This is a genomic window from Metaplanococcus flavidus, from assembly GCF_042675885.1.
In the GTDB taxonomy this organism is placed as follows: domain Bacteria; phylum Bacillota; class Bacilli; order Bacillales_A; family Planococcaceae; genus Planococcus; species Planococcus flavidus.
In genome coordinates this window covers 1-53,152 of record NZ_JBHTKI010000018.1, presented here as the reverse complement: position 1 = coordinate 53,152, position 53,152 = coordinate 1, and the positions used below count along the sequence as shown (strand labels likewise).

The 53,152-nt window shown below is 44.0% G+C and carries 51 protein-coding genes, 1 tRNA gene and 1 other RNA gene; 7 read left to right on the top strand and 46 right to left on the bottom strand.

Annotation, left to right across the window (positions count from 1 at the left end; genetic code table 11):
• Positions 1-192 precede the first annotated feature (192 nt).
• The 7 genes from ACFQ1X_RS11925 to ACFQ1X_RS11895 form a co-directional block, all read right to left on the bottom strand.
• Positions 193-765, bottom strand: a complete 573-nt coding sequence (locus ACFQ1X_RS11925; RefSeq protein WP_144841661.1) for a nucleotidyltransferase family protein — start codon at positions 763-765, stop codon at positions 193-195.
• A gap of 106 nt (positions 766-871) precedes the next feature.
• Positions 872-1,333: a hypothetical protein gene (locus tag ACFQ1X_RS11920; RefSeq protein ID WP_144841660.1), complete on the bottom strand. Its 462-nt coding sequence runs from the start codon at positions 1,331-1,333 to the stop codon at positions 872-874.
• Positions 1,334-1,433: 100 nt separating this feature from the next.
• A complete protein-coding gene (gene lepB / locus ACFQ1X_RS11915; protein WP_144841659.1) occupies positions 1,434-2,000 on the bottom strand; it encodes a signal peptidase I in 567 nt (188 codons plus the stop codon).
• Positions 2,001-2,142: 142 nt separating this feature from the next.
• Positions 2,143-2,388, bottom strand: coding sequence for a hypothetical protein (locus ACFQ1X_RS11910; protein ID WP_144841658.1), 246 nt, complete (start codon positions 2,386-2,388; stop codon positions 2,143-2,145).
• 222 nt (positions 2,389-2,610) lie between these two features.
• On the bottom strand, positions 2,611-3,870 hold the full coding sequence (locus ACFQ1X_RS11905; RefSeq protein WP_144841657.1) for an MFS transporter: 1,260 nt from the start codon (positions 3,868-3,870) through the stop codon (positions 2,611-2,613).
• A 705-nt stretch (positions 3,871-4,575) separates the two neighbouring features.
• Entirely contained in the window at positions 4,576-5,175 is a 600-nt protein-coding gene (locus tag ACFQ1X_RS11900) for a protein kinase (protein ID WP_379082692.1), read from the bottom strand.
• Positions 5,176-5,213: 38 nt separating this feature from the next.
• Positions 5,214-5,492, bottom strand: coding sequence for a hypothetical protein (locus ACFQ1X_RS11895; RefSeq protein WP_144841655.1), 279 nt, complete (start codon positions 5,490-5,492; stop codon positions 5,214-5,216).
• Positions 5,493-6,108: 616 nt separating this feature from the next.
• Here ACFQ1X_RS11895 and ACFQ1X_RS11890 point away from each other — a divergent pair.
• From ACFQ1X_RS11890 to ACFQ1X_RS11880, 3 genes are all read left to right on the top strand, one after another.
• Complete coding sequence (locus tag ACFQ1X_RS11890; RefSeq protein WP_144841682.1) at positions 6,109-6,339, top strand: helix-turn-helix domain-containing protein; 231 nt, start codon at positions 6,109-6,111, stop codon at positions 6,337-6,339.
• A gap of 23 nt (positions 6,340-6,362) precedes the next feature.
• The gene (locus ACFQ1X_RS11885) at positions 6,363-7,520 is read left to right on the top strand and encodes a tyrosine-type recombinase/integrase (protein ID WP_144841683.1); all 1,158 of its coding nucleotides are present in this window, start codon (positions 6,363-6,365) and stop codon (positions 7,518-7,520) included.
• A 184-nt stretch (positions 7,521-7,704) separates the two neighbouring features.
• Entirely contained in the window at positions 7,705-8,901 is a 1,197-nt protein-coding gene (locus ACFQ1X_RS11880; protein WP_144841684.1) for a tyrosine-type recombinase/integrase, read from the top strand.
• A 120-nt stretch (positions 8,902-9,021) separates the two neighbouring features.
• Here the strand turns inward: ACFQ1X_RS11880 and ssrA are convergent.
• The 13 genes from ssrA to ACFQ1X_RS11815 all read right to left on the bottom strand — a co-directional run bounded on the left by ssrA (position 9,022) and on the right by ACFQ1X_RS11815 (position 21,681).
• Positions 9,022-9,375, bottom strand: a transfer-messenger RNA (tmRNA) gene (gene ssrA / locus ACFQ1X_RS11875).
• A gap of 87 nt (positions 9,376-9,462) precedes the next feature.
• Positions 9,463-9,927 carry an SsrA-binding protein SmpB gene (smpB, locus tag ACFQ1X_RS11870; protein ID WP_144841424.1) on the bottom strand — a complete coding sequence of 155 codons (465 nt, stop codon included), beginning with the start codon at positions 9,925-9,927 and terminating at the stop codon, positions 9,463-9,465.
• 52 nt (positions 9,928-9,979) lie between these two features.
• Entirely contained in the window at positions 9,980-12,301 is a 2,322-nt protein-coding gene (rnr, locus tag ACFQ1X_RS11865; RefSeq protein ID WP_144841421.1) for a ribonuclease R, read from the bottom strand.
• Positions 12,302-12,324: 23 nt separating this feature from the next.
• Complete coding sequence (locus ACFQ1X_RS11860; RefSeq protein ID WP_144841419.1) at positions 12,325-13,071, bottom strand: alpha/beta hydrolase; 747 nt, start codon at positions 13,069-13,071, stop codon at positions 12,325-12,327.
• A gap of 427 nt (positions 13,072-13,498) precedes the next feature.
• On the bottom strand, positions 13,499-13,726 hold the full coding sequence (gene secG / locus ACFQ1X_RS11855) for a preprotein translocase subunit SecG (RefSeq protein ID WP_008429540.1): 228 nt from the start codon (positions 13,724-13,726) through the stop codon (positions 13,499-13,501).
• A gap of 103 nt (positions 13,727-13,829) precedes the next feature.
• Positions 13,830-15,125 (bottom strand): phosphopyruvate hydratase, encoded by a 1,296-nt coding sequence (gene eno, locus ACFQ1X_RS11850; protein ID WP_144841417.1) that lies wholly within the window; start codon positions 15,123-15,125, stop codon positions 13,830-13,832.
• A 15-nt stretch (positions 15,126-15,140) separates the two neighbouring features.
• Entirely contained in the window at positions 15,141-16,673 is a 1,533-nt protein-coding gene (gpmI, locus tag ACFQ1X_RS11845; protein ID WP_144841415.1) for a 2,3-bisphosphoglycerate-independent phosphoglycerate mutase, read from the bottom strand.
• A complete protein-coding gene (tpiA, locus tag ACFQ1X_RS11840) occupies positions 16,666-17,427 on the bottom strand; it encodes a triose-phosphate isomerase (protein ID WP_144841412.1) in 762 nt (253 codons plus the stop codon). Before tpiA ends, gpmI begins: the two co-directional genes overlap by 8 nt.
• 49 nt (positions 17,428-17,476) lie before the next feature.
• Complete coding sequence (locus ACFQ1X_RS11835) at positions 17,477-18,664, bottom strand: phosphoglycerate kinase (protein WP_144841410.1); 1,188 nt, start codon at positions 18,662-18,664, stop codon at positions 17,477-17,479.
• A 111-nt stretch (positions 18,665-18,775) separates the two neighbouring features.
• Entirely contained in the window at positions 18,776-19,783 is a 1,008-nt protein-coding gene (gap, locus tag ACFQ1X_RS11830; RefSeq protein ID WP_144841408.1) for a type I glyceraldehyde-3-phosphate dehydrogenase, read from the bottom strand.
• A gap of 1 nt (position 19,784) precedes the next feature.
• Entirely contained in the window at positions 19,785-20,828 is a 1,044-nt protein-coding gene (locus tag ACFQ1X_RS11825) for a sugar-binding transcriptional regulator (RefSeq protein ID WP_144841406.1), read from the bottom strand.
• Positions 20,829-20,936: 108 nt separating this feature from the next.
• Positions 20,937-21,167, bottom strand: coding sequence for a glutaredoxin family protein (locus ACFQ1X_RS11820; RefSeq protein WP_144841404.1), 231 nt, complete (start codon positions 21,165-21,167; stop codon positions 20,937-20,939).
• A 442-nt stretch (positions 21,168-21,609) separates the two neighbouring features.
• Positions 21,610-21,681, bottom strand: a tRNA-Arg gene (locus ACFQ1X_RS11815).
• A 168-nt stretch (positions 21,682-21,849) separates the two neighbouring features.
• On the opposite strand from ACFQ1X_RS11815, the gene clpP reads away from it, so the two are divergent.
• Positions 21,850-22,461: an ATP-dependent Clp endopeptidase proteolytic subunit ClpP gene (clpP, locus tag ACFQ1X_RS11810; protein WP_144841402.1), complete on the top strand. Its 612-nt coding sequence runs from the start codon at positions 21,850-21,852 to the stop codon at positions 22,459-22,461.
• A gap of 172 nt (positions 22,462-22,633) precedes the next feature.
• Here the strand turns inward: clpP and ACFQ1X_RS11805 are convergent, their stop codons facing one another.
• The 20 genes from ACFQ1X_RS11805 to hprK form a co-directional block, all read right to left on the bottom strand.
• Complete coding sequence (locus tag ACFQ1X_RS11805) at positions 22,634-22,891, bottom strand: HPr family phosphocarrier protein (protein WP_144841400.1); 258 nt, start codon at positions 22,889-22,891, stop codon at positions 22,634-22,636.
• A 55-nt stretch (positions 22,892-22,946) separates the two neighbouring features.
• Positions 22,947-23,897: a DNA-binding protein WhiA gene (whiA, locus tag ACFQ1X_RS11800; protein WP_144841398.1), complete on the bottom strand. Its 951-nt coding sequence runs from the start codon at positions 23,895-23,897 to the stop codon at positions 22,947-22,949.
• A gap of 22 nt (positions 23,898-23,919) precedes the next feature.
• On the bottom strand, positions 23,920-24,915 hold the full coding sequence (locus ACFQ1X_RS11795; RefSeq protein WP_144841396.1) for a gluconeogenesis factor YvcK family protein: 996 nt from the start codon (positions 24,913-24,915) through the stop codon (positions 23,920-23,922).
• A gap of 4 nt (positions 24,916-24,919) precedes the next feature.
• Complete coding sequence (rapZ, locus tag ACFQ1X_RS11790) at positions 24,920-25,801, bottom strand: RNase adapter RapZ (RefSeq protein WP_144841394.1); 882 nt, start codon at positions 25,799-25,801, stop codon at positions 24,920-24,922.
• Positions 25,794-26,279, bottom strand: a complete 486-nt coding sequence (locus ACFQ1X_RS11785; RefSeq protein ID WP_144841392.1) for an NUDIX domain-containing protein — start codon at positions 26,277-26,279, stop codon at positions 25,794-25,796. Before ACFQ1X_RS11785 ends, rapZ begins: the two co-directional genes overlap by 8 nt.
• A gap of 605 nt (positions 26,280-26,884) precedes the next feature.
• A complete protein-coding gene (trxB, locus tag ACFQ1X_RS11780) occupies positions 26,885-27,838 on the bottom strand; it encodes a thioredoxin-disulfide reductase (protein WP_144841390.1) in 954 nt (317 codons plus the stop codon).
• Between the two features lie 68 nt (positions 27,839-27,906).
• Entirely contained in the window at positions 27,907-29,433 is a 1,527-nt protein-coding gene (locus ACFQ1X_RS11775) for a tetratricopeptide repeat protein (RefSeq protein WP_144841388.1), read from the bottom strand.
• Between the two features lie 80 nt (positions 29,434-29,513).
• Complete coding sequence (gene hisIE / locus ACFQ1X_RS11770; protein WP_144841386.1) at positions 29,514-30,140, bottom strand: bifunctional phosphoribosyl-AMP cyclohydrolase/phosphoribosyl-ATP diphosphatase HisIE; 627 nt, start codon at positions 30,138-30,140, stop codon at positions 29,514-29,516.
• Entirely contained in the window at positions 30,137-30,889 is a 753-nt protein-coding gene (hisF, locus tag ACFQ1X_RS11765) for an imidazole glycerol phosphate synthase subunit HisF (RefSeq protein ID WP_144841385.1), read from the bottom strand. Before hisF ends, hisIE begins: the two co-directional genes overlap by 4 nt.
• Positions 30,883-31,611, bottom strand: coding sequence for a 1-(5-phosphoribosyl)-5-[(5-phosphoribosylamino)methylideneamino]imidazole-4-carboxamide isomerase (hisA, locus tag ACFQ1X_RS11760; protein WP_144841383.1), 729 nt, complete (start codon positions 31,609-31,611; stop codon positions 30,883-30,885). The genes hisF and hisA overlap by 7 nt, the downstream gene beginning before the upstream one ends.
• Entirely contained in the window at positions 31,604-32,233 is a 630-nt protein-coding gene (hisH, locus tag ACFQ1X_RS11755) for an imidazole glycerol phosphate synthase subunit HisH (RefSeq protein ID WP_144841381.1), read from the bottom strand. The genes hisA and hisH overlap by 8 nt, the downstream gene beginning before the upstream one ends.
• Complete coding sequence (hisB, locus tag ACFQ1X_RS11750; protein ID WP_144841379.1) at positions 32,230-32,817, bottom strand: imidazoleglycerol-phosphate dehydratase HisB; 588 nt, start codon at positions 32,815-32,817, stop codon at positions 32,230-32,232. The genes hisH and hisB overlap by 4 nt, the downstream gene beginning before the upstream one ends.
• A complete protein-coding gene (gene hisD / locus ACFQ1X_RS11745) occupies positions 32,814-34,097 on the bottom strand; it encodes a histidinol dehydrogenase (RefSeq protein ID WP_144841377.1) in 1,284 nt (427 codons plus the stop codon). Before hisD ends, hisB begins: the two co-directional genes overlap by 4 nt.
• Positions 34,098-34,105: 8 nt before the next feature.
• Positions 34,106-34,720: an ATP phosphoribosyltransferase gene (gene hisG, locus ACFQ1X_RS11740; RefSeq protein WP_144841375.1), complete on the bottom strand. Its 615-nt coding sequence runs from the start codon at positions 34,718-34,720 to the stop codon at positions 34,106-34,108.
• A complete protein-coding gene (locus ACFQ1X_RS11735; RefSeq protein ID WP_144841372.1) occupies positions 34,713-35,876 on the bottom strand; it encodes an ATP phosphoribosyltransferase regulatory subunit in 1,164 nt (387 codons plus the stop codon). The genes hisG and ACFQ1X_RS11735 overlap by 8 nt, the downstream gene beginning before the upstream one ends.
• A 116-nt stretch (positions 35,877-35,992) precedes the next feature.
• Positions 35,993-36,514, bottom strand: a complete 522-nt coding sequence (locus ACFQ1X_RS11730; protein ID WP_144841370.1) for an acyltransferase — start codon at positions 36,512-36,514, stop codon at positions 35,993-35,995.
• On the bottom strand, positions 36,511-37,164 hold the full coding sequence (ppaX, locus tag ACFQ1X_RS11725; RefSeq protein ID WP_144841368.1) for a pyrophosphatase PpaX: 654 nt from the start codon (positions 37,162-37,164) through the stop codon (positions 36,511-36,513). Before ppaX ends, ACFQ1X_RS11730 begins: the two co-directional genes overlap by 4 nt.
• Positions 37,161-38,096 (bottom strand): nucleoside recognition domain-containing protein, encoded by a 936-nt coding sequence (locus ACFQ1X_RS11720; RefSeq protein WP_144841366.1) that lies wholly within the window; start codon positions 38,094-38,096, stop codon positions 37,161-37,163. Before ACFQ1X_RS11720 ends, ppaX begins: the two co-directional genes overlap by 4 nt.
• 42 nt (positions 38,097-38,138) lie before the next feature.
• Positions 38,139-38,996 (bottom strand): prolipoprotein diacylglyceryl transferase, encoded by an 858-nt coding sequence (gene lgt / locus ACFQ1X_RS11715; protein ID WP_144841364.1) that lies wholly within the window; start codon positions 38,994-38,996, stop codon positions 38,139-38,141.
• A 20-nt stretch (positions 38,997-39,016) separates the two neighbouring features.
• Positions 39,017-39,943 carry an HPr(Ser) kinase/phosphatase gene (hprK, locus tag ACFQ1X_RS11710; RefSeq protein WP_144841362.1) on the bottom strand — a complete coding sequence of 309 codons (927 nt, stop codon included), beginning with the start codon at positions 39,941-39,943 and terminating at the stop codon, positions 39,017-39,019.
• 235 nt (positions 39,944-40,178) lie between these two features.
• Here hprK and ACFQ1X_RS11705 point away from each other — a divergent pair, with 235 nt between their 5' ends.
• Entirely contained in the window at positions 40,179-40,604 is a 426-nt protein-coding gene (locus ACFQ1X_RS11705; RefSeq protein ID WP_144841360.1) for a DUF1801 domain-containing protein, read from the top strand.
• Between the two features lie 145 nt (positions 40,605-40,749).
• The gene (locus ACFQ1X_RS11700; protein WP_144841359.1) at positions 40,750-41,364 is read left to right on the top strand and encodes a YIP1 family protein; all 615 of its coding nucleotides are present in this window, start codon (positions 40,750-40,752) and stop codon (positions 41,362-41,364) included.
• Positions 41,365-41,862: 498 nt separating this feature from the next.
• Here ACFQ1X_RS11700 and ACFQ1X_RS11695 read toward each other — a convergent pair whose 3' ends face one another.
• From ACFQ1X_RS11695 to ACFQ1X_RS11680, 4 genes are all read right to left on the bottom strand, one after another.
• A complete protein-coding gene (locus tag ACFQ1X_RS11695) occupies positions 41,863-43,029 on the bottom strand; it encodes a DUF4097 family beta strand repeat-containing protein (RefSeq protein ID WP_144841612.1) in 1,167 nt (388 codons plus the stop codon).
• 75 nt (positions 43,030-43,104) lie between these two features.
• Complete coding sequence (gene uvrA / locus ACFQ1X_RS11690) at positions 43,105-45,987, bottom strand: excinuclease ABC subunit UvrA (protein WP_144841613.1); 2,883 nt, start codon at positions 45,985-45,987, stop codon at positions 43,105-43,107.
• 5 nt (positions 45,988-45,992) lie between these two features.
• Positions 45,993-47,975, bottom strand: a complete 1,983-nt coding sequence (uvrB, locus tag ACFQ1X_RS11685) for an excinuclease ABC subunit UvrB (RefSeq protein WP_144841614.1) — start codon at positions 47,973-47,975, stop codon at positions 45,993-45,995.
• Positions 47,976-48,116: 141 nt separating this feature from the next.
• Positions 48,117-48,356 carry an IDEAL domain-containing protein gene (locus tag ACFQ1X_RS11680; RefSeq protein ID WP_144841615.1) on the bottom strand — a complete coding sequence of 80 codons (240 nt, stop codon included), beginning with the start codon at positions 48,354-48,356 and terminating at the stop codon, positions 48,117-48,119.
• A 177-nt stretch (positions 48,357-48,533) separates the two neighbouring features.
• Between ACFQ1X_RS11680 and ACFQ1X_RS11675 the strand changes: the two genes are divergently transcribed.
• Positions 48,534-49,085 (top strand): competence protein ComK, encoded by a 552-nt coding sequence (locus tag ACFQ1X_RS11675; RefSeq protein ID WP_144841616.1) that lies wholly within the window; start codon positions 48,534-48,536, stop codon positions 49,083-49,085.
• On the opposite strand, the gene ACFQ1X_RS11670 is transcribed toward ACFQ1X_RS11675, so the two are convergent.
• Both ACFQ1X_RS11670 and ACFQ1X_RS11665 read right to left on the bottom strand, forming a co-directional pair.
• Positions 49,082-49,447 carry a hypothetical protein gene (locus ACFQ1X_RS11670; protein WP_144841617.1) on the bottom strand — a complete coding sequence of 122 codons (366 nt, stop codon included), beginning with the start codon at positions 49,445-49,447 and terminating at the stop codon, positions 49,082-49,084. The genes ACFQ1X_RS11675 and ACFQ1X_RS11670 overlap by 4 nt on opposite strands.
• A 1,302-nt stretch (positions 49,448-50,749) precedes the next feature.
• Complete coding sequence (locus ACFQ1X_RS11665) at positions 50,750-52,807, bottom strand: acyltransferase family protein (RefSeq protein WP_144841618.1); 2,058 nt, start codon at positions 52,805-52,807, stop codon at positions 50,750-50,752.
• Between the last annotated feature and the right edge of the window lie 345 nt (positions 52,808-53,152).

The following is a 53,152-nucleotide window of genomic DNA, read 5'->3' as shown; positions in this document are numbered from 1 at the left end:
AACGATGAACTTGTAAGTAATTTAAGGCTGAAAATTGGTAGTTTTTTTAAGATAGAGCATGAAAATGAACCCTGTGTTTACCAGCAGTGGAATGTAACTTAATTAGTATTAAGTTACATTCAAATAAAGAGAAATTTCTGAAATCAAATGGTTCTTGACTTGTCCTCTGTAATAATATATCAACTCCTGAGGTTAACTTTTTATGTGTTGCACTTTAAGCTGACTCCAAATCAATTCCCAATTTTTCTTTGTCACGCGATCCTCGTAAACTTCTATCCGCTTTTCATTTGCTGCAAAAAAGGGAGTTGGCTTAACTTCTAAATTAATCACGTCTTGAATTCCATGAGGAGCCGAAAGAATCAAGTTGTAATGGCTGTCCATTTTAATGCCTAACGCTGTTGCAGTCTCTGGAAACTTAGCTATTGCATCAACAGAGGAAGTGTAAGCTTCTACGCTGTTTCTTATATGCATTCTTGCTTGGTTCTTTACTGACCAGGGGATGTTCGGAATAAGAGCTTCCAGTCTGCCTTCCATTTTCTTCTCTTCTTCTTCACAAATATTGATGTCATCATAATAAATGACATCAATATCCGGAAGATTGGTCCTCTCCTCAAATCCATGTAACGTATCCCAAACTTTTGAGCGTACAAATCCTGCACATATCCACCAATCAGGAAGGTCCAATGATTTTACAGCATTTAATAGCTCCATCATCCATTCATCTTTTTGTATCAGGAGTATAATATCAAATTTACTTTTTAGCATCGTAATAGCCCCTTAGCTTTATCGTGATTTAATTTCTAATGACAAGATTCTTCAAGAGTTGAATGTAACTTAATTGCTAATAAGTTACATTCATTTTAAGAATTAATTAATATTTAACAAAGGTAGTTACACCATGCTCGGTAATGAAATTTCGATGGCTCAGTTCCTCTACCCACTTCTTCGGGTTCAACTGATAAAATCCAGATGAATCCCGGTATGTATAAGTTCCTGTATTCACCTCGATTGGTTCCGGATTTGATTGCATCTTTTCCTTGTATCTGAGGAATGCATGCTGATTTGGCACATGATAAACCTCCAGTACATCTCCGATCTCCATATACTCTTCAATGTACTTTAGAAATAGCCGATTCCCTATCCCCTCCGCTTCGTAAATATATGGCAGAGAAAAAACGCCCTGAATTTCCTGCAGCCAACTGTCAACTGCTTCATGTACAGTAAAAAACATAAAATCTTCTTCTGTCGCAAATACTGTGCGCTGATTATATTCTTGAATCTCTGTTGGAATTTTGAATGGTTTTGAGGATGCTAGGAACGTAATTTCCGTCATTTTTCAACTCCCTTTGCTTAGAAGTTTTATAAGGTATTCAGTATTTTGAATGTAACTTAATTCACAATAAGTTACATTTACATTCTTTAGGTGTTTTAGATTATTTTACAAAGCCCATTTCGCTTAATGGCCAAAAAACATAATTAGTATTGCCGGCTATCTCTTCTATAGGCACTAGTCCAATAATTCGACTATCGGTGCTATTTTTACGATTATCTCCTAAAACAAAAACATGCCCTTCTGGTATTACTTCTATTTCCAGCAATTCTTCCAGTGTGAAATCGTTCGTAAATGTAATACTACCAATACTTTGCTGATTTTTAACATCTGATAAGAAAGGCTCCTGTTGAATTTTACCATTTATATACAGCTGATCATTCTCATAGGCAATATGATCGCCCGGCAGCCCAATTACACGTTTTATGTAATCCGTATCTTCAGTAGCATGAAAAACAACAATGTCATATCGGTCTGGTTCTCCCATGATATAGCCAATTTTGTTTACAATCATCCGATCGCCATTCTCAAGTGTTGGCATCATCGATTCGCCATCTACTACAATTGGTGCAAACAAAAAGAAACGAATTATTCCAGCCACCGCGAAAGCAATGAAGATTGCTTTTCCCCATTCCCAAAGTTCATTTTTCTCTTTTTTCGAATGTTCCATTATTCAAACCCCTCCTAAAATATATTTGCCCTGAATTTAACTTAACTGCACATATGTTACATTCAGTTTTTCTTATAAAAGTGCAAAAGCTCTTATCGTCGATACGTATATCGTCAATAAGAGCTTTTGCGTTAGTACTGCCTCAAGACGATTGTTTTCGACTTTTTTTCTGAATCAAGTTAATTAAATAAACTACCAGTAAAATAACTGCAGTGATCACTAAAGAATAGCCTACTGTTTTAAAAAAGTATTCGGAACTCGTCAATAATGCTGGTGAACTATTTCCAACTACATCTGTTGTCATTACTGTGCGCTCGCCCAACCAATAAGCGAGAACAAATACAATTAAAAATGAGAAACCAGCAACTTTCCAAAACTTGTTGTTCATTGTACTCCTCCTAAACAAAAAATCCGTATATACCAAATTATACCATGAATCTGAATGTAACTTAATTGCTAATAAGTTACATTCAAACAGAAGAAGAAAAATATAATGAATTAAAAAACGCTCAACCGAGATACGATTGAGCGTTTTTTCTTTTACTATTTCTCATATTCTCGTTTCATCTTTCCAAAGACACACCAGAGTTTTTCAAAAACGAACTCTCATTTACTCTTTAATTGTTTCTGAAAGAATATCCAACTCTTTCTTATTTGAGGAATTATCGGTATTTATTTTTCTTTTAATTCCCCAAGCAATTATAGAGTTTATGAACAGTAGTAAAGAAGCTAAAATAAATATCAATTGAACGTTGAGTAAATCGACCAAGATGCCTGCGCCTAGGACGGCAAAGGCGAATACGAAATAGTAGACCATACTTTGCGCCGTATAGACTTTGGCCAATTGCTTCTCCTTGATACGTTCCTGAATCATCGTGGTCTGGATGATGTCATCCATTTGCTCTGGAAAACCAAGAAGGAAAACCAAACCAAGTGCAAGAAGGGGGACGGTATTAAAACCAAAGCATAATGAGATGACAGCAACGGATAAACTTGCATAAAACAGGAAGTCCTTCAATCTTCCATTCATTCTATCTGCAAATTTATAAATGATGAAACCGCCAAGCAGTGAACCCAGGATCCTAGCAGTGTTAATATAACCCCACCACTCCTGGCTTACATTCAATACTTCATCGACAAACACATAAAGCACTGCCGCTACCCATACGGTGTAAGAAATCCCTTTCACTACATCCATCCATAAGAACTTCTTCAATAATGGGTTGGAAAGGATCAGGACCCAGCCTTCCGTCAAAGAATCTTTTAGTGTGAACAAGTGTTCTTTCGCACTTTCCTCCTTCTCCTCATTGACCACATTTACTCTGATCATCGCTACCAGCATCAATGACATCAGATAAAGGGCCATGGTAATTATTAGTGAATATTCATATCCCATTACTGTCACTAAAATTGCTCCAAGGGACCAGGTCAGCAGGTCGCTGGTTTGAAAAGACACGGAAGTAGCGCTGTTTGCTTTCAGCAGATACTTTTCTTTGACCAGTGATGGGATCAATGCAAATGTCACCGGTTGCTGGATTCCATCCGCAATAGAAATGCCCGCAACCAGAAGGAGAATCCACCATAATTCGATGTGGTTACTGAACAATAAAATAGTCAGCACCAAAAACAAACCTATCTTGATCAGCTGTGTCGAAAACAATAATCCCTTGAGTTTGAAGCGGTCCAGTATTATGGGAGACAGCATTCCGCAGCTGAATTTGCAAATGGTAATAATGAACGGCAAAAGACTCAAAAGGAAAACGGATTGGTAAAGCTCATAAATAACGGTGATTAACGCAACAATATACAAGACATCTCCAATATTGGCTGCGGCTTGACTTAAAAATAACCGCCAAAAATTACGATCCATAACAGTTCGATAGCCACCTTTTCATTTTTATGAAACAGGGGCCATGCGTTTTATCCCAACGCTTTCTTTTTATATTTCATAACAACAATGATGTAAACGCAAAGGTGCCAAATCTAATTCTTACTGAAATATGGACAGATAGACATTGGGGGATGACCCCTGATGTCTCAGAATCGTTCATCTCAAACACGGAACCGATTATATAAGTCAATTTTATTATTTCTTAAACCAGTGGATTATGAAATTGAGCTGTTACCCTGAAACTTCCCTTTTAAAAAAGAATCAACGCAAAAGCAAAGTTGGAACTGCGACAGCTCCTCCCCTGACCCGGAAAAGCTTTAACAAGTTTATCTCTTCTCGTTCCTTGCAGAATCATGGAAGTAATCGTTATTTTGCTGAACCCTCCTATAAATAGAAGTCATCAACTTAACTTTGATTCAATTTTTTGAAGTCTCTTATTTTTAGTTAATATCACACCGCGTTTTACCTCAGTTCTTTAAAATTTCCGATAAAGTACCCCTTACGGAGCTTCTTTATCGGTTAATTACTTTTAGTTAACATCACAAATTTTATGTATTATATTATTTTCGATTTTGAGTTGAACGAATTAATTATTTATTATGATAATAGCATGATTTAAGCTACCATGCTCATTGCTTTTGAACATTTAGTTTTTCATTTACTCCAATGAAGAACTACAGTGAATTATTCCTTACCACACACTAAACACCTGCGATCACTGTCATTCTCACCATAAATCCTAAGTTCCTTTTCTCGTCCACAAACCTGGCAGCTTTCGAAATAGATCTGCGGTAAAATTCCCGCAGTTGCTAACGGAACCCATTCATTTTCATATAATTTTTTTGTCATCCCATAATCAATCAGGATTAGATTCCCATCTTGATTCAAACCATAGTTCCCGCTATCCAAAAGATCGAAGCCATCGTATTTTTTATCTATTTCTTCGATTACCTCTTTCAGTTCATTCGTCGAACGGTTATCTGTTTCAAATTCGATATTATACGTTTCCCCATTCTTTAGAGGTAATGGCTCATGGAAGGGCTGAATTGACAGCTTTTCGTCTGCATATAGTACAGGTGCTAAGTATTGAGTCATGCCTTTTAGATTCAAATCACTGTATATTTCTTGTTCTTTTATACTTTGCAAGTGCCCTATTTTATGCAAATGATTTTTCACGACTAAATTTTTGTATCTGTAAACTTTTCTCGTAGATCCTATGCCAATGAAGTTTTGACTGGTCGTTATTTCTAACACCTTATGCAGTACTTCTTTTATTTGATCCATCTAAACCATTTCCTCCTTAGCGTTAACTCGAGAATTATTTAAGGCTCCTTAAACCCAAAGAGACCGATTAAAGTTGCGAAGATATAAAAGCCTAAAACAAAAACATTCAAAAATACTAAATATAATCTCACTTGTCCTTTCACTCCGATCACGCCAAAAATGATTCCGGCCACTCCAAGAATGAGAGGTAAAAGTAAATGGACATTCAAAATAGCATCCATCACATTGAAACCATTTGGGGAATCAGGAAGTATCAAAGGTAAAATAATGAAAACAAAGCAAAGGGATGAAAGGATGGAAAACACTTTTTTCAGCATGATATCTCTCCTTCTCCTATTCGATAATTCTCTCGATAAATAAGAACATTCTGATTTCAATAAGTTTAACATAATTTCCCTTTGCTTTATTCTAAAAGTTAAAATCGAGATTTCTTTTAACCGTTCGAAGAGATCATTCTTGTAATAAAAGGGAAAGATGAATTGCTGTCCACAGCTTCATCTCTCCCTTTCTACTTTTGCAGCTTCCTATAACCTTATGATATGTAAGCTGATTATCATCCGTATCGATTTTGTTGTCATATATATACGCAATATTTTTTATGTTCTCCTATTTCTTATAAAACTATTTACCTCGTCTTCCTTCTAAGATCCTACTAAAATCAGCAATCTAAATAGTAAAATACATAATCAAAAATTTTAAAGCAATAAATCACACAAAGTATTCGAACGATCAAAAGCGGCTGGTACCATTTTTATATTTAACTCAAGGAAAGTAAAAACTAAAGAGCGGGCATTCTTTTATAGGCAATAATAAATAAATTTTTAATTTGCTCTTAAAATATTAAAGTTTGTGAACTATTATGTATAACGCCTTGAGGTAATCAACTTTCCACATAATAAAAATTACTAAAATAATTGCAAAGGAGATTAAAAAATGCAAAGAAAAGCAGCACAACAAGAATTAGAAGTGGTTTTAAATGAAATCGCTCAAAAAATGATATCTAAGGAATGGATGACTCTAAAGGAAGGAGCGGAGTATGCCGGAGTTTCATATAATTCTTTTAAAAGATTCCAATTAATGGGGCTAAAAATTGCTGAAGTCGGTGGTATTAAGCGCGTTTCTAAAAAAGAGATTGATAAATTTTTAAAAGAAAATAGCTACTAAATATAAATCTAAGGAGTTTTCAAATGACTAAAATAACAGAGTATACAAAAAAAGGTAAAAAATATTATTATTTTAAAGTTTACCTTGGAAAAAACCCTATTACAGGAAAAGAAATCAGTACTACCAGACGTGACTTTAAAACTAAAGGGGAAGCTAATACAGCTTTAATGAGGTTAAAATTAGCTGCATCTGAAGGTGAATATTTTCAGCAAACTCCTATTACTTTTAAAGATGTCTATACAATGTGGCTTGTTGATTATAAAAATGGAATAGAAGATAGCACATTAAAGAAAACGGAGTCTATATTCAAAAATCACATATTGCCCAAATTAGCAGATAAAAAAATCGCTAAAATTACACCTGCTATTTGTAAGACCATCATAAATGAATGGATGAATGTTAAACATACAAGAATTATTAAGAATTACGCTTCAAGGGTTATAGATTTTGCCATTACTAATAACTATTTAAAAACCAATCCTTTTAATACGGTACCTGTCCCTCGCCGAATTGAAAAAACAGATCAATATGCAAATGAAGACTCGCAAGACATAGAATTCTATTCTAAAGAAGAACTTACCATCTTTTTAAATACACTCAACAAGGAAACTAATTTGAAAGTGAAAACTTTTTATCGGTTGCTGGTTTATTCAGGTATGCGAAAAGGAGAAGCATTTGCACTTACTTGGGGTGATATTGATTTTACTAAAAGTGAAATTAACGTTACAAAAGCTCTTTCTCAAGGAAAGAGAAAACCTCTTTATATAAAAAGTACAAAAAATGGCGTAAGAAGAACTCTTACCATTGATATAGATACAATGGAAATTTTACAAGAATGGAAGAAGGTACAATCTGAAGATTATGAAGCACTTGGTTTTAATACTTCTTCCAAGAACCAACTGGTATTTAGCAATCTTAAAAACAGTTTTATGCAGCCTTCGTACACTTTTAAATGGATGAAAAAAATATGCTCAAGAAGTAATTTACGTTACTTAAATACACATGGATTAAGACATACTCACTGCTCGCTTTTATTTGAAGCTGGAGCTGAAGCAAAAGAAGTACAAGTACGTTTAGGGCATAAGGATATAAAAACTACCCTCAACGTATACACACATCTTTCTGAAAAAAGTAAGATTGACACAATAAAAAAATTCGAGGACTTTCTGAAAAAAGAGTAAGAGAAAAATCGCAAATCGTTTATCTAACGATTTGCGATTTTTTATATCAAGCAAATTTTAGAAATCACTAAATTATATCCCATTTATAATTTGTGTACCTTGCACATGAAGGATAAAATATAATTGTAGTTATTGATACTACACCCTCCCAATCTTATCTCCGTAAGCATTCAGGAGGAATAGAATGAGTAAGCAAACAACGATTAAAAGCTATAAACTCAAGAGCAACGCAACACGGTATATGTTCCATCTTTATATTGGTGTTGATCCGTTAACCGGTAAAGAGCTAAGTACTACACGGCGAGGCTTTAAAACACAAAAAGAAGCAAAGGACGAAATGGCTAAGTTAAAAGGAGAAATTAGGAATGGCTCTTATAAGAAGCAGGCAACTGAAACTTATCAGGATGTATATGACATTTACATTGAGCATTATGAAAATACTGTTCAAGACAGTACATTCTTAAAAACAGTTCGCATATTTAAGAATCATATCTTGCCGACTATGGGTCAATACAAGATCGACAAAATTGATGTAGCAATTTGTCAAAAACATGTTAATCAATGGGCTAAAAAATTAAAACGTTTTACAATGATTAAAGCCTATGCAGCTAAAGTTTTGACCTTCGCTATGAAACGTGGTTTTATCGACAGAAATCCTTTTGATTTAGTCGAAATCCCTGTCGTAAAAAAACAAATATCGATTGATGAAGAGGAGAATGAAAACTTCTATAACCGGGAACAGTTGGTAGAATTGCTTGATTGCTTTAAAAAGGAAAACAATTTAAAACGGTATGCATTCTTTCATCTGCTTGCTTATTCAGGGATGCGTAAAGGCGAAGCTTTTGCCCTTATGTGGAAAGATATCAATTTCACCAGTAGTGAAATACGAATTAATAAAGCAATCGCTCGTGGAGAGCAGGGTCTTTATTTAGGTCCAACAAAAAATGGACTACCTCGCACGATTAAACTGGATAAAACTACGATGCAGCTATTGAAAGAGTGGAAACATGAATTGGCTAAAGAATACCTGAAGCATGGCTACAATACATTAAAGCCCAATCAATTTATTTTTCCTAATTCAGAAAATCAAATACATGAACCTAATAAAACCTTTCCGTGGCTGATACGTATATTAAAAAAATACAAATTGAACCCAGTAACAACTCATGGTTTACGTCACACGCACTGTTCTCTTCTTTTTGAAGCAGGTGCCACGATTAAAGAAGTTCAATACCGTTTAGGCCATAAAGATGTTAAAACAACTTTAGATGTTTATGCACATGTCACAAAAAAAGCGAGGGCTGAAACAATTGATAAATTCGAAAAATATTTAACCATTTTACCATTGAGCGACGAGGTTACTGACGAGGTTTTTGACTAGGTTGACTAGGTTTTTGACTAGGTTTATTTGATATTCTATGAAACTCCATGACATCAAAAAACGCCAAAACCCTTGTTATATCAAGGATTTTGACGTTCTATGAAACTCCATGAAATTAATCTATGGAGACGGCGGGAGTCGAACCCGCGTCCAGAAACTCCGCTACTTGAGCATCTACGCGTGTAGCTTACTTATTAGGGTTTCATGCACCGTTCTGCCAATAAGCGGGCGTCCCGGGCACTAACTTGAAAATCTCTTACAGACAGTTCAAGTGGCGCTGTCTGCCGTATCCCACTAAAGTTGAGCTCTACATAGCCACATGGGCGATGGATACATAGAGCAGATCCGAGCTTACGCTGCGAATGCTAGGTTTTGGTTTGTTTTGCCAGTTGTTATAGATACGTTGATGACGGAGACGATCCTCCGACGCGCAACTCAAGCCCAGATCATCCCTGTCGAATCCGTAACGTCCCCTCATTATAAGAAGACACGAGAAGAGTATGACTCTAACGTGCTTGTGTTATAAAACCATTATAAGACAAAGAAGGTCAGACTTCAAGTCTAACGGTTGCGTTCTTTCATCGCACGGTCAATTTCCCGTTTGGCATCTTTTCTCTTCAAGTCTTCTCGCTTATCATAGTTCTTCTTCCCTTTACCGACACCGATCAGCACTTTGGCGAAACCATCCTTCAAATACATCTTCAACGGAACAATCGTCACCCCTTGTTCTTTGGAATGGGATTCGAGTTCGATGATCTGCTTTTTATGCAGCAGCAACTTACGGGAACGGGTCGGATCGTGATTAAAAATGTTTCCCTGTTCGTAAGGACTGATATGCATATTGGAAATCCACGCTTCACCGTTTCGGATACGGACGAAGGCATCTTTCAATTGCACTTTGCCGTTCCGTGCAGATTTAATTTCTGTTCCATGGAGCACAATGCCTGCTTCCATCGTTTCTTCAATAAAATAATCAAAACCGGCTTTTTTGTTCTGGGCAATCACTTTGCCTGATCCTTTTGCCATCTAGTCCACCTCAAATTAGTTGAAAGGAGCGGCCGGAGCCGCTCCCTGCTCATTACTTTTTGCGCTTGTTTTTCTTAGCCGCGCCTTCATAGAATTTCTTCTTCGGATTCTTCCCTTTGCGGGTCGGTCCGCCGTCGTCTTTCTTCTTGCCGTCACGCCCGACTTTGCCGCTGCCTTCTTTTTTCGAAGCGCGGATGACTTTCGGTGCGTCTTTGCGGGTACGTCGCACATTTTGTGTCATACCTACAATTTCAAAATCAATTGCAGATTCCTCTGGCTTAACGCCGATGACTTTAATTTCCACTTCGTCACCGATGCGGAACTGGCGGTTGCTGCGTTCGCCGATCATCATCATCTGGCGGTCATCAAAACGGTAGAAATCATCGGTCATGTTGGAAACATGGACCAGTCCTTCAATCGTATTCGGCAATTCAACGAACAACCCGAAATTGGTGACTGAAGAAATAATCCCCGTAAATTCCTCACCGATCTTATCAGCCATAAATTGCGTTTTCTTCAATGCATCCGTATCGCGCTCCGCTTCAACTGCACGTCTTTCGCGTTCAGATGTATGGGTTGCAATATCATCCATATTGGCGTCCCAGTGTCGCAACGTCGCTTCTGAAAGATCTTTCTCAATCAGATACGTGCGAATCAGCCGGTGGATAATCAAATCCGGATAACGGCGGATCGGTGATGTGAAGTGTGTATAGAATTCTGTCGAAAGACCGAAATGTCCCAGGCTTTCAGCAGAATATTTGGCCTGCTGCATCGAACGTAACATCATTGTCGAAACCACCGGCTCTTCCGGTTTACCAGCGACCGATTCCACAATTTCCTGTAAAGCACGTGGATGCACCTGGTTTCCGGTACCTTTTACCACGATACCAAAATTCGTGACGAATTCAAAGAATCGCTGCAGCTTTTCTGGTTTCGGATCTTCGTGTATGCGGTAAAGTGCAGGAACTTCCATACGATGGAAATGTTCTGCGACTGTTTCATTTGCTGCCAGCATGAATTCCTCGATCAATCGTTCAGAAACTGTACGTTCCCGGACGACCACGTCTGTCGGATTCCCATCTTCATCAACCAGGACTTTCGATTCCTTGAAGTCAAAGTCAATGGCGCCGCGACGCATGCGTTTATTGCGCAGCATATCTGCAAGGTTCTTCATCAATTCAAACATTGGAACTAGTTCACGGTATTGTTCTTTCAGCTCCTGATTATCCTGTTCCAGAATTTCATAGACGTCTGTATACGTCATTCTGGCAGATGTCCGGATAACACTCTGGAAAATCTCATGCGAGATGACATCTCCCTGGTCATTGAAAATCATTTCACAGGAAAGCGTCAACCGATCGACCTGTGGATTCAATGAACAAATCCCATTCGACAAGCGATGAGGGATCATCGGGATAACACGGTCCGTCAAATAAACGCTTGTTGCACGGTCATATGCTTCCCGGTCCATTTCCGATCCTACTGTAACATAGTGGCTTACGTCCGCAATATGGACGCCGAGTTTATAGGTGCCATCATCCAACTTAACCACCTGTACAGCATCATCCAAATCTTTGGCATCTGCTCCGTCAATGGTAACAATTTTTTCGTTGCGGAGATCCCTTCTATTATCAAGATCTTTCGGTTCGATTTCTTCAGGTACCGCATTTGCTTCATCCAGCACGGTCTGTGGAAATTCAATTTCAATGCCATGCTTATGGATGATAGACAGAATATCTACACCCGGATCGTTTTTATGACCCAAAATTTGTTTAACCATCCCCGTTGCCGACTTGCGTCCTTCCGGCCAGCCGGTAATTTCCACTACCACTTTATGGCCGTCAATTGCGCCGAGTGTATCATCTTTGGCAATAAAGAGATCCATATTCATTTTCTTATCATCAGAAACGACGAAACCAAATCCTTTATTGTCCTGGAAAGTTCCGACAACCTGTGTCGTGCCGCGTTCCAAAATCCGGATGATGGCACCTTCACGGCGATCACCACCCGATGATTCTGCTATTCTTACCATTACTTTATCTCCGTTGATCGCTCCGTTGACTTCTGTCGGCGGAATGAAAATATCATCATGTCCCGGTTCTTCATATGCCACAAACCCGAAACCGCGCGGATGGCCGATGAATTTTCCGCTCATGAGGTTCATTCTTTCAGGTACCCCGTAGCGATTGGCGCGGGAACGTACCAATAATCCTTTTTCTTCCAATTTCACTAACGTCTTTACCAATTCTTTGAATTCATCAGCATCCTCAAAACCGAATTGTTCTTCGATTTCCTGGACTGTCAATGGCTTATATGCATCTTCGCGCATAAAAGCCAGTAAGCGCTGATCCAACGATATCTCATTATTTCCCATGTCAATTCCTCCTTCTGGCGTTCTCACACGCTCCAATCGAGCGATTCGAGAAATTCCAATACATCTTCATGCAATTGTTCTTTTTCATTATCCAGGGTGATTACATGCCCTGATTTCTCGTACCACTTAATCTTTTTATCAAACGATTCCACTGTATCATAGATGATATTCGCTGAATCGGTATCAATAACATTATCCAAAGAGCCCTGTGCGACGAATGTCGGAGCATAGACGTGATCTGCATGGTCCCTAACATCCTGCACCAATTTCCGCAGGTCGGATAGTGAAGGCATGCCGTGTTCACGCAAAGCCTCTATTTCTTCTTCGATAACATCGTCTTCTTTTCCTTCAAGCTTCTTATAATTGCGCGCATAATTGATGACGCCTTCAAACAGCAGGTCCGTCGATTTCATGATCATCGGCGAGCACATTGTCACGACGCCCTTCACAGGAAATGTATACCCTGCTTTCAGGGATAATACGCCGCCAAGCGACAATCCGGCCACAGCAATCTCGGAATACCCTTCGTCTTTCAGCTTCTGGTAAGCCTGTTCTACATCCCGCCACCAGCCTTCAGGTCCGCTTTCGACCAACTGTTCCGGATCGACGCCGTGGCCTTCCAAATGTGGTGCCAGTGATGTATAGCCTTTCTTCTCCAGAAAACGGCCCATCATCCGCACATCAGCAGAGTTGCCTGTAAAACCGTGCAGCAACAGAACTGCCCTTGGCCCTGCCTTGAAGAAAAATGGCTTTGGCTGTGAAATCCTCATACAAATCCCTCCAGAAATTGATATTAATTTGCTGATTTTCGTTCCAGGTGGACGCTTTCCGCGGGAGTGGCCTGAGCCTCCTCAGTCGCATTCGCTCCCTCCGGGGTCTCAGGACTCACTCTATTCCCGCAGGAGTCGCCACCTTCCACTACAATCAGTAATTTTAAAAGGTTTATTCAAGTTTTAATTTTTATTATTTAATATTTTGCTTAGATATGGAGCAAAACAGCGCAGACGCCCAGGGCATAGGGTTAAATAAGCATGCTCCTGCATCGCTTCGCTGCTTCGTCGCAAAGACTTGACCTCACAAGCTTCGGTCAAATTCTTAGCAAGCTGTTTTGCGGAATATCGGTTTATAGCATTTAAAATCAAACTATAAAAGAAAACGCCCAACCAGTTTATTGGTCAGGCGATTGGATCATCCACTTTATACTTTCGTTACGGCGATAGCCAAAATAAAGAATAAGGCAGCAAGTACAATCGTTACACGATGGAGGACAAGATCAAGTCCCCGTGCTTTTTGCTTGCCGAAAAGTTGCTCAGCTCCACCGGAGATGGCTCCTGAAAGACCTGCACTTTTTCCTGATTGTAATAATACGACAACGATTAATGCGAGCGATACGATGACGAGTAAAGTCATTAACAACGTATGCATAAATTCCACCTCCTGAATAAAACCTTCACAACAAGAATAAGTTTACCAAAAATTGCGACCTGTGACAATAGCAATAGAAAAAAGAGGCAATGCCTCTTTTGTTCTATTTATTCAAATTGTAGAAAGTTTTGACACCAAGGTATTTTGCCGTGTCATGCAGCTGGTCTTCGATGCGCAATAATTGATTGTATTTCGCAACGCGGTCTGTCCGGGAAGGAGCACCTGTTTTGATCTGCCCCGCATTGGTCGCAACTGCGATGTCCGCAATCGTTACATCTTCCGATTCGCCTGAACGGTGGCTGATGACTGCTGTGTAGCCAGCGCGTTTCGCCATTTCAATTGCATCGAAAGTTTCAGTCAATGTCCCGATCTGATTTACTTTAATCAGGATTGAATTGCCGATTCCCTGCTCGATTCCTTGAGAAAGCTTTTTGGTATTAGTCACAAACAGGTCATCCCCGACCAATTGCACTTTATCACCGATGCGTTCCGTCAATAATTTAAAGCCGTCCCAATCGTTTTCATCCAATCCATCTTCAATTGAGACGATCGGGTATTTGCCCGCAAGCTCTTCATACCAATCAACCATTTGGGCTGAAGTTTTCGTCGTATTGTCGCCTGGCAGGTTATAGATGCCTTTTTCTTTATTGTAAATTTCAGAAGCTGCCACATCCATTGCAAGCAATACATCTTCACCTGGTTTGTAGCCGGCTTTCTCAATGGCTGTCATGATGGTTTCGAGCGCTTCTTCGTTAGATCCAAGGTTCGGAGCAAAGCCGCCTTCATCTCCAACGGAAGTGTTATAGCCTTTATCCTTCAATACAGTTTTCAGGGTATGGAAAATTTCTGTACCCATGCGCAGTGCGTGGCGGAAAGATTCCGCACCGACCGGCATAATCATGAATTCCTGGATATCCACATTATTGTCGGCATGTTCGCCGCCATTCAGGATATTCATCATCGGAACCGGCAATTGCTTCGCGTTGAATCCACCCAGATATTGATATAGCGGAAGATCCAGATAATCCGCAGCAGCGTGTGCCACTGCCATCGAAACACCAAGAATCGCGTTTGCGCCAAGGCGGCCTTTGTTTTCCGTGCCGTCGAGTTCAATCAATGCCTGGTCAATTGATACCTGATCCAGAACAGAATAATTTTCTTCCAGCTCTTCAGCAATTTCATTGTTTACGAAATCTACAGCTTTTAATACCCCTTTGCCCATATAACGGCTTTTGTCGCCGTCACGGAGTTCCACTGCCTCGTGTTCGCCGGTTGAAGCACCGGATGGTACGATTGCGCGTCCGAAAGCGCCGCTTTCTGTGAAAACTTCCACTTCAACTGTCGGATTTCCCCGTGAGTCAAGAACTTCGCGTGCTAGAATGTCTGTAATGATTGGCAATATAAACAGCTCCCTTTAGATTAATGGTTTGCCGGTCATTTCGACCGGTTGTTCGATGTTCAATAATTTCAGGATGGTTGGTGCCAGATCAGCAAGAATGCCATCCGGACGCACTTCCATTCCTGGTTTTGTAATGATGACCGGTACCTTGTTTGTAGTATGTGCAGTCATAGGCAAACCTTCGGTTGTCAATACTTCGTCCGAGTTTCCATGATCGGCTGTTATGATAGCTGTTCCGCCTTTTGCATGCAAGGCGTCAACTATTCTACCCAGGCACTCATCCACAACTTCGATCGCCTTGATGGTCGGCTCGAGCAATCCGCTGTGCCCTACCATATCCGGATTGGCGAAGTTAAGGATAATTGCATCATGTGCTTCCGCCTCAATTTGTTCAACCAACCTATCCGTGACTTCATAAGCACTCATTTCCGGTTGAAGGTCATAAGTCGCCACTTTCGGGGAATCGACCAAAATCCGTTCTTCTCCCGGGAAAACCTTCTCTCTTCCGCCACTCATAAAGAAAGTGACATGCGGATATTTTTCAGTTTCCGCAATACGCAATTGGGTCAGGCCATTTGCTGATATTACTTCTCCGACCGTATTTTCGAGATTGAGTGTTTCGAAAGCAATTCGGGTAGGAAGCACATCACTATATGAGGTGAATGACACAAATGTGAGATTCAGCGGATGATTAGGGCTCAATGAAAAACTTTCAAAACCACTTGTCAATAAAGCGGAAGTCAGCTGAATCGCCCGGTCCGGCCGGAAATTGAAAAAGATGAGGGAGTCTTCAGACTTGATCGTAGCAACCGGCTCTCCATTTTCTTCTATATAAAATGGCACCACGAATTCATCCATTACGCCTTGATCATAAGAATGCACGACGCCTTCGCTTGCAGTGGAGGCCATCAATCCTATGCCATCCACTAATACGCGATACGCACTTTCTGCACGATCCCAGCGTTTATCCCGGTCCATTGCATAATAGCGGCCACTGATCGAAGCGAATTTACCGACGCCAATTTCTGCCATCCGTTCTTCGGTTTTCTCGATATACTGTAAAGCCGATTGAGGCCCGACGTCCCGGCCGTCCAAAAAGCCGTGGACATAAACTTTTTCCAGCCCCTGCTGTTTCGCCAATTCCAATAAGGCAAAAAGATGCTCATAATGGCTGTGTACCCCACCGTCAGATAATAAGCCCATTAAATGCAGAGCTGAATCATTTGCTTTTGCTTTCGCAATAGCTTCAAGGAAAGCGGTATTTTGGAAAAAATCCCCTTCCCGAATGGCTTTATTGATACGCGTCAGGTTTTGATAGACAATCCGTCCCGCACCGATATTCAAATGACCCACTTCCGAATTCCCCATTTGGCCATCTGGCAGCCCAACAGCTTCGCCTGAAGCTGTCAATAATTCGTGGGGATAGCTGTTCCATAACTTATCAAAAACCGGTTTTTTTGCCTGGGCAACCGCATTGCCATAGGTTTCCTTGCGACAGCCGAAGCCGTCCAGAATGATCAAAGCCACCGGATGTTCTGTATTATGCATTTGCACCAGCCTCCAATAATTTGAGGAACGACTCAGCTTCGAGACTTGCTCCTCCAACCAAAGCACCATCAATATGCTCCATGCTCATAAGTTCTTCAATATTCGCCGGTTTGACGCTGCCGCCGTATTGAATCCGGATTGCTTCGGCTGTTTCTTCATTAAATAAAGACGCGATTTTTTTGCGGATTATGCCGCACACTTCATTGGCATCTTCAGCCGTAGCAGTCTTCCCTGTACCAATAGCCCAGATTGGCTCGTAGGCGATTACAAGGTCAGCCGCCTGTGCAGCTGATAATTGTGCTGTGCCTTTTTCAACTTGTGCTTCGACGACAGCTCCTGTTTCTCCACTTTCACGTTGTTCGAGAGATTCACCGACACAAAGAATAGGTAACAGACCATGTTCAAATGCGGCCAGAACTTTTTTGTTCGATGATTCATCCGTTTCGTTGAAATACTGGCGGCGTTCGGAATGGCCGATGATGACATATTCCACGCCACTGTCTTTTAACTGCGTCGGGCTGACTTCACCCGTAAACGCCCCTTCTTGCTCTTCGTGCATAGTCTGAGCACCAATTTTCAAATCGGTATCAGCAGCAGACGCCACCAGGCTTTGAAGAAATAAAGCTGGTGCACAGATAACTGCATCCACTTTTTCAGCAGCCGGTAAGGATGCTTTCACTTCTTCCGCAAAAGCTGTTGCCTCCGCAGCGTTTTTGTACATTTTCCAGTTTCCTGCAATGATTGGTTTTCTCAAAAAGACACTCCCTTTCTGATGGTGTTGTAAGGTCTTATTCATAACTCTGTCATTTTTTATCGGTTAACGAACTGACTCCAGGCAATTCCTTGCCTTCCATGAATTCCAGCGATGCTCCGCCGCCTGTTGAAATATGATCCATTTTGTCCGCGACCTCGAATTTTTCCACTGCCGCAGCTGAATCTCCTCCACCGATGACCGTATAGCCTTCAGTTTCTGCCATAGACTGTGCGACTGAGCGCGTACCATTTGCAAATGGCTCCATTTCGAAGACACCCATTGGTCCGTTCCAGATGATCAGTTTTGAATTTTTGATGACGTCCCGATACAAATCCGCCGTTTCAGGTCCGATGTCCAGCCCCATCCAATCAGCTGGAATTTCTTCGATTTTCACATGTTTTGTTTCTGCGTCTTTTGAAAACTCACTGGCAACCGTTGCATCGACTGGCAGATAAAATTTTACGCCTTTTTCTTCCGCTTTTTTAAGGAACGTTCTTGCCAGTTCCAATTTATCTTCCTCTACGAGAGAGTTGCCTATTTCATGACCCTGTGCTTTAAGGAATGTATAGGACAAACCCCCGCCGATTAATAAATTGTCGACTTTATCCAGCAAGTGGTCGATGACGCCGATTTTATCTTTGACTTTCGCCCCGCCGATGATAGCGGTAAATGGACGTTCTGGTTGGGACAATGCTTTTCCTAGAACATCCAGCTCTTTCTCGAGAAGCAGTCCGGAAACAGCTGGCAGATGTTTCGCAATGCCTGCAGTAGAAGCATGTGCGCGGTGCGCCGCTCCAAAAGCGTCATTGACGAAGACGTCTGCAAGTCCAGCGAACGATTTAGCCAGTTCTTCATCATTTTTTTCTTCACCGGCATGGAATCGGACGTTTTCAAGAAGCAAAACGCCACCTTCGTGCAAGCCGGCAATTTCATTTTCCACCGTTTCGCCGACTGATTCCTGGAGGCTTTTCACTTCTTTATGTAGCAATTCGCTTAAACGGGCTCCTGCCGCAGCAAGCCTCATTTCTTCATTGACCTCACCTTTTGGGCGCCCCAAATGGCTCGCCAATATCACTTTTGCCCCATTGTCGATCAAATACTCAATAGTCGGAACAGCTGCACGGATCCGTGTATCATCCGTCACTGCCCCATCCTTCATCGGTACGTTGAAATCGACTCGGCAAAATACGCGCTTTCCTTTCAAATCCAAATCTTTCATGGTCATTTTCTGCAGCATGAAAATACCTCCTATTTGTATTCAAAAAAATAAGGAGTGGGGTAAATTCCCCACCCCTTATACCCTCTTTTATTATAGAGGTTCACCGGTAATTAAGCTATGATTTTGGGATTAAAGCCCTTTGCTGTGCATATGCAAAGCCAAGTCGATGCAACGGCCTGAGTAACCTGATTCGTTATCATACCAAGCGAGTACTTTAACCATGTTTCCTCCAAGTGCCATTGTGGACAATCCATCGACAGTTGAAGATGCTGTGTTGCCGTTATAATCTTTTGAAACTAATGGAAGGTCGCTGTATTCCAGAGAGCCTTTCAATTCGTTTTCAGATGCTGCTTTCAGCGCAGCATTCACTTCTTCAACCGTTGTTTCTGTTTCCAATTCAGCAACTAAGTCAATAAGAGAAACATTCGATGTCGGAACGCGGATTGCCATTCCGTCAAGTCTGCCTTCGAGTTCAGGCAACACTTTTGTTACTGCTTTTGCAGCTCCTGTAGTTGTAGGAATCATTGATTCCGCAGCTGCACGTGCACGGCGGTAATCTTTATGAGGTGAATCCAAAAGAATCTGGTCGTTGGTATAAGAATGGATCGTCGTCATCATTGCATGTTTGATGCCGAATTTGTCATTCAATACTTTCGAAATTCCTGCAAGTCCGTTCGTCGTACAAGATGCGTTGGAAACGACATCATGCTCTTCCGGGTTATACGTATCATGGTTAACACCCATTACAAGTGTTTTCATTCCGTTTTTACCTGGAGCCGATACGATGACTTTTTTCGCGCCTGCTTCGATGTGTTTTGAAGCAGAAGGAGTATCTGTGAATAAACCGGTAGATTCGACTACGATATCAACACCAAGGTCTCCCCAAGGAAGGTTTGAGGGGTCTTTTTCAGAAAATACACGGATTGATTTGCCGTTTACAACAATATTGTCGCCTTCAGATGAAACGTCAGCATCCAAAATTCCATGGATTGAATCATATTTCAATAGATGCGCAAGCATAGCCGCATCCGTCAAATCGTTTACTGCCACTACTTCCACTTCCGGGTTTGTCAATGATTCACGGTACACAATACGTCCAATACGGCCAAAGCCGTTAATCGCTAATTTTAAAGTCATATTAATTTCCTCCTAAGTTTTCTGTAAGTTCCAGTATTTCTCTTGCTGCACCTTCATCAGTGACCAGCACTGTGTGCTTGGGTGCATTTTTGAAATAAGAAAGAATTGCCATCGCCTTCGAACGTCCACCGGCAACTGCTATAATGGCCGGGGCTTTTTGCACTTGCTCCAACTGAATTCCCGCTGAACGGATGCGGTAAACAACATTGCCCTCTGCGTCAAAATAGTATCCGAATGCTTCACTGACAGCGCCGCCTTCAGTGATCTTTTCGACTTCCTCGGCAGTCGATTGGCGCCGTACCGCCATCTCTTGTGCGTTGCCGATGCCATGGACCACCAAATCGGTTTGTTCATATAAATCCATCATTTCCCTGATGAGCGGCTCTTTCATCATCATGGTATAGGCTTCTTCACTTAAATGGTCCGGCAGATAAAGCGTCTTGAATGATCCACCGGTTTTTCCTGCAAAAGCTGAGGCAATGGTATTCGCCTGGTGCAAAACATCTTCTCCAAGACCACCACGCGCTGCAATGAATCTCAATGCCGGGTAGGTTTTTTCACCCTTCAGTTCTTTGGCAATTGCAGCCATTGTACTGCCCCCGGTCACTGCGACATTTGGCTGAGCAGCAAAGTGCTGCTCAAGAAGCCGTGCAGCCTCTTTTCCAATCTGGTTTTTCACGGAGATCGCTTTATCCGAATCGAGAGGAACCAACACCACATCCAAAATTCCCAATTGTTGTTTCAAGCAATCTGCAAGATCGGCAATCCCTGTCAATTTGTGCATGAAGGATTTTAATGAATTGAGTACTTCTTCCCCCTGCTTGGTAATCACCATGCCGGCAGTTTTCATCTCAATCAATTGCTGCTTGCGTAAAAGATCTGTTTCTTTTCGAATATCGCGTTCTGTCATCCCGGAGTGTTCACTTAATGTCCTCCGGCCGACCGGTTGTTCCTGGTTGATTGCCTGCAGGATCTGGTAACGTTTTTTCAGGAGTTCGGACATTTCCGGCAGCAGCTTATTCTGCGCTGAAGATAATGCATCCATAAATTCACTCCGTTTCCAGCTGGGCAAAATTTATCCCACTAGTTATTTTTCTGTCCCACTAAATTCATTCTACCTAATAATTAAGAGTAATGCAATAAAAAAGAAGCGTTAGAATTTCAACGCTTCCAAAAGATCGGCATAACCGATATTGCCATATAACAGGACCCTGCCTTCCTGCTCCAGGACAGGAATCATCAGCATGTATTTCTCATGGATGATATGGTCTTCTTCTATATTAACTTCTGTATACTCCACCGGAAAATCCTCCTGCACAAGATTCAGCATCAATTTTGCTTCTTCGCATAACGGGCAATTCGGTCGTGTGTAAAGTGTCAGCATGGGTAGCCTTCTTTCTTATTGTTTTACATATAGTTTGTAGTATTTGATATTTCGCTTCGGCGCTTTGGACTAAGCTCCCGCAATAAGCCGAGAAGACCACTCGTCTTATTGCTCCGCTCCATCCTGAGGCGCGCCGGCGCTGAGAGAATAACCTAGATATGGAGCAAAACAGCGAAGACGCCCAGGGGAGCAGAAGCGGCGTTGGCTTTCCAACGTCGTTTCGACGAAGTGCGAGATCCACTCGATTGGTACACTAATTTATCAAGCCGTAAAAACCGTGCTCCTGCATCGCTGCGCTGCTTCGTCGCAAAGACTTAGCCTCGCAAGCATCGGCTAATGTCTTCGAAGCTGTTTTGCGGAATATCGATTGTCCTAATCTATAAATCAAATTGTAATAAAAAACCCGCTCCGCCATGAAATGGCAAAGCGGGTTGGTGGCATATGCCCTCGGAGGGGATCGAACCCCCATTACAAGAATCGGAATCTTGGGTGTTATCCATTACACTACGAGGGCGTTTCTATCTTAGCGACTTTACAAGTATACAAAAAATGGCGGCGCATATCAAGTTGATTTTTTTAATTCGTTAGATTTGACCTTCATTGACCATGATGTGTATGATATTATTACAGCTGAAACGTATTTCAGTATGGAATCTTATCACTTACACAAGGAGGATTTTCTATGAATTTAATTCCAACAGTAATTGAACAGACGAGCCGAGGCGAGCGTGCCTATGATATTTACTCGCGTCTTTTGAAAGACCGTGTCATCATGCTTGGAAGCGGTATCGACGATAACGTGGCAAACTCCATCGTTGCACAGCTTCTATTCCTCGAAGCGGAAGATCCTGAAAAAGATATTTCCATCTATATTAACAGCCCAGGCGGCAGCATCACAGCCGGTATGGCAATTTACGATACGATGCAATTCATCCGTCCGGATGTTCAGACAATCTGCATCGGTATGGCCGCTTCAATGGGAGCATTCCTGTTGGCAGCCGGCACAAAAGGCAAACGTTACGCGCTTCCGAACGCTGAAGTCATGATTCACCAGCCACTTGGCGGTGCACAGGGCCAGGCTACTGAAATTGAGATTGCCGCGAAACGGATCTTGTTCTTGCGTGAGAAATTAAACCAGATTTTAGCTGATCGCACAGGACAGACGCTCGAGGTCGTTTCGAAAGATACAGACCGCGACAACTTTATGACAGCGGAACGTGCATTGGAATACGGCTTGATCGACCAGATCATCACGCGCAGCAAATTGCCGCAACATGAGAAGGAAGATATCTAAGAGAAAAGCGAAAGCGCCCGTTCAGCTCTGACGGGCATAAGGCGATCTGGCGAAGCGGCATCTTTCCAGCCGCACAGCCAGAGTGACTTATGACCCGAAGAGCTGGGCCGCTGAAGTCTGGACAGTAGAATCAAAAAATAACCCCGCAGCTCATTTGAGCTGCGGGGTTTTCTTATGCTTCTTTTTCGATCAATGCTGATAAGGCTTCGACAGCGGAGTCCTCGTCGGATCCGTCTGCTGAAATGATAACTGATGTGCCTTTTCCGATGGCCAGGCTCATGATGCCCATAATGCTTTTCGCATTGACTTTCTTTTCCTCTTTTTCGAGGTAGACATCCGAATTATATCTGTTTGCTTCTTGTACGAATAAAGCGGCTTGCCTTGCTTGTAAGCCTGATTTCAATTGAACATTCACTTGTTTTTCAACCATGCATATCCTCCTCAGAAAATTGACTAGACTAATATATATGAAAGAACCGCGGCTTTTAACCGCCGATCGTTTCGCCTTTTCTTAATGATTCAGCGATTTCGTCAATCTTCCGAAGGCGGTGATTGACCCCGGATTTGCTGACTTTTCCAGTTGACACCATTTCACCGAGCTCCTTCAGTGTAACATCCTGAAACTCGACGCGCAGCCTGGCAATTTCACGCAGGCGATCCGGCAGCTGTTCCACTCCTATAACGGAATCGATAAAGCGGATATTTTCCACTTGCCGCAGCGCCGCATCAATCGTTTTATTGAGATTGGCGGTTTCGCAATTGACGAGCCGGTTTACTGAATTCCGCATATCCCGGATGATCCGCACATCTTCGAATTTCAATAATGCAGAATGCGCGCCGGCGATGCTCAGAAAGTCGGAAATTTTTTCCGCCTCTTTCAAATAAGTGACAAAGCCTTTTTTACGCTCGATTGTTTTACTGTTCAGATGAAAATGGTTCATGAGTTCAGTCAGTGAATCCGCGTGATCACGGTCTGAAGAATAAACTTCGAGGTGATACGATGAAGTTTCCGGGTTATTGACGGATCCTCCAGCCAGGAACGCCCCGCGAAGATACGCGCGTTTACAGCACGTTTTTTCAATCAGTGATTTGACGATTTCCTGCTGGAACTGGAAACCTTCCGTGATGATCATCAAATCCTCCAATACATGCTTGGAACCGTCCCTCAATCTGCAAATGTAGATATTATTCTTTTTCAACCGCATCTTTTTTCGAACGAGCAACTCGATCGGATAAGGCGGATAAAAGCGCTTTAAAAGCGTATAGATTCGGCGGGCAATGGCGGCGTTCTCTGTTTGTATATCGACGCTCAATTGCCTGCTTGAAAATGATAAGGTCCCATTCATCCGGATTAAAGCGGACAATTCTGCTTTGCCGCAGCATTCATCCACTTCTACCTGTGTCATTTCCTTTTTTGTTTCCGAAGCGAAAGACAATTTTATTCCCCCTTTCAAGCATTCAGAAATACCGAAGCTTCGTGTCATCTTTCAATTCGCCGCCGGCATATTGAAAGAGCCATTCCGCCACTTTTTTTGGCTCGTGGCGAACAGCATTTTCAAATATACTTGCGATATCTTCGCGGTGGATGTCCAAGCCTAATTCTGCAAGCTTTTCTGCATCATATGCTACCGGCCAAGCCTTCTCCTGCTTGTAAAGTTCGACAACCGTCGGCGGCATTTCCGCTTTATCAAGCAGTACTGCGTCAAGGAAAGGCTGGCCTACATGGTCGTATAACGCTTTTATATGGTCGGAAGCCGAATACATGTAGGTTTCTCCGGCTTGAGTCATCAGATTGCAGATATAAATCTTTTTCGCTTTGGCTGCCAATAATTCCTTTTTGATATCTTTCACCAATAAATTGGGCAGGATGCTGGTATAAAGTGAACCCGGTCCGATTACGATGATATCTGCCTGGCGGATGGCTGTAACAGTATCCGGCAAGGTTTTGACATCGATGGGCTCAATGAATACCCGTTTGATGGGTTGCAAATATTGCGGGATCTTTGATTCTCCACTGACGATGGTTCCATCTTCAAATTCTGCCTTCAATGTGACTATTTGATTGGCGGCCGGAATGACTGTGCCGTTGACATTCAAAACACGGCTCATCTCCCGGACTGCATGTGAAAAATCACCTGTCAGATCCGTCAAAGCCGCCAGCATTAAATTGCCGAGAGAATGTCCGCCCAGGTCAATTGATTTGCTGAAGCGGTATTGGAACATTTCTTCAACCAATGGTTCTGCATCGGATAACGCTGCCATAACATTCCGTATATCGCCTGGCGGTGGGATATTCAGATCATTGCGCAGTCGGCCGGAACTGCCTCCATCATCTGCCACTGTGACAATGGCAGTCAGATCCAATGGAAGCTTTTTCAGTCCCCGCAGTAGGGTGGACAGTCCCGTTCCGCCTCCAATTATAACGAGTTTTTTTCGTTGGCCTTTATTTTCCATTCACTCAGCCCTTTCTCGTTTTGACGTCGCGATGAGTAATGATGGTTTTGTTTTTTTCAGCAAATAACTTGCCATAATACTCAGCTAAGGTGACTGAACGATGCTGGCCGCCTGTACAGCCGAAGGCGATGACCAATTGCGCTTTGCCTTCGTTCTTGTAACGGGGAATCATGAATTGCAGAAGATCCGTCAACTTTTCAATAAGCATCTGGGTTTCATTCCATTGGAGCACATAGCTTGAAACAGGTTCATCCAGACCGGAAAGCGGTTTGAGTTCTTCTATATAATAGGGATTCGGCAAAAACCGTACATCGAATACCAGGTCGGCATCGATCGGCATACCATGTTTAAAGCCGAATGACAGGACATTTACAGTAAACACATTACTGGTATTTGTAGAAAAATCCGCGATGATTCTCTCTTTCAGTTCACGCGGGGTCATTTGAGACGTGTTGTAAATATATTTTGCCCGTCCCTGAAGGTCGATCAGCATATCACGTTCTTTTTTTATGCCTCCGAGTACAAGTCCCCCTGGTGATAGAGGATGTGAACGCCTGGTTTCCTTATAACGGCTGACCAAAGTCTGATTGTCTGCATCCAGAAACAGGATGGTGACAGATACTTTCGGCTCTTTTGATAAATTATCTATGGCATCAACGAGGCTGTCGAAAAAGTCGCCTCCCCGCAAATCCATAACTGCGGCAACGCGTTTCATCGATTTTCCTGAATCCCGCATCAACTTGATAAATGTCAGCAATAGCGCCGGGGGTAAATTATCTATAGTGAAAAAGCCGAGATCCTCAAAACTTTGAATCGCTACGGTTTTTCCGGCACCTGACATTCCGGTGATTACGATCAACTCAGTTTCTTCTACTTTATTATCCATGCTGGCGATTCACCTCTTCTGTTGAAATTTGTATCTGCTCTTTCAGCAACTTAAATTCCGATGTATAATGGAAGGTTCCAAATTGGACCCCAGCCTGGCTTGTGGCGAACAAAAGATTGGTCCGGTCGCCTTCAGCCATCGGCAAAGTTGCTAAACTTTCAACAGGATGCCATCCCAGGACTCCTTCAGGGGTTTCAACAAAAGGGGTTCCTTTAAGATCGGTGGCGATAAAAGTGAAAAGCATCCATTCATCGACCGCCTTGCCATCATCTTCAATCATCATTGTATAAATTCCTTTGACGTGGGTGCCGATTGGCTCCGCATTCGTCTCTTCCGTAAATTCCCGGATTGCCGCTTCATACACCGATTCTCCGGATTCCATTTTACCGCCGGGCGCAACATACCAACCGCGTCGGGGTTTTTTCAATAATAGGACATGACCATTTTTAATAACTAATAAATTCGCGATTCGCTGCACACTCGACACTCCGCATCTGTTTTAAACTTCTTTCATTATACATCTATCCTGGTGTGTCATGCAAAAAAGAAAATGTATATAAGCTGAACTAAAGATTTAATATTTCTAAACCGCTTCGCCGCTATGTACAGTGCAAAGATTATGCTCCTGCGCAAGCTCGTCGCATAGGAGTTGTCATCTTCGTATTGCACACCTTGGCTCCCGCAATAAGCCGAAAAGACCACTCACCTTTTACTCCGTCGGCATTCGCCTACTCTTGAGCCGCGCCGGCGCTGGGAGAGTAGCTGAGATATGGAGCAAAACAGCGAAGACGCCCAGGGGACCAAGCGAAGTGCTGAGATCCACTCGGGCGAAGTGAAACGAGACCGAGTTAGCTCAGAGCAAGCCCCCAGGCAAGCGAAGCTGTTTTGCGGAATATCGGTTATTAAAAAAAATTAGTTTAACTTATGTAGCCTTTAATATTTACACAAAAAAAAGAGGCCGTCTCCCGAATGATTCGGGAAACAGCCTTTCAAAACTTCTATAAAAAGGGGGTCAATTTACTATTCTTACTATACCTCTTATACATGTCAAAAGCATTACAGACAGATTAAGATAGTATTAAATTAAACGTTTTGACCGATTCTTTCAACTAATTCCTCAATATAATGCTGTGCTGCCTGAGCTGCAATGCTGCCGTCGCCCGTAGCAGTGACAACCTGACGCAATGTCTTGTCACGAAGATCTCCTGCAGCGTAGATTCCCGGAACTGATGTTTCCATCTTTTCATTTGTCACAACGTAGCCTTCGTCATTCAAAATACCCAAATTGGCAAAAGGCTTCGTCAATGGCAACATTCCAATATAGATGAATACGCCATCGATCTCTTTTTCCGTTTCAGTGCCATCATCAGTGGATACGAGCGTAACCCCGGCAACTTTGCCGTTTTCGCCTTTGATTTCTTTCACCGTATGGCTCCAGATAAAGTCGATTTTATCATTGGCAAAAGCACGATCCTGAAGGATTTTTTGCGCACGCAATTCATCTCTTCTGTGGACAATTGTCACTTTGTCAGCGAAACGCGTCAAATACACGCCTTCTTCCACTGCCGAATCTCCCCCGCCGACTACCACCAGATTTTTCTGTTTAAAGAAAGCTCCGTCGCAAACAGCACAATAACTGACGCCGCGGCCACCAAGTTCTGTTTCACCCGGTATGCCCATTTTTTTATATTCCGCACCTGTTGTCAGGATAACCGCTCTTGCTTTGTATTCCTTTGAACCAGCAGTAATTGTCTTAAACTCATCGCCATCAACGATTCCTTTTACATCACCGTAAGCATACTCAGCCCCAAATTTCTTGGCGTGATCGAACATTTTGGTCGAAAGATCCGGTCCAAGAATATGGTCGAACCCAGGGTAGTTCTCAATTTCTTCTGTGTTGGCCATTTGGCCGCCTGGAATTCCACGTTCAATCATCAATGTGGATAAATTGGCACGCGAGGTATACACAGCTGCCGTCATGCCTGCTGGTCCTGCACCTATTATTATTACATCATAAATTTTATCAGCTTCTGTCATGTACGTGTCCTCCTAACATTCAATAGCTAAATCGTATAAGATTCCACGTCAGCCATCAACTTTTATGCTTATGATTCAAATAATGGAAGAAATTCGATTAATTCGTTTATATATTTCGTCAATGTAGAAGGGGTGATCCCAAACTTCTCAGCAGTTCCTTTTTTCGTGATGCTGCTGTCCCTGGATGATTTCACCATATAATCGACCGCAGCAGCCAAAGCATTCGGGTTCTTGAAAGGATAGTTTCTTTGGAATGCATTATCCACCAGCATAAACCACATTTGAAAAGCATAGGATCCCTGTTGGGTGACCATGCCTTCTTTTTCATACAGTATCTCTGTCGCTTTCATCGCCCGCAGAAATGCCCGCTCCTCAGAAACCGTTTCTTTGAAAGGATGGCCGAGGGCATAGCCAAGCATAAACGTCTCTATTATAGTTGGCTGTTCACTTTTCAACCATTTTGGATGGGATATGATTTCCTGTTTGTGTGAAGATTTGCTTAACAGGAACACGCCGAACAATCGTTCACTTCTATGGGGGTGATCCAATTTCTCCACGAGGTAATCACGATCATGCTCCAGCGCATCCGAATGCGGCATTGTTATATCTTCCTGCCATGGCTCATACCCTTCCTTGCCCGGGTCCATCGCAGTCAATTGCTTCCAGGCCTGTTTGGCAACTTCTTCATGATTTGAATGATAAGCCGCATGAGACAGCCAGAAGTAAAATGCAGGATCGCCATCAAAGCCGCGCTTCTGCAGACTTCTCAGCCAGCGATAAGCTTCCTTGTACTTGCCGACGAGCGCAAAAGTCGCACCCAATTTATAACGGTGCTCGAACACATAGGGCTGAATTTTCTTAAGCAAAGCCAAAATGTCTTCCAGCTCATCATTTTTTTCGTAATAATGGAAGACCGCCAAATTACATAGGGCATGAAGGTTTCCAGTATTGCGTCTCAACACATCATGCAGCAAAGCTTTGGCCATCTCTGTTTCCCCGATATAGAAATACGCAAGAGCCAGATTGTTGTGGGCTCCCCAGAAGTCAGGCTTATCTTCTATGAGGTCTTCCAGCATTTTGATGGCATCGGTGAAATTGCCCTGCTCCATTAAACGGCGTGCTTTTTCCTGCTGGTAGAAATATTCACTGTCCTGCGCTTCGCCTTCATCGTCCAGCAGCTGCCAGTCTTCCTGTTCTGCAAAATCGATGATTTCCATCGCCTCTTCCGCATACTTGCCTTGAACATCTGCTTCAACGTATTTCCGGGCGTATTTTCGGGCATCAAGAAATAAGCCCATATGTGCATGCACTTCTGAAAGGAAAAACAGGATGTCCGTCTCTTCGGGATCCAGTTCTCTGGCTCTCCGCAGCACGTCCATTGCCTGTTCAAATTCCTGCATTTCCATCAGCACTATGCCGAATTGCATCATGATCAGCGGATCTTCCGGACTCAATTCCGTCGCTCGCTGCAGATACTTATGGGCTTTCGGATAATTTTCACGCTGCAATTCCTTCAGCGCTTTCTTGTAATAATATTCACCTGTGGGAATGAATGAAAGTACATTCTCATAATTGTTTTTCTTTTTATTCTCCAAAATTAGCCTCCGCAAAAGTATAAGGATCGACAGTTGCCGCCCTTGACTTTAATATCCTTTAATTATAGCATATCCGGAGCTCATTTACCTGCAGTTTTTGCCTGGTGGCGCTCTTGCAGAACCGCCATTACCTGATCAAGATCGACGCCCTGTTCCTGCAACAGCACCATTACATGATAGAACAGATCGGCCGTTTCCATCGACAGTTCCTGTGCATCCCGGTTCTTCGCGGCAATGATCACTTCAGCCGCTTCTTCGCCGATCTTTTTACAGATTTTATCCACACCTTCTTCAAAAAGATAAGTGGTGTATGCGCCTTCCGGCATTTCACTGTGGCGGCTCTGGATCAATGATTTCAATTCTTCCAGCATATTTCCTGCCGACTCGTTCCGTTCACCATAAATTGTTTCGCTGAAGCAGGATTGTTCTCCTGTGTGGCACGCCGGCCCGTTGGGAATCACTTCATAAATGACCGAGTCACCATCACAATCGACCTGCACAGAAACAACTTTCTGCGTGTTGCCGCTGGTCGCACCTTTATTCCATAATTCCTGGCGGCTTCTTGAAAAGAGCCACGTTTCTCCGTTGTCCATCGTTTTCTGAAGCGCTTCTTCGTTGGCGTAAGCCAGCGTCAGCACCTGCTTTGACTCACTGTCCTGAATAATGACAGGCACCAGCCCGTCCTGATCGTATTTTAACTCTTTCACCTTACATTCACTCCTTCGGTTCGCAAATAATCCTTCACTTCTGCAATACTCGTTTCTTTGTAATGAAAAATCGATGCCGCAAGAGCAGCATCTGCATCCACCTGTTCGAAAACTTCCTTGAAATCTTCCTTGCTGCCTGCGCCGCCGCTTGCAATGACCGGAACTTCGACTGCATCTCTTACCGCTTTTGTGAGAGACAGGTCAAAGCCGTCTTTGGAACCGTCTTTATCCATGCTTGTCAGGAGCAATTCACCTGCGCCCAGTTCGACGCTGCGTTTTGCCCACTCGACTGCATCCCATGATGTTTTATTGCGGCCGCCGTGAGTGTAGACATCCCAACTGTTGCCGTTCCATTTGGCGTCGATGGCAACCACGATGCATTGAGAACCGAAAAAGTCGGCACCTTCTTTGATCAGTTCCGGCCGGTCAAGGGCTGCTGTATTAAGTGAAACCTTGTCTGCACCGGCACGCAGCATCCGCTTCATATCTTCGAGGGTCCGTATGCCTCCTCCGACGGTAAAAGGAATCGACAATTCACTGGCGACAATTTTGACCACCTCGACCATTGTCTCTTTTCCTTCGTGCGAGGCGGAAATATCGAGGAATGTCAGTTCATCTGCACCTTGCTTGTCGTAGAAACGCGCCAGTTCCACAGGGTCGCCCGCATCTTTCAATGAAACAAAGCTGATTCCTTTGACGACGCGCCCTTCTTTGACGTCCAGACACGGAATAATTCGTTTCGTCAGCATGATAAAGCCTCCTCCAATGTGAAACGTTCTTCGTACAATGCTTTGCCGATGATCACGCCGGCAATCGCACTGCTGCCAGCCGCCGCTTTGACGTTCTTCACGTCTTCAAGTGACCCGATGCCGCCGGAGACGATCACTTCCGCAGTTCCTTCTTTCACCAATTGCTGGTTGGCTTTGATATTCGGGCCAGCCAAAGTTCCGTCAGTTGCGATATCCGTGTAGATGAAATGGCGAGCACCTTTCGATACAAAATATTTCGCCACTTCAGTGGCGGGCTGCACAGAAGTTTCCGTCCATCCTTCCGTCGCTGCCATTCCATCTTTCGCGTCTATGCCGATGACAATGCGTTCCGCTCCGAATTCTTCGATGAAGCCGACGACAATTTCCGGTTCACGGATCGCAAGGCTGCCGATGATTACTCGTGACACACCATTGTCCAGGTAATGGGCGATATCGCCACGCGTGCGGATGCCGCCGCCTACCTGCACCTTTAAACCAAGTCTGGCTGCATCGATCACAACTCCCTCATTTACACGGTGCCCATCTTTAGCACCGTCCAGGTCGACCATATGAAGCCATTCTGCCCCCGCATCAGCGAATTTCTTCGCCATCTCCACCGGCGAATCACCGTAAATCGTTTCCTGATTATAATCTCCCTGGAACAGCCTGACACATTTGCCGTCTCTGAGGTCAATCGCCGGATATAGTTGAAATTTACTCACCTGAGTTCCCCCTGACATTCGCGATCCATTGTTCCAATAAATAATGGCCAAAATCGCCTGATTTTTCCGGATGAAATTGCATACCCGTGACCAGCCCTTTGCCGACCACGCCCGGAACTTTTACATTGCTGTATTCCGCTCCTGCAAAAACCTCTTCCGGATCTGCATCCGTTACATAAAATGAGTGCACAAAATAAACATGGGTATCGCTCTGCAGATCCTCCAGCCAATAAGGCAACCGGGTAAATTCCAGCCGGTTCCAGCCCATATGCGGGATGCGGTAAGTGCCCCTTTCAAATCTGCGGATTTTTCCTTTCAATAAGCCGAGGCCTTCAGTCATTCTTATTTCTGAACTGTCTTCATATAATAATTGCATGCCGAGGCAGATGCCCATTAACGGGATCCCCTTATCCGGCAATGAGCGGATGAATCCCGACAGCCCTTTGGAATCAAGAAGTGCCATGGCATCCGGAAAAGCACCGACGCCCGGCAAAAGAATCGCCTCTGCTTCAAGCAGGGTTTCAGCGTCGTCCGACAGAATCACCGTGCAATCCAATTTTTTTAATGCCTGCTCGACGCTGAACAAATTGCCCATGCCGTAATCGATAATGCCGACAATCATGTCAACAGCCCCTTCGTGGACGGCACACCTTTGACCCGCGGATCGATCATCGTCGCTTCATCAAGCGCCCGTGCCAAGGCTTTGAAAACGGCTTCGATGATGTGATGCGTATTTTTTCCATAATGAATGATGACATGGACGTTCATACGGGATTCAAGTGCAAATTTCCATAAAAATTCATACACCAGTTCCGTATCGAAAGTTCCGACTTTATCAGTTGGAATTTCTCCCCGAAATTCCAGGTGAGGCCTGTTTGAACAGTCGACGACCACTTGTGCGAGAGCATCATCCATTGGCACGAAAGCATTGCCGTAACGGCGTATCCCTTTTTTATCGCCGAGCGCTTCTCTGACCGCCTGCCCCAATACGATTCCAATGTCCTCAGTCGTATGGTGGTCATCAATGTGCGTATCGCCTTCCGCTTTGATTTTTGCATCGAACATTCCATGCTTAATAAATAAATCGAGCATATGATCCATGAACGGCACTCCTGTATCAATCACCGCAGTCCCTTCACCATCAAGCGAGAATGATACATCTATCCAAGTTTCATTTGTATTCCGTTGCAATTCCGCTTTTCTCATTTTCGACTCTCCTTTTCCCATTGCCTCGACTCCACAGCACGCGCATGTGCTTCCAGGCCTTCCAGCCTTGCCAATCGGGCAATTTTTTCTTTATTGTCCTGCCAGGCCTGTTCGCTGTAATGAATAATGCTGGTTCTTTTTAAAAAGTCATAGACCGAAAGCGCACTCGAAAATCGTGCTGTGCTGTTGGTCGGAAGAACGTGGTTGGTGCCGGCAAAATAATCACCGATCGGTTCAGACGAATAACGGCCGATGAAGATGGCGCCGGCGTGTTTGATCTTTTCGGCATCTGCCACTGCATCCTTCGTCATGATTTCGAGATGCTCCGGCGCCAATTGGTTGGCCGCTTCAATCAGCTCTTCCATCGTTTTCCCGAGATAAATTTCACCAAACCCATCGATGGCAGCTCTGGCAATCGACTGTCTTGGCAAATCCGCCAACTGCTTTTCCACTTCAAATGAAACGGCTTCCGCCAATTCCGCGTTATCGGTCAACAGCACCGAACTCGCCATCGGATCATGTTCTGCCTGTGACAGCAGATCCGCCGCAATTTCATCCGGATATGCACTGGCGTCTGCGATGATTGCGATTTCACTCGGTCCCGCGATCATATCGATTGCCACGTCTCCATTGACTTCGCTTTTTGCCAGCGCCACGAAGATATTGCCTGGACCGGTTATCTTATCGACAGGCGCAATCGATTGCGTACCGTAGGCCAGTGCCGCAATCGCCTGTGCTCCTCCCGACTTGTAAATTTCTTCGATGCCCAGAATATGCGCTGCTGCAAGAACACCATCAGACAGTGACCCATCTGCAGCAGGCGGCGAAATCAGCACAATGCGCGAAACGCCGGCTGCCTGTGCTGGAATGACGTTCATCAACACCGATGACGGATACGCTGCTGTTCCACCCGGCACGTATAAGCCGGCGGATTCAATGGCCGTCACACGCTGTCCGACATAAGAGCCGTTTTCCTCTGTAATCTTATAGCTTTCCTGCTTTTGGTTGTCGTGGTACTTCCGTATATTATCAGCCGCTTCTGTTAAATCGCTCAATAATTGAGGATCGAAACGCTTTACTGCTTCCTCGATTTCTTCGCGGCTGACACGCAAATTCGCAAGCTCTGCGCCATCCCATTTTTTCGAAAACCGGAGCAGCGCCGCATCCCCATCTTCCCGGACCGTGCGGATAATATCTTTCACTGCCTGTAGTTGCGCTTCAGTTGAATTGCCGCCCGTTCTCCTGATTGAAATGGCGTTAGACAATCGGGTGATTTTCATTTTTTCGCCTACTTTCTCAAACGCTTCACGATTTCGTCAATCCGTTGCTGTTTTAAACGATAGCTTACCGGGTTGGCAATTAGCCGTGAAGTGATGTCTACAATTTTATCGTATTCAACCAAGCCATTTTCCTTCAAAGTTTTACCTGTTGAAACAATATCCACAATGCGCTCTGCCAGACCGATCATCGGCGCAAGCTCAATGGAACCGTTAAGTTCGATGATTTCCACCTGTTCCCCGCGGCTGCGGAAAAACTGGGAAGCTATTTCCGGATACTTTGTGGCAATTCTTGGAGTCACCATATCCATTTCCGTATCCGGCAATCCTGCAGTGGCAATATAGCAGCTGCTGATTTTCAGATCCAATAATTCGTGGATATCACGTTCCTGCTCCAGCATGACATCCTTGCCGGCAATGCCGATATCCGCAACCCCGTGCTCAACATAGACCGGCACATCCATCGGTTTTGACAAGATGAATCTGAATCCTTCATTTGGTGCTTCCACGATCAATTTCCGGGAATCATCCAACTCCGCCGGCAAATCAAACCCTGCCTGCACCAATAGTTCATACGCTTCTTCAAAAATACGGCCTTTAGGCATCGCAATCGTCAGTTTATCCATTCTCTTCACCGTCCAGTCGAATCACCTTGCTGAATAGCGAGCTGAATTCAGTTTGTGCTTTAACCGCAGGAGTGAATTGAAGTGTCACCGTTACTCCGGTCTCTCTCAAGTTCTTCGCCTTTTCGTGAGCTTTTTCCTCGTTTTCTTCATTGAATAGTATCAATGTTTGCTGTGATTGTTCCACTTCAACCGGCATTGCTTCCAACAGACGATCAACCCGGAGTCCGAAGCCGGTCGCTCCGACATGCAATCCGAATTGTCTCATCAAACCATCATAGCGCCCTCCGTTGCCCAGCGGAAAACCGCTGCCTTCACCGTAAATTTCAAAAACCATACCAGTGTAATATGTCATGTGGCTGGTGAATGAAAGATCATAAGTGACAAATTCCTCGAGGCCATTGCGGTCGAGAATTGATTTCAGCTTGACCATATCGTTGAATAATGACCGTTGAACGTCATTGCTGTCATCGACCAGCGGTTCCCAATCATCCAGACGGGTTGCGTTCATGACCTTAAGAAGCGAGGTCTTGGCATCCGGCAAGATCGAGAGGTCGTCGACCAAGTTTTCATAAGCGACTTTGTTTTTCGCCACCATCTCAGCGCGTAATTTTTCAATCACCGCTTCTTCGAGTCCATAGCCGCGCAGCACTTCCTGCAGCAGTTGGGTATGGCCAATGACAATCCGGCCGGACTCAACGCGCAGTTTGCGCAGGATTTCAGTGGCGAGAAGAATGACTTCCGCATCTGCATAAAGAGATTCATCCCCGATCAATTCGACGCCCATCTGCTCAAATTCCGCGGGACGTCCACCTTCTCTCAATTGGGCACGGAAGACATTTGAATAGTAACCGAGCCTGACCGGCATTTTTTCTTTCAGTAATTTTGAAGCGGCAACACGCGCTATCGGAGAAGTCATATCCGGTCGCAGCACAAGCGTCTGCCCCTGATTATCCAATAATTTGAAAAGCTGATTATCGGAAATTGCTGATATTTTACCGATCGTTTCGTAATATTCCAAACTTGGAGTCTGCAGCATTTCATAACCGAACTGCTCCATTATTTGTATACCCGCTGCGCTGAGCTTTGATTTCCTTTTAACAATAGAAGGAAAATCATCGCGCATGCCGAGCGGCTTTTCGAACATTTGAATTAACATGGATTCACTTCCTATTTATGGATATTTTACTTTAGTTCGCTAATGTAATAAAGTAATTATTATTTTATCGCATTTCCCAGCAGAAGGTCAAGAAAATAAGAAAAAAATCCCGAGAGCTATTGCTCACGGGATTCCTCTTGGCGTTCGGCCATTTGTTCGGCTGTATAAATCATCTGCATCGGATTGCCTCCGACAAATGCGCCGGCCGGCACATCCTTATGGACAAGCGTTGCAGCAGAAATGATTGCACCATCGCCAATTGTAACGCCAGGCAAAATCGTGCTGTTCGCTCCGATCATGACACCGTCACCGATCAACACATCCCCGAGCCTGTATTCGTTGATCAGGTATTCGTGTGCCAAAATCGTGGTATTATAGCCGATTACCGAATTTTCCCCAACAATAATACGCTCGGGAAACATGACATCCGGCATAACCATCAATGCAAAAGAAGAATGCTTTCCGATTTTCATACCGAGGAAATTTTTATACAGCCAATTTTTCATTGGCAGAAACGGTGTGTAACGCGCCATTTGGATGACAACGAAATTTTTAGCAACTTTCCAGAAAGGAACCGTCTTGTAAATATCCCAAAGTGAATTCGGACCGGTCACAAAATGACGTTCCGTCTTTCTCATGCCGTTTCCTCATTTACCAATTCGAGAAGATCGCTGATGTGCTGCAGCATGTAATCGGGCTTGAGTGACGCCATGAATTCTTCGCCCTTGGCTGACCAGGCAACCCCAGCCGTCCGTACGCCCGCATTTTTGCCGCCTTCGATGTCATGTGAATTATCACCGATCATCAACGATTCCGCAGCACCCGATGATAATTCCTTCAGTGCTTTCAGGATCGGTTCCGGGTCTGGCTTCGGATTCTCGACTTCATCAAGGCTGATGACTGTATCAAATAATTCGGATACCCCCATAAGCCGGAGCCCGTGAAGAATCGTGTCCCTCTTCTTTGTGGAAACGATTGCCATCTTCATTCCTCTCTCCTTCAGCAGATGGAGAGTTTCTTCAACACCGTCATAAACAGACACCATCTCGTCGTGAAGGGCAAGATTCAGCTCACGGTATTCCTTGATCAGCTCTTCCGTCCTTGAAGGTGCGATAGTTTCGAACGTCTGCTTTAATGAAGGCCCGATAAACTTCATAATGTCTTCTCTGCCATAACTATTAGGAAAATGATGATCCAGTACGGTTGAGAATGTATGGATGATCAATTCATTCGTATTTAATAAGGTACCATCAAAATCGAATAATAATGTCGTGATTTTTTTCGTCATGTGGAAACCACTTCCTTCCGGTTTTCTTCGGATTTACGCCATAAATAAGAAATGAAAATCGTCAACACAAGTGCGGTAACGACGCGTATCGCCAACAGCGGCCATATTGGGATGCCAAGCGGAATAAAAATCAGTGTATCTTCCACTATCGCATGGCAGGCGACCAGAAAAATAAAGACCAGTGTTGCATCTTTTTTGCTGACGCCATCTTCCTGCACTGCCTGGATCATGACGCCCGCTCCCATTGCCAACCCGAAAATCAAACCGGAAGCCAATGTCACTGAAGCATTTTTCTGAACGCCAAGTAGTCTGGTCAACGGCCCCATCCCATTGGAAATTTTGTGCAAGTATTTAGTGTCCTTTAAAATTTGAATGGCCAACATCAACGGAATGACAATAAGCGCCAGTTGCAGAACGCCAAACCCTGCCTTTTCCAATCCCAGCAGGAAAATAGCGAGCCAACCTTCTGGTGCGGCTGCCACATCCGGAGTAAATCCGTATTGCGCGATTTCATTGCCGCCAGGCCAAGCCAGATTGATGACGATGCCGGAAAGTGCAGCAAGTCCGAAACGGACAACCAGCACCACCCATAACTTTACGCCAACTTTCAGGGCAACACCGGTTTCAATGAACATATTATGTGAAAATGACAGCATAACCGCCAGGATAAATACTTCTTTGACGGTCAATTCAAGCGACAGGATACCGGCAATGCCGGCATATAAATTCAATGCATTTCCCAACACGAGAGGAATGGCTGCGTCGCCGCTTAATCCAAATATGCCCATGATCGGCGCCACCAGATCAATTATAAAAGGCAGAACAGGCGTGTATTGTAGCATTGTCACCAATAATGTGATGGGGAAAATGATTTTTCCTAAAGACCAAGTTGTTTGAAGGCCTGCCTTCAGGCCATTTTTCAATGTAGACATTCGTTAATCTCTTCTTTCTGATTGGCACATTGGCAATATATTTTATTTCTTTTTTTGTTTCTTATTTTGTTTCTTTTTTTGTTCCGGCGGTTTGTCCAGATATCTGGGCGGATTCTTTATCGTTACCCGGCGATAGATGATCAGCACAATTGCGATGATGATGAAGAGAATCGATACCAGTTGGGCAGTCCGCAGATCTCCCACCACATAAAGGCTGTCTGTCCGCATTCCTTCGATGAAATAGCGGCCGATTGAATACCATATCATATAGAAGAAAAACATTTCACCGCGTACCAGATTGACCTTGCGCAGCAAGAGCAAAATGATGATTCCAACAAAGCTCCACATGGACTCATACAGGAACGTCGGATGGTAATAAGCGCCATCTATGTACATATGATTAATAATCCATTCCGGTATGAAAAGACTTTCAAGAAATGCTCTCGAAACTTCTCCGCCATGAGCTTCCTGATTGATAAAATTGCCCCAACGGCCAATGGCCTGGCCAATCAGGATGCTCGGTGCGAGAATGTCTGCCACTTTCAAAAATGGCGTATTGCGTTTTTTGGTAAATATATAAGCAACAATCACCGACATGATGAGTGCACCATGGATGGCGAGGCCGCCGTTCCATATTGCGATGATCTCCCCGGGATTGTTCCTGTAATTTTCCCATTCAAATATTACGTAATAAATTCTGGCTCCGACGATTGCCAGCGGCACAGCCCAAATCAGGAGGTCCGTCAGAAATTCCGGGTGCAGCCCGCGCTTCACCATTTCGCGCTGGCCAACTAAAAATGCGATTACGATGCCTGTTGCAATAATTACTCCGTACCAGTGAACACTGATTGGTCCCAAACTGAAAGCAACCGGATCGATCGTCCCTAAAACTGAAAACATGTGTGCACCTTCCTATTCCTTTAATTTGTATCCATTGAGATTACATCGTCCAACCGTTTCGAAAACTCTTCGGCTGCATTGACGCCCATCCGCTTCAGACGGTAATTCATCGCAGCAACTTCAATTATAACCGATAAGTTCCGTCCCGGACGGACAGGAATAGTCAACTTCGTCAAGTCCGTATCAATGATGCGCATTTTCTCTTCTTCCAGCCCCAGCCGGTCATAGGTCTTCTCCGCATCCCAAAGTTCGAGATCGATGACCAATGAAATCCGTTTGAAAGTCCGAACGGCACTGGCCCCGAATAACGTCATGATGTCGATAATGCCTACACCGCGAATCTCCAACAGATGTTCGATCAATTTTGGCGGATGGCCCACGAGTGTGTTCTCACCTTCCTGATGAATTTCCACACAATCATCCGCAACCAGGCGATGGCCTTTTTTGACAAGCTCCAATGCTGTCTCACTTTTACCGACACCGCTTTTGCCCGTAATCAACACACCGATACCATAAATATCAACCAATACGCCGTGAACTGCCGTGGTCGGCGCCAATTGGCTCTCCAGATAATTCGTCAGCAAACTCGAAAAACGCGTGGTGGACATGCGGGTACTTAATACAGGAACATGCCGTTTGGATGACGCAAAGATCAATTCCTGAGGCACTTTCTCTCCGTGCGCAATAATAATTGCCGGTGTATCGTCTGTGCATAATTTCATCATCCGGTCTTTTCTCTCTGCAGCATCCAGCATCGCAAAGAATGACAACTCGGTTTTCCCAAGCAACTGTACGCGATTTGCCGGATAATGGGTAAAATAACCTGCCATTTCAAGCCCTGGTCTTGAAATGTCGCTGATTGGTATATGACGGCCTGTGCCTTCTTCGCCACTGATCAAATCCAGTTCGAAAGTATCCATTACTTGCTTTGTTGTAACCTGGCCCATCTTTTCCCCTCATTTCTCTTTTGCGGGAACCACGGGATATTTTGTATTCCGTTTGTTTTCACGCATTAATGTTATTATTTTAACATGGAAATTTTCAAATTAAAGCAAACATGCCCTGTTTCCCTTTCTTTCATCTATATTCAGTCCCTTTCTGTTAAACTGAAGGTAACAGATTATTCAGAAGTCTGCACCACCATCACCCGCTGTGCCAATAATATTGAAAAGAGGGATCGTTATGTACGAGCAGAAAACAAAGGAAACTGACGGCGATGTCATCGAGTTTATCGAATCTGTCGACAACCCAAAGAAACGGCAAGATGCCTACCGCCTGCTGGAAATATTCGAAACAACTTCCGGATACAGAGCGAAGATGTGGGGAACCAGCATTATCGGTTTCGGTTCCTACCATTATATTTATCCAACAGGCCATGAAGGAGATGCACCGTTGGTCGGGTTCTCTCCGCGTAAATCTAAAACCAGCCTTTATTTCGCAACAGGCGATCAGGAGCGCCAGGCATTGCTGAGCAATTTTGGCAAACACACCTTCGGCAAGTCCTGCGTCTATATCAACAAAGTTGATGACATTGATGTGGAAGTACTGAAAAAGTTGATTAACCGTTCAATCAGCTTTTTGCAGGAACTTTATCCGGAGAAAGCCTAAAAACCAGCGGACAGAATCTGTCCGCTGGTTATTTTTTCGTAATATTCTTTTTTTCATCTATTCTCCCGATTCTTTACATGGTACAATTTTACATATATATATATAAAATTGCTTTCAGCAATTAATAAGAAGTCGGAGGAATAAGATGGAAATAAATCCTTTTTTATCAGTCTGGACACAACCAAAAGAAACGGTTCGGCAATTTATCAAACACAATAAGCTGGGTTATTCAATGGTGCTGGTCAGTCTCGCGGGAATTGGCGGTGTCATTACAGGGCTTCAAGATTCCGGATGGTTTCTCGATTTGTCTCTGGCATTCTGGATTTTCGGCATATTGATTGTCGGGATCGTCAGTGGATTTTTGAATTTGGGGTTAAATTCCCTGCTCTATACATTGATTGGGAAATTGTATGGCGGCCACGGAAAGCTGCGTGACATGGCGATCGCTGTTGGTCCTGCAATGGTTCCCCAAATTTTCGTTCTGCCCGTATTAATTATTTATATACTTATTTACGGTGAACGTTTCTTTGCCGCACCTGCGGATTTCAGCTTCACTTCCATTCCACTGGGTGCCTCCTTGCTTTTAACGTTGTTGATAGCAGTTGCTTCCATTTGGTCCATAGTTATTACATCCAAAGCTATTGGTGTGGTTCATGAATTTTCGAGTATGCGCGGATTCGGCGTTATTATGACGATTGTCGGTATTTTCTTTATAATCGCCCTGCTGGTGATAATCGGCATTTTCATCTTCCTGTTCTGACACCAGTCATTTCATAATATAAAAAAGCGGGCGCATCGGATGCGCCCGCTTTTCGAGCTTGTTGAGAAAGTAAAAAATGAAAGCCGATATTCCGCAAAACAGCTTCGCTTGCCTGGGGGCTCGCGCTGAGCTAACTCGGTCTCGTTGCACATCGCCCGAGTGGATCTCAGCACTTCGCTTGGTCCCCTGGGCGTCTTCGCTGTTTTGCTCCATATCTCAGCTCTTTTTCTATAAAGGAATAGATGTTTAAGTGTGTGNCCATCGGGAACCAGAGCTAGTCCTGAGACCCCGCAGGGAAGGTTTGACCGAACACCATTCGGTCGAACCTTTGCGACGAAGCGTGGAACGCTGCAGGAGCATCGGTTTTTCGAAGCGAGCGAGGAGGCTCAGGCAGCTCCCCGAGGAAAGCGTCCGCCTAGAGCGAAATGATTGGAGAACTTGTCGGTTTCTCGACAGCCAGAAAAAGCGGGCGCATCGGATGCGCCCGCTTTTCTCTTGTTATTCGATTGTCAGGTAACGTACCAAAACAGATCCTGTTTTTGTTTCACCGTAAACGAGCATCGGCGCTGCTGTAGCGGCTCCGTCCTCTTTTGAAAAGCGGATCGTTTTTTGCATGAATTGTCCCTGTTCGTGGACATGATCCACATCAGACAACAGTACGTCCATTTTCCCAAGGTTGGAAGATGCCTGCCCTTTCAAAGGCAAGTGCGATGGAATGTATAATTCCACATTCCCGGCCAAAGTCTTCGCTTCCACTTTCCGCGCTTCTTTGCAGCGGGAAGTAACAACGACATTGCCGTTGAGCGACTTCGTCTCGATTGTCTGAATATCGCCATCCACATAAATGCGGCCGTTCAATGTTTCGCTTTCAAGTACTTTGCCTTTTACATCCTGCACCTGTATGGCGCCGTTTGCAGTTTCCAGTTCCGCGTCATCGAATTCACTGTTTTTCAATTCGATTTTGCCGTTCGCCGTCTTCACTTTCAATAGGGACGCATCAATGCGTTTCATTGTAAATCCACCATTGAATAAACGGACAGTAACCTGGTCAAACTGCTTTTCGGGTACATACAGGATTACATTCACCTGCGTCGTTTTTAATTCAGAGATGATGCGAAGTTTGTTGTCGTCCGCGATAAAAATGAATTTGTCCTGAAAATCACGCTTTGCCTGCTCTTCATTTTCTGCACGGTACGCTTTCACGCTGCATTCAGCCCGCAGCGTATTATCCTGAGAAGGATAAATTTCAAGCTGGCCATTGGCAATATCCGCAATTACAGTAGTGACGTCAGCTGCTTCTTCGGTAAATGTGTCATTGAAAACATACGCTTCACCGAATGGCGAATCGAATTCCATCGTTTTCAATTTGCCAACCGAAGTTTGCATAAATTGCATCATCCGGTCGCCAAAATCATTGATGTCATTTGAAACGTTTTTGGAAAAATCTCTTGAAACATTTTTAGAGAATTTCTTGACCATGTCTTCCGGTCTGAAGAGTCCCCGTCTTCCGCGTTTATCCCGGCGGCCATAATCTTCACGGCCGTAAGAAGTGTCGCGGCCAGAACCGCCTCCACCGTCGATGGCTTTTAATAATTCCACTGCTTCACGCGGCGTAATCGTGCCTTTTTCCACCATATCCAATATGCGTTCTTTTTCACTTTGCATGTATTGCGGCCTCCTCATCGTTCGTTTATAAAAAATATTTTCTTATTATTGATACGTTCGGTGCCTGAAAAGGTTTCATTTCGCCACTTTTTTCCTGCGGCTGGCTTTGCTTACTTTCGCATCCATTCGCGCCCGGTCACGCTCAAGGATCGGTTTTAAATATTTTCCGGTATACGAGCTTTCGACTTCAGCGATGTCTTCCGGAGTTCCTGTTGCCAGGATGGTTCCACCTTTGTCGCCGCCTTCCGGCCCGAGGTCAATCAGGTAGTCAGCGGTCTTGATGACATCCAGATTGTGTTCGATGGTCAGAACCGTATCTCCATTATCAACCAAACGCTGCAGCACTACCAGTAAACGGGAAATATCATCCGCGTGCAAGCCAGTTGTCGGTTCGTCAAGTATATAGAAAGACTTACCGTTGGAACGCTTGTGAAGTTCAGAAGCCAATTTAACCCGCTGCGCTTCACCACCGGACAGAGTTGTTGCCGGCTGCCCCATCGTAACATAGCCAAGGCCGACATCCACAATCGTTTTGAGCTTGCGGTTGATCTTGGGTACATTTTCAAAAAACGAATGGGCATCTTCGACAGTCATCGCCAAGACATCGGCGATGCTCTTGTCTTTGTACTTCACTTCCAGCGTTTCACGGTTGTAGCGCTTGCCGTGGCAAACTTCACACGGCACGTATACATCCGGCAGGAAATGCATTTCTATTTTTATAATACCATCTCCGCGGCATGCTTCACAGCGACCGCCCTTGACGTTAAAACTGAAACGCCCTTTCTGGTAGCCGCGCACTTTCGCTTCGTTGGTTTTGGCGTAGACATCGCGGATGTCATCAAATACTCCTGTATAAGTGGCGGGATTCGACCGTGGTGTACGGCCGATCGGCGACTGGTCGATATCGATGACTTTTTCGAGTCCTTCGAAGCCGGTTACAGAAGCCGCTTTGCCCGGCTTTATCTTGGAGCGGTTCAGTTTGCTGGCCAATGTTTTATAGAGGATCTCATTGACGAGCGTACTTTTTCCTGAGCCCGATACGCCTGTCACTGCTGTAAAAACGCCAATTGGAATATCGACATCCACACTTTTCAGATTATTTTCGCTCGCCCCCCGGATCGAGATGGCGCGTTCATCCGGAGTTCTCCGTTCCGCCGGCAGCGGAATAAATTTCTTGCCGCTCAAATATTGCCCGGTCAGTGACTTTTTGTTTTTCATCACTTTTTCCGGCGTGCCGGCCGCGATGATTTCTCCGCCGTGCACGCCTGCTCCCGGACCGATATCGATTAAATAATCTGCCGCCAGCATCGTGTCTTCATCGTGTTCCACCACGATGAGCGTATTTCCGATATCGCGCATATCTTTCAGCGTATTGATCAGCCGGTCGTTGTCCCGCTGATGGAGACCGATCGAGGGCTCATCCAATATATAAAGGACACCTGATAGCCGTGAACCGATTTGGGTCGCCAGGCGGATTCGCTGCGCTTCTCCCCCTGACATTGTTCCGGACGCGCGGTTCAGCGTCAGGTAATCAAGGCCGACATTGATGAGAAAGCCCAGTCTTTCTTTGATTTCCCGCAGAATCAATAAAGAGATCTGCATATCTTTTTCCGACAGCTTGAGATTTTTGAAAAATTCATCCGCTTCCACGATCGAGAATTCCGATACTTTGCCGATGTGGATTCCATTGACTTTCACCGCCAGCGATTCAGGTTTCAAGCGGTGGCCAGCGCATGCGGGGCAAGCTTGCTGTGCCATATATTTTTCCATCTGTTCACGGGTATAATCAGAAGAAGTTTCCCGGTAGCGCCGATCGACATTCGACAGTACGCCTTCAAAATAGATGTGATTGTCGCGGATTTGGCCATATTCATTTTCATAACGGAAACGGATTTTTTCATTGCCGGAACCATGGAGAATCATTTTGATATGTTCTTCCGGCAATTCGCTGAGCGGTGCATCCATCTCAATCTTAAAATGTTTGCACAAGGCTTTCAGCAATTGCGGATAATATTGCGAACTGGTCGGTTTCCATGGAGCGACCGCATGTTCGTTCAGCGACAGGCTCCAATCCGGAATGACCAGATCGGGATCCACTTCCAGTTTATGGCCGAGACCATCACAGTCAGGACATGCGCCAAACGGAGAGTTGAATGAGAACATACGCGGTTCCAGTTCACCAATGGAAAATCCGCAGATTGGGCAGGCATGATGTTCGCTGAACAGCAGTTCTTCCTGCTCCATCACATCCACCAGCACTCTTCCGTCACTCAAGCGCAGCGCTGATTCAAGTGAATCGCTGAGCCGCGGTGCAATTCCTTCTTTCATGACAATGCGATCAATGACCACTTCAACGGAATGCTTTTTATTTTTATCCAATTCGATATTGTCATCCAGGTCGATTAATTCCCCATTGACCCGTACACGGACATAGCCCTGTTTCTTGATGTCTTCAAACAATTTGGCGTGTGTCCCTTTTCTTCCGGAGACAAGCGGAGCCAGAATCTGCATTTTTGTCCGCTCCGGATAAACGACCAAACGGTCCACCATCTGTTCGATGGTCTGGGAGGAAATTTCAATGCCGTGATTCGGACAGATCGCTTTGCCGACCCTCGCATACATCAAGCGCATATAATCATAGATTTCCGTAACTGTCGCGACAGTTGAACGGGGATTTTTACTGGTGGTTTTCTGGTCAATCGAAATTGCCGGTGACAGACCTTCGATCAGATCCACATCCGGTTTGTCCATTTGTCCGAGAAATTGGCGGGCGTAAGAAGACAGCGATTCCACATAACGGCGCTGCCCTTCCGCATAAATTGTATCGAAAGCCAATGACGATTTACCCGATCCCGATAAACCGGTCATTACAACCAGTTTATCTCGGGGTATCGTTATATTAACGTTTTTTAAATTATGCGCTCTTGCACCTTGTATTTTAATTTCCTGATTTCTCAATCCGATCACCCTTCCGCTTTCAGTTCAAGCACTGTATCCCGCAGTTCCGCCGCCCTTTCGAAATCGAGCGCTTTTGCTGCTTCCTTCATTTCCGTTTCCAATAAAGCGATCAGTTTCTGACGATCCTCTTTGCTGAGTTTCTTGCCTGATGTCGCTTTTGTTACATATTCTTCCGCTTCTTCCGATGCCACTGTCGCACGGATCACATCGCGGATTTTCTTTTGTATGGTAATCGGCGTGATGCCGTGTTCTTCATTATATGCGGCCTGGATTGTGCGCCGGCGTGTTGTTTCATCCATCGCTTTTTGCATTGAATCCGTAATTCTGTCAGCGTACATGATTACCTGGCCATTTGCATTTCGTGCAGCTCGGCCCATTGTCTGAATGAGCGCACGTTCGGAACGCAGGAAACCTTCTTTATCCGCATCCAAAATCGTGACGAGTGAAACTTCCGGGATATCAAGACCCTCCCGGAGCAAGTTGATGCCGACGAGCACATCATACACGCCCATCCGCAATTCGCGGATAATTTCAATTCGTTCGAGTGTTTTGATCTCGGAGTGAAGATAATTCACTTTGACTCCCGCTTCTTTTAAATAGGCAGTGAGGTCTTCCGACATTTTTTTTGTTAAAGTTGTCACCAATACCCGTTCATTGCGTTCTGCCCGAATGCGGATTTCGTCCATTAGGTCATCAATCTGCCCTTCAATCGGACGGATCTCGATGGTAGGGTCCAATAACCCTGTCGGCCGAATGATTTGCTCCACCATTTCCGGTGTATGTTCCAGCTCATAAGGTCCCGGCGTTGCTGAAACAAAAACCGCCTGGTCGATATGCTCTTCGAATTCCGTGAACGTCAATGGACGGTTGTCCATCGCCGAAGGCAGACGGAATCCGTGGTCGACCAATACTTTCTTTCTCGCCTGGTCACCGTTGAACATGCCGCGCACCTGCGGCAGCGTCACGTGGCTTTCATCGACCACCAACAGGAAGTCGTCCGGGAAGTAATCAATTAATGTATAAGGCTGCGCACCGGCAGGACGCAAGGTCAGATGGCGTGAGTAGTTCTCAATCCCAGAACAAAAGCCCATCTCCCTCATCATTTCGAGGTCGTAGCGTGTGCGCTGCTCGAGACGCTGCGCTTCCAGTAATTTGTCTTCTGCACGCATTTCTTTCAGCCGCTCTTCAAGTTCCGCTTCGATGTTTTCAATGGCTTTGACCATTTTCTCTTCGCGTGTAACGAAGTGGGAGGCCGGAAAAATAGCAGCATGTTCGCGTTCGCCGATGATTTCACCGGTCAATGCATCCACTTCACGGATACGGTCAATTTCATCACCAAAAAATTCGACCCGCAAACATCTTTCATCCCGCGAAGCCGGGAAAATTTCCACGACATCTCCGCGCACGCGGAAGGTTCCGCGGATAAAATTGATGTCATTTCGCTCATATTGGACATCGACCAATTTACGCAGGAGCTGATTGCGTTCTATTTCCATCCCTTTGCGCAATGACACAACCAGTTCACGGTATTCTTTCGGAGAACCCAAACCGTAGATGCAGGATACGGATGCGATGACGATCACATCATCACGTTCAAAAAGAGATGATGTGGCAGAATGCCGAAGTTTGTCGATTTCATCATTGATGCTTGCATCTTTTTCTATATAAGTATCGGATTGCGGCACATACGCTTCCGGTTGATAATAATCATAATAGCTGACAAAGTATTCCACGGCATTGTCCGGGAAAAATTCTTTAAACTCACTGTACAGCTGCCCTGCCAATGTTTTATTGTGGGCCATGACGAGAGTCGGCCTCTTCACTTCCTGAATCACATTCGACATCGTATATGTTTTCCCTGTCCCCGTTGCACCCAGCAATGTCTGAAACCGCTTGCCATCGTAAATTCCTTTCGTCAGTTCGGTGATTGCCTGGGGCTGATCTCCGGCAGGTTCATATGGTGCCTGCAGATTAAATTCCTGTTTCATTGTATAAATCCTCCCGTTTTTCAATACCTTTATTTTATCATATGCCCTAAAAATCCCCTAACAAAAAGCGAACGTATGTTTTTTAGCAAATAATTTTGCAGCATAAAAAAAGAAACGCTCACAGGAGCGTTTCTTTTTTTATCAGGATTCTTCACATTTCAAAGCCTGCAATTGCTGGCTGTATCGACTGAATGCATTGCGGTCGTTCGAGTCCAGGGCTTGATCGATAAGATTCATGAGTTGCTCTTCCTGTTGCGAGCGGTGTATATGCTTAAGAAAAAGATCGAGATAAATCTCGTTCAGCAATTTTTCCGCTTCAGAAATTTTCTTGGTTTGGGCCATCGCCTTCATGAAATCAGCATAAGAATAATAGTTTTCCATTCTACCTCACCCCGAATGCTTTTCATTAGTATACATGAAATTTTTAAAAAGAACAATAATTATTTAGAAAATTCAAACGATGTTTAAATTATTTTATTTTCGCAATTAAAAAGATTGTATATTTTCCAATTATTATTATAATAAGGAGAGTAAAGTAAATTTTGGGGGTGTTTTATCATGGGCCGAAAGAATTATAATCCCTTTTCCTATACAGTTTGCAATAATACATACGCATTGCTTCCACACATGGAAGGTTCACGTCTCGTAACCCGGGTACTCGAAGACCGCAGTGAGTTTATTGTGGAGCAAACCGCCTATAAAACGATTACCGGGTCGTGCTCCTTCTACCGCGGTTCGCTTGAAAGCGCCACACTTTATGCGCAAAAAGCGATCGGAGTGAAGCACAAGCCACCCATCATCATCGGGGAGTATTACGGAAATCCGTTGATTTTCTTTCCAACTCATTCACCGAAAAATAAAGATTCAGTCTGGTTCAATTACGACGCTATCGATCTGATTGAAAGCGATGAATGCGGCGGCAGCATCGTTTACCTCAGTAACGGCCAATCTGTCTGCCTGGACGTTTCAGCCATCGCGTTAAGAAACCAGCATTCTTTTGCAGGGTCCTTGCGCCGCTATTTCAAAAAAGCGCAGAATCAGCAAAGGCAGCAATTGACTTATGTCACTAAGCGTCCGATGCCGATTCGCTCAAGACATCCTTCAGATTAGACTTTCAACTCAGCCATCGACAGATACAGACGGATCAGTTCCTCTACACGGTTGCGCAGACGCAGATTCAAATAACGCCGATGATCTTCATAACCTCCGTGATAAAATATATACTCGGTAAAGGTGTCATCTCCAGCGCCTCGCAATACTTTCATCTGGCGCTTGCGCATATGCATCTTTGTTTCTTTCAATTCCTTTTGCACCAGGCTGATCGCCCCTTCCACCAATTCCAGGTAGGGGCGTTTCAGTTTGAATGAACCGTTTTCAAACAGCATCCGGTCGCGCTCCAGCACAGTAAGCACCATGGGCAGATAAATCATGTTTTCAAAGTGTCCAATCTCTTCCTGCGGAATCAAAGGCATATCCTCACCACCTTCACGAATCAGCCCCGTTATACAGACCACTGATATGTGGTTTCCATAATAAAAAGGGAACGTTTGTTCTTATTTATAATTGTACTCTCTATTTCCGGAATTGCAATACGCCAAACATAAAAAATCTCTGCGCAAAATGCACAGAGATTTTTAGCTTGTCGAGATAGGTGTAATGAAAACCGATATTGCGCAAAACAGCTTCGAATACATTAGCCGACGCTTGCGAGGCTAAGTCTTTGCGACGAAGGAGCGCAGCGATTCAGGAGCACGGTTTTCTGCGTCTAAATAACTCGGAATCATAACCCGAAGGATCTCGCCCTTCATCGCTTCGCTAGCTTCGAGACATGAAAGAACGTTGCTCCCCTGGAAGTCTTCGCTGTTTTGCTCCATATCTCAAATTGCTTTCTATAAAAGAGTATTCTTTTCAGTCTATTTCATGAAGCGTCAGGCGGTGAAGAGCAAAGATGTGCTCGCACGCGTCGGCTAATGCTTTCACTGTATACTGATAATAAAGTCGTTTAAGAATTCGGTTGTATAATGCTTCTATATCAAGGATACGATTTTCAAAATAATAAGGGAAAGAAAATGCTATCTGCTTTGCATAGACTCTCAATGGTTGTTAAGCAACTTTCGATAATCCCTCATATGTAAATTGTTATATAAATCATTAAAGTCGATAATAGTCTTATCTCCTCTGTATTCTTCCTGATTTTATTTATTTCAGATTTTACAACCGATGCTTAATGGTATCAAAGTAAAGGTAGTTGTTAATGAAATATAAAAGAGGGATATTTACTAGCTCCTGGTATTATTAGACGTAGATTTCTTCTTCAGCCAACGAGACATTATGTTGGAGAAAATCTATCGAAACCCTTCGACTAATATGGCATGCCTTATGTAAAGAAGGAGGGGCTTATGAAATACTTTTCGCTTTTTTTGTTATTTCTTTTGTTAGTGAGCTGCAGTTCTCCTATCGGTTCATTTGAAGGGATACTTGGGACATAAAATCAGACGCAGTGCAAGTTGATTGTTCATCGACGGTGAATAGAGATACGGGAGATAATCCAAGTGAAGCTTATATAGGGAATATAGATTAATGTCTATACGCCTGTTTCGCCCTACTGCTTTCATAAAACGTGATAGAAAAAGACCACCAATTCAATTATCAATTGGTGGTCGTTTCAAACAATATTTTTCCATTTCCGCAATAGAAAAAGGAAGCCGTTATATTTTACGTTCCATTATTAATTTGCTGGTAAAGAGCTTTGGCAAGAGATTTAGTAAAATGATCTAATCGTTCTGAAGATTTTCCAGCGCTTCAGTAATGTGTTCTTCCAGCGCGGGCCCCATGGTCTTGGAATACAGCGTAGTAAGATGGTGCAGATCCCGGTAGACCATAACATTACCTATCACTGGATAGCAGGTCTCTTCATCGCAAAAGTATTCTGACATGTCCGCAAACGTGACGTTCTCCGGTACGTTTTCGGTATTCTCCCAAGGCACCACTTCAGCCAATGCTTTATCTCTTGGTACGGAACATTTATCGGGATGTTCTTCAAGACAAGTCGGCGGTTCTTCTTTCATTCTAGGATTATCACGAATGGCGAAGATTTCAGTGATTCCTTCAAATTCTCTCCATATTTCTAGATAGCCGGATGGAACTTTATTGCCAATATTCACGTTTGCAGTAGTAAAGATCAGATCCGGCAGATCCTCTTTAAGTACTTCTACCAATTTATCGTTCCATTCCATGCAGGCTTCTGTTAATAGACCGTCAAAATCATCCCTCGTAAAGCGGCATGCGTCTTTATTGTATACATCAATTCGCAAGCCAAGCCTTTCCGACATCTCCCGCAAAGCCGGAAACCAGTGACCTGAATGAGAGCCTCCGACCAGCGCAATCGTATAAGACGGATTTTCTGTTACGCCGAATGAGCATTTCGTTACGGTCGAATCATCCCCGCGGGCATAACAGTCTTTATTCTCGTAAAAAATCGGATTTTCTTCTTTTGCCTGAAGTGGTGTCGGAATAGGCTCCTTGCCATCAGCAGGTTTTATGTTATGTGAAATTGAACGGGCTCCTGGATAATCTTCAATAATAGTTTCGGTGACCGGATCATCCTGAGGATTATCTGGAACCGAGAGGGATTCTGAATAGTTTTCAGTGGCATATCCGGAGTCCAGGCTAGCCTGCACATACATTCCCCAAGATATCCCCACCAGGATAACAGGAGCAGTTAAGGCCACAAGTATTTTCCCCAACCTACCTTTTGATTGCTTTACATTAATTGTTCTGATCGGTCCTTCGACTAATTTAATGGTCACTACAGACAGGACGAATGTAATCAAAAGAACGGCAAGGCCCGCAGGAGTCGAAATCGTATCAGTATCGAAATAAGCATAGTAAAAAATCAGCAACGGCCAATGCCACAAGTAAAATCCGTATGAAATACTGCCAAAATAAAGCAGCGGCTTCGAACTCAAGAACTTCTGCACCCCGAACCGGCTGCCGTTTTCAGCTGAAATGATGACCAGCATGACGCCAGTTGTTGGCAATAATGCCACATAGCCCGGAAAAACATTGGATACGGGCAACAAAATTCCTGTGAAGACAATGACTGCCAGGCCCAGCCAGCCCAAGATAAAGCTGACAGATTTTTTCAGAACGATATAGGAAATGAGCAAAGCCAAAATGCCGCCCAGACTGAATTCCCATGCGCGGGCGAATGTATCAAAGTAAGCCCATGGCTGGTTGACCTCTGTAATATAAATCGAATAGCTGATGGATGCACAGAAAATCAGTATAAGAGATATCAATAATGTTTTACGGATGGGTGTTTTCAGCACTTTTTTAGCAATCAGATAGACCAATGTAATGACAATCGGCCAAGTGATATAGAACTGGCCTTGGATAGATAAAGCCCAGAAATGTTGAAAAGGGCTTGCTTGGTTATTTTGTGCCAAATAGTCCACCGTATTGTTTGCCAATTGCCAATTCTGGAAATAAAACATTGACGCAAACAGTTCGGAGATGGTCTCTTTCCAGACAGCTTGCGGTAATAGCAGAATAGACAGCACAGAGCTGACCAATAACACAGTAAAAGCTAGCGGAAACAGCCGTTTAGCCAGCCCCAATAAATTTTCAGTAAAATTGATGCGGCCCTCTCTCTCTATTCTCGAAAGTAACGACGTGGTGATCAGATAGCCAGAAACTATAAAAAAGACATCCACCCCTCCGGACACTGACCCAATCCATATATGGTAGACAGCGACCAGTACTGCCGCCACCGCCCGAATCCCTTCGAGTTCAGGGCGGAACTTTTTCTCAGGTACTTTTAAATCTTCCAATATTTACAGCTCCGTTTTCTGACTTTAGTAAATCGATCGTTCGCTGTTGCGGTAATTTATTGAAATAATGAGGAATAAAGACGCATAAATACTTAGTTCTATGTATAGACGTATTCTGGTTTAATATAACTTATTAATCTCTAAATATCAACCATATTTGGAATTTTAGATACATGAGCCAATTTCATAAATGCTTTATTTAAATCTGATAAAAATACAACAATGAATTTTTACTTATATGTGAATCAATTTCATAAATCGCCCTTTTAAAAAGTGCAGACGATTTTTCGGATCATTTTTTCCGTTTTTTAAATTTAGGCAGCTGCTAAAGCGGCGTGCTTGGCG

Bases quoted from the DNA above. Each gene is read 5' to 3' on its own strand.
- ACFQ1X_RS11895 (WP_144841655.1), bottom strand. From the start codon at position 5,492: ATGCTGAAAAAAGTGTTTTCCATCCTTTCATCCCTTTGCTTTGTTTTC.
- ACFQ1X_RS11835 (WP_144841410.1), bottom strand. From the start codon at position 18,664: ATGCTGCAGAAAATGACCATGAAAGATTTGGATTTGAAAGGAAAGCGC.
- ACFQ1X_RS11700 (WP_144841359.1), top strand. From the start codon at position 40,750: ATGGAAATAAATCCTTTTTTATCAGTCTGGACACAACCAAAAGAAACG.
- secG (WP_008429540.1), bottom strand. From the start codon at position 13,726: ATGCATACGTTGTTAATGACTTTACTCGTCATCGTATCGCTCGCATTA.
- smpB (WP_144841424.1), bottom strand. From the start codon at position 9,927: ATGGCAAAAGGATCAGGCAAAGTGATTGCCCAGAACAAAAAAGCCGGT.
- uvrB (WP_144841614.1), bottom strand. From the start codon at position 47,975: ATGAAACAGGAATTTAATCTGCAGGCACCATATGAACCTGCCGGAGAT.
- hisG (WP_144841375.1), bottom strand. From the start codon at position 34,720: ATGGATAAACTGACGATTGCGATGCCTAAAGGCCGTATTTTTGAAGAA.
- clpP (WP_144841402.1), top strand. From the start codon at position 21,850: ATGAATTTAATTCCAACAGTAATTGAACAGACGAGCCGAGGCGAGCGT.
- rnr (WP_144841421.1), bottom strand. From the start codon at position 12,301: ATGGGAAATAATGAGATATCGTTGGATCAGCGCTTACTGGCTTTTATG.
- ACFQ1X_RS11905 (WP_144841657.1), bottom strand. From the start codon at position 3,870: ATGGATCGTAATTTTTGGCGGTTATTTTTAAGTCAAGCCGCAGCCAAT.
- lgt (WP_144841364.1), bottom strand. From the start codon at position 38,996: ATGTTTTCAGTTTTAGGGACGATCGATCCGGTTGCTTTCAGTTTGGGA.
- hisD (WP_144841377.1), bottom strand. From the start codon at position 34,097: ATGAAAATCACCCGATTGTCTAACGCCATTTCAATCAGGAGAACGGGC.
- ACFQ1X_RS11670 (WP_144841617.1), bottom strand. From the start codon at position 49,447: ATGCCTTTGATTCCGCAGGAAGAGATTGGACACTTTGAAAACATGATT.
- ACFQ1X_RS11795 (WP_144841396.1), bottom strand. From the start codon at position 24,915: ATGGAAAATAAAGGCCAACGAAAAAAACTCGTTATAATTGGAGGCGGA.
- lepB (WP_144841659.1), bottom strand. From the start codon at position 2,000: ATGGAACATTCGAAAAAAGAGAAAAATGAACTTTGGGAATGGGGAAAA.
- ACFQ1X_RS11735 (WP_144841372.1), bottom strand. From the start codon at position 35,876: ATGTTAATTCAAATGTTCGAAAAGCCGCTCGGCATGCGCGATGATTTT.
- ACFQ1X_RS11910 (WP_144841658.1), bottom strand. From the start codon at position 2,388: ATGAACAACAAGTTTTGGAAAGTTGCTGGTTTCTCATTTTTAATTGTA.
- ACFQ1X_RS11880 (WP_144841684.1), top strand. From the start codon at position 7,705: ATGAGTAAGCAAACAACGATTAAAAGCTATAAACTCAAGAGCAACGCA.
- trxB (WP_144841390.1), bottom strand. From the start codon at position 27,838: ATGACAGAAGCTGATAAAATTTATGATGTAATAATAATAGGTGCAGGA.
- ACFQ1X_RS11890 (WP_144841682.1), top strand. From the start codon at position 6,109: ATGCAAAGAAAAGCAGCACAACAAGAATTAGAAGTGGTTTTAAATGAA.
- hisH (WP_144841381.1), bottom strand. From the start codon at position 32,233: ATGATTGTCGGCATTATCGATTACGGCATGGGCAATTTGTTCAGCGTC.
- ACFQ1X_RS11885 (WP_144841683.1), top strand. From the start codon at position 6,363: ATGACTAAAATAACAGAGTATACAAAAAAAGGTAAAAAATATTATTAT.
- gap (WP_144841408.1), bottom strand. From the start codon at position 19,783: ATGACTTTAAAATTAGCGATTAACGGCTTTGGCCGTATTGGACGTATT.
- ACFQ1X_RS11925 (WP_144841661.1), bottom strand. From the start codon at position 765: ATGCTAAAAAGTAAATTTGATATTATACTCCTGATACAAAAAGATGAA.
- hprK (WP_144841362.1), bottom strand. From the start codon at position 39,943: ATGGGCCAGGTTACAACAAAGCAAGTAATGGATACTTTCGAACTGGAT.
- ACFQ1X_RS11675 (WP_144841616.1), top strand. From the start codon at position 48,534: ATGGGCCGAAAGAATTATAATCCCTTTTCCTATACAGTTTGCAATAAT.
- ppaX (WP_144841368.1), bottom strand. From the start codon at position 37,164: ATGACGAAAAAAATCACGACATTATTATTCGATTTTGATGGTACCTTA.
- ACFQ1X_RS11825 (WP_144841406.1), bottom strand. From the start codon at position 20,828: ATGGATGCATTATCTTCAGCGCAGAATAAGCTGCTGCCGGAAATGTCC.
- rapZ (WP_144841394.1), bottom strand. From the start codon at position 25,801: ATGGATAATAAAGTAGAAGAAACTGAGTTGATCGTAATCACCGGAATG.
- gpmI (WP_144841415.1), bottom strand. From the start codon at position 16,673: ATGCATAATACAGAACATCCGGTGGCTTTGATCATTCTGGACGGCTTC.
- ACFQ1X_RS11680 (WP_144841615.1), bottom strand. From the start codon at position 48,356: ATGGAAAACTATTATTCTTATGCTGATTTCATGAAGGCGATGGCCCAA.
- ACFQ1X_RS11705 (WP_144841360.1), top strand. From the start codon at position 40,179: ATGTACGAGCAGAAAACAAAGGAAACTGACGGCGATGTCATCGAGTTT.
- ACFQ1X_RS11860 (WP_144841419.1), bottom strand. From the start codon at position 13,071: ATGAGGATTTCACAGCCAAAGCCATTTTTCTTCAAGGCAGGGCCAAGG.
- ACFQ1X_RS11900 (WP_379082692.1), bottom strand. From the start codon at position 5,175: ATGGATCAAATAAAAGAAGTACTGCATAAGGTGTTAGAAATAACGACC.
- ACFQ1X_RS11720 (WP_144841366.1), bottom strand. From the start codon at position 38,096: ATGTCTACATTGAAAAATGGCCTGAAGGCAGGCCTTCAAACAACTTGG.
- ACFQ1X_RS11805 (WP_144841400.1), bottom strand. From the start codon at position 22,891: ATGGTTGAAAAACAAGTGAATGTTCAATTGAAATCAGGCTTACAAGCA.
- ACFQ1X_RS11920 (WP_144841660.1), bottom strand. From the start codon at position 1,333: ATGACGGAAATTACGTTCCTAGCATCCTCAAAACCATTCAAAATTCCA.
- hisB (WP_144841379.1), bottom strand. From the start codon at position 32,817: ATGAGAAAAGCGGAATTGCAACGGAATACAAATGAAACTTGGATAGAT.
- ACFQ1X_RS11730 (WP_144841370.1), bottom strand. From the start codon at position 36,514: ATGAGAAAGACGGAACGTCATTTTGTGACCGGTCCGAATTCACTTTGG.
- hisF (WP_144841385.1), bottom strand. From the start codon at position 30,889: ATGCTGACGAAACGAATTATTCCGTGTCTGGACGTCAAAGAAGGGCGC.
- ACFQ1X_RS11695 (WP_144841612.1), bottom strand. From the start codon at position 43,029: ATGCAAAGTGAAAAAGAACGCATATTGGATATGGTGGAAAAAGGCACG.
- ACFQ1X_RS11820 (WP_144841404.1), bottom strand. From the start codon at position 21,167: ATGCTGACACTTTACACACGACCGAATTGCCCGTTATGCGAAGAAGCA.